Origin of the sequence: Arthrobacter sp. UNC362MFTsu5.1 (genome assembly GCF_000685965.1) — a bacterium.
Taxonomy (GTDB): Bacteria; Actinomycetota; Actinomycetes; order Actinomycetales; family Micrococcaceae; genus Arthrobacter.
The window spans coordinates 1-54,457 of the sequence record NZ_JMLE01000006.1 but is presented as its reverse complement, the minus strand read 5'-3'; the positions used below and the strand labels follow the sequence as shown (position 1 = coordinate 54,457).

60 protein-coding genes and 2 pseudogenes (1 of these 62 cut by a window edge) are annotated in these 54,457 nt (G+C 66.6%); 24 read left to right on the top strand and 38 right to left on the bottom strand.

The features are described 5' to 3' along the window. From BS38_RS0107740 to BS38_RS0107720, 5 genes are all read right to left on the bottom strand, one after another. Positions 1–360: the 5' portion of a YbhB/YbcL family Raf kinase inhibitor-like protein gene (locus BS38_RS0107740; RefSeq protein ID WP_156037085.1), read on the bottom strand. Its footprint begins 150 nt before the window's first position; the window shows 360 of its 510 coding nt (coding positions 1–360); its start codon is at positions 358–360; its stop codon lies beyond the left edge, outside the window. 10 nt (positions 361–370) lie between these two features. Then, positions 371–1,396 carry a carbohydrate kinase family protein gene (locus BS38_RS0107735; RefSeq protein ID WP_231511126.1) on the bottom strand — a complete coding sequence of 342 codons (1,026 nt, stop codon included), beginning with the start codon at positions 1,394–1,396 and terminating at the stop codon, positions 371–373. Positions 1,397–1,436: 40 nt separating this feature from the next. Continuing rightward, the gene (locus BS38_RS0107730; protein ID WP_028270272.1) at positions 1,437–2,801 is read right to left on the bottom strand and encodes an MBL fold metallo-hydrolase; all 1,365 of its coding nucleotides are present in this window, start codon (positions 2,799–2,801) and stop codon (positions 1,437–1,439) included. A gap of 104 nt (positions 2,802–2,905) precedes the next feature. Beyond that, positions 2,906–4,261: a Na+/H+ antiporter NhaA gene (nhaA, locus tag BS38_RS0107725; RefSeq protein ID WP_043438034.1), complete on the bottom strand. Its 1,356-nt coding sequence runs from the start codon at positions 4,259–4,261 to the stop codon at positions 2,906–2,908. Between the two features lie 114 nt (positions 4,262–4,375). Next, the gene (locus tag BS38_RS0107720; RefSeq protein ID WP_028270270.1) at positions 4,376–5,173 is read right to left on the bottom strand and encodes an alpha/beta hydrolase; all 798 of its coding nucleotides are present in this window, start codon (positions 5,171–5,173) and stop codon (positions 4,376–4,378) included. A gap of 267 nt (positions 5,174–5,440) precedes the next feature. On the opposite strand from BS38_RS0107720, the gene BS38_RS0107715 reads away from it, so the two are divergent. The 4 genes from BS38_RS0107715 to BS38_RS0107700 all read left to right on the top strand — a co-directional run bounded on the left by BS38_RS0107715 (position 5,441) and on the right by BS38_RS0107700 (position 9,512). After that, a complete protein-coding gene (locus BS38_RS0107715) occupies positions 5,441–6,547 on the top strand; it encodes a GTP pyrophosphokinase (RefSeq protein WP_028270269.1) in 1,107 nt (368 codons plus the stop codon). Positions 6,548–6,553: 6 nt separating this feature from the next. After that, positions 6,554–8,056, top strand: coding sequence for a SulP family inorganic anion transporter (locus BS38_RS0107710; RefSeq protein WP_028270268.1), 1,503 nt, complete (start codon positions 6,554–6,556; stop codon positions 8,054–8,056). A gap of 154 nt (positions 8,057–8,210) precedes the next feature. Continuing rightward, positions 8,211–8,414 carry a YegP family protein gene (locus BS38_RS24680; protein ID WP_043438031.1) on the top strand — a complete coding sequence of 68 codons (204 nt, stop codon included), beginning with the start codon at positions 8,211–8,213 and terminating at the stop codon, positions 8,412–8,414. A 51-nt stretch (positions 8,415–8,465) separates the two neighbouring features. Further along, entirely contained in the window at positions 8,466–9,512 is a 1,047-nt protein-coding gene (locus BS38_RS0107700) for a bile acid:sodium symporter family protein (protein WP_028270267.1), read from the top strand. A gap of 4 nt (positions 9,513–9,516) precedes the next feature. On the opposite strand, the gene BS38_RS0107695 is transcribed toward BS38_RS0107700, so the two are convergent. The 3 genes from BS38_RS0107695 to BS38_RS24675 are packed head-to-tail and all read right to left on the bottom strand — an operon-like array spanning position 9,517 to position 11,166. Continuing rightward, the gene (locus tag BS38_RS0107695; protein ID WP_028270266.1) at positions 9,517–10,131 is read right to left on the bottom strand and encodes a TetR/AcrR family transcriptional regulator; all 615 of its coding nucleotides are present in this window, start codon (positions 10,129–10,131) and stop codon (positions 9,517–9,519) included. 13 nt (positions 10,132–10,144) lie between these two features. Further along, positions 10,145–10,852 (bottom strand): PAS and ANTAR domain-containing protein, encoded by a 708-nt coding sequence (locus BS38_RS0107690; protein WP_028270265.1) that lies wholly within the window; start codon positions 10,850–10,852, stop codon positions 10,145–10,147. A 5-nt stretch (positions 10,853–10,857) separates the two neighbouring features. Beyond that, positions 10,858–11,166, bottom strand: a complete 309-nt coding sequence (locus BS38_RS24675; protein ID WP_331280045.1) for a YegP family protein — start codon at positions 11,164–11,166, stop codon at positions 10,858–10,860. 340 nt (positions 11,167–11,506) lie between these two features. Between BS38_RS24675 and BS38_RS0107680 the strand changes: the two genes are divergently transcribed. After that, positions 11,507–11,872, top strand: coding sequence for an ArsR/SmtB family transcription factor (locus BS38_RS0107680; protein WP_028270264.1), 366 nt, complete (start codon positions 11,507–11,509; stop codon positions 11,870–11,872). A 60-nt stretch (positions 11,873–11,932) separates the two neighbouring features. Then, entirely contained in the window at positions 11,933–12,424 is a 492-nt protein-coding gene (locus BS38_RS0107675) for a hypothetical protein (RefSeq protein ID WP_028270263.1), read from the top strand. A 26-nt stretch (positions 12,425–12,450) separates the two neighbouring features. Here BS38_RS0107675 and BS38_RS0107670 read toward each other — a convergent pair whose 3' ends face one another. The 5 genes from BS38_RS0107670 to BS38_RS0107650 form a co-directional block, all read right to left on the bottom strand. Further along, entirely contained in the window at positions 12,451–12,831 is a 381-nt protein-coding gene (locus tag BS38_RS0107670) for a nuclear transport factor 2 family protein (protein ID WP_028270262.1), read from the bottom strand. 102 nt (positions 12,832–12,933) lie between these two features. After that, positions 12,934–14,700: an acetyl/propionyl/methylcrotonyl-CoA carboxylase subunit alpha gene (locus BS38_RS0107665; RefSeq protein ID WP_028270261.1), complete on the bottom strand. Its 1,767-nt coding sequence runs from the start codon at positions 14,698–14,700 to the stop codon at positions 12,934–12,936. After that, entirely contained in the window at positions 14,700–16,454 is a 1,755-nt protein-coding gene (locus tag BS38_RS24670; protein ID WP_081818853.1) for a 5-oxoprolinase/urea amidolyase family protein, read from the bottom strand. The genes BS38_RS0107665 and BS38_RS24670 overlap by 1 nt, the downstream gene beginning before the upstream one ends. A 64-nt stretch (positions 16,455–16,518) precedes the next feature. Further along, entirely contained in the window at positions 16,519–17,856 is a 1,338-nt protein-coding gene (locus BS38_RS0107655; protein ID WP_028270260.1) for an MFS transporter, read from the bottom strand. 60 nt (positions 17,857–17,916) lie between these two features. Next, complete coding sequence (locus tag BS38_RS0107650; protein WP_028270259.1) at positions 17,917–18,675, bottom strand: LamB/YcsF family protein; 759 nt, start codon at positions 18,673–18,675, stop codon at positions 17,917–17,919. Between the two features lie 106 nt (positions 18,676–18,781). Here BS38_RS0107650 and BS38_RS0107645 point away from each other — a divergent pair, with 106 nt between their 5' ends. Together BS38_RS0107645 and BS38_RS24665 are read left to right on the top strand one after the other, a co-directional pair. Further along, positions 18,782–19,501 (top strand): GntR family transcriptional regulator, encoded by a 720-nt coding sequence (locus tag BS38_RS0107645; protein ID WP_028270258.1) that lies wholly within the window; start codon positions 18,782–18,784, stop codon positions 19,499–19,501. Between the two features lie 426 nt (positions 19,502–19,927). After that, positions 19,928–20,902 carry a hypothetical protein gene (locus tag BS38_RS24665; RefSeq protein ID WP_231511125.1) on the top strand — a complete coding sequence of 325 codons (975 nt, stop codon included), beginning with the start codon at positions 19,928–19,930 and terminating at the stop codon, positions 20,900–20,902. Between the two features lie 138 nt (positions 20,903–21,040). Here the strand turns inward: BS38_RS24665 and BS38_RS0107635 are convergent, their stop codons facing one another. Continuing rightward, positions 21,041–21,307 carry a hypothetical protein gene (locus BS38_RS0107635; RefSeq protein ID WP_028270257.1) on the bottom strand — a complete coding sequence of 89 codons (267 nt, stop codon included), beginning with the start codon at positions 21,305–21,307 and terminating at the stop codon, positions 21,041–21,043. A 143-nt stretch (positions 21,308–21,450) separates the two neighbouring features. Beyond that, positions 21,451–21,717 carry a hypothetical protein gene (locus BS38_RS24660; RefSeq protein WP_156037084.1) on the bottom strand — a complete coding sequence of 89 codons (267 nt, stop codon included), beginning with the start codon at positions 21,715–21,717 and terminating at the stop codon, positions 21,451–21,453. 92 nt (positions 21,718–21,809) lie between these two features. On the opposite strand from BS38_RS24660, the gene BS38_RS27055 reads away from it, so the two are divergent. Together BS38_RS27055 and BS38_RS0107620 are read left to right on the top strand one after the other, a co-directional pair. Further along, on the top strand, positions 21,810–22,049 hold the full coding sequence (locus BS38_RS27055) for a hypothetical protein (RefSeq protein WP_156037083.1): 240 nt from the start codon (positions 21,810–21,812) through the stop codon (positions 22,047–22,049). 2 nt (positions 22,050–22,051) lie between these two features. Next, on the top strand, positions 22,052–22,291 hold the full coding sequence (locus BS38_RS0107620) for a hypothetical protein (protein ID WP_043438027.1): 240 nt from the start codon (positions 22,052–22,054) through the stop codon (positions 22,289–22,291). Here the strand turns inward: BS38_RS0107620 and BS38_RS0107615 are convergent. The 4 genes from BS38_RS0107615 to BS38_RS0107600 all read right to left on the bottom strand — a co-directional run bounded on the left by BS38_RS0107615 (position 22,288) and on the right by BS38_RS0107600 (position 26,512). After that, positions 22,288–23,118: an IclR family transcriptional regulator gene (locus BS38_RS0107615; RefSeq protein ID WP_231511123.1), complete on the bottom strand. Its 831-nt coding sequence runs from the start codon at positions 23,116–23,118 to the stop codon at positions 22,288–22,290. The two genes, BS38_RS0107620 and BS38_RS0107615, sit on opposite strands and share 4 nt — an antisense overlap. Positions 23,119–23,251: 133 nt before the next feature. After that, on the bottom strand, positions 23,252–24,217 hold the full coding sequence (locus BS38_RS0107610) for a quinone oxidoreductase family protein (RefSeq protein WP_028270254.1): 966 nt from the start codon (positions 24,215–24,217) through the stop codon (positions 23,252–23,254). 25 nt (positions 24,218–24,242) lie between these two features. Continuing rightward, positions 24,243–25,049, bottom strand: coding sequence for an HpcH/HpaI aldolase family protein (locus tag BS38_RS26420; protein ID WP_051628786.1), 807 nt, complete (start codon positions 25,047–25,049; stop codon positions 24,243–24,245). 98 nt (positions 25,050–25,147) lie between these two features. After that, positions 25,148–26,512: an MFS transporter gene (locus BS38_RS0107600; protein WP_231511121.1), complete on the bottom strand. Its 1,365-nt coding sequence runs from the start codon at positions 26,510–26,512 to the stop codon at positions 25,148–25,150. Positions 26,513–26,812: 300 nt separating this feature from the next. Between BS38_RS0107600 and BS38_RS0107595 the strand changes: the two genes are divergently transcribed. The 8 genes from BS38_RS0107595 to BS38_RS0107560 all read left to right on the top strand — a co-directional run bounded on the left by BS38_RS0107595 (position 26,813) and on the right by BS38_RS0107560 (position 34,469). Continuing rightward, complete coding sequence (locus BS38_RS0107595; protein WP_028270252.1) at positions 26,813–28,210, top strand: LLM class flavin-dependent oxidoreductase; 1,398 nt, start codon at positions 26,813–26,815, stop codon at positions 28,208–28,210. Between the two features lie 42 nt (positions 28,211–28,252). After that, positions 28,253–29,569 (top strand): flavin monoamine oxidase family protein, encoded by a 1,317-nt coding sequence (locus BS38_RS0107590; RefSeq protein WP_028270251.1) that lies wholly within the window; start codon positions 28,253–28,255, stop codon positions 29,567–29,569. Further along, positions 29,566–30,081: a flavin reductase family protein gene (locus BS38_RS0107585; RefSeq protein WP_051628784.1), complete on the top strand. Its 516-nt coding sequence runs from the start codon at positions 29,566–29,568 to the stop codon at positions 30,079–30,081. Before BS38_RS0107590 ends, BS38_RS0107585 begins: the two co-directional genes overlap by 4 nt. Before the next feature lie 25 nt (positions 30,082–30,106). Beyond that, a complete protein-coding gene (locus BS38_RS24650; RefSeq protein WP_051628783.1) occupies positions 30,107–30,691 on the top strand; it encodes a flavin reductase family protein in 585 nt (194 codons plus the stop codon). Next, entirely contained in the window at positions 30,688–31,104 is a 417-nt protein-coding gene (locus tag BS38_RS0107575) for an ester cyclase (protein WP_028270249.1), read from the top strand. Before BS38_RS24650 ends, BS38_RS0107575 begins: the two co-directional genes overlap by 4 nt. Before the next feature lie 46 nt (positions 31,105–31,150). Next, positions 31,151–32,737, top strand: a complete 1,587-nt coding sequence (locus tag BS38_RS0107570) for an aldehyde dehydrogenase (NADP(+)) (RefSeq protein WP_028270248.1) — start codon at positions 31,151–31,153, stop codon at positions 32,735–32,737. A 98-nt stretch (positions 32,738–32,835) separates the two neighbouring features. Beyond that, the gene (locus BS38_RS0107565) at positions 32,836–33,621 is read left to right on the top strand and encodes a 2-keto-4-pentenoate hydratase (protein ID WP_028270247.1); all 786 of its coding nucleotides are present in this window, start codon (positions 32,836–32,838) and stop codon (positions 33,619–33,621) included. A gap of 2 nt (positions 33,622–33,623) precedes the next feature. After that, positions 33,624–34,469 (top strand): fumarylacetoacetate hydrolase family protein, encoded by an 846-nt coding sequence (locus BS38_RS0107560; protein WP_028270246.1) that lies wholly within the window; start codon positions 33,624–33,626, stop codon positions 34,467–34,469. Between the two features lie 56 nt (positions 34,470–34,525). Here the strand turns inward: BS38_RS0107560 and BS38_RS0107555 are convergent, their stop codons facing one another. From BS38_RS0107555 to BS38_RS0107535, 5 genes and pseudogenes are all read right to left on the bottom strand, one after another. Continuing rightward, a complete protein-coding gene (locus BS38_RS0107555) occupies positions 34,526–35,491 on the bottom strand; it encodes a ribokinase (protein WP_028270245.1) in 966 nt (321 codons plus the stop codon). 13 nt (positions 35,492–35,504) lie between these two features. Next, positions 35,505–36,168: pseudogene (locus tag BS38_RS24645) on the bottom strand (DedA family protein). Next, positions 36,165–36,722 (bottom strand): hypothetical protein, encoded by a 558-nt coding sequence (locus BS38_RS0107545; RefSeq protein ID WP_043438025.1) that lies wholly within the window; start codon positions 36,720–36,722, stop codon positions 36,165–36,167. Before BS38_RS0107545 ends, BS38_RS24645 begins: the two are co-directional and overlap by 4 nt. 62 nt (positions 36,723–36,784) lie before the next feature. Beyond that, positions 36,785–37,888 carry an FAD-dependent oxidoreductase gene (locus BS38_RS0107540; RefSeq protein ID WP_028270243.1) on the bottom strand — a complete coding sequence of 368 codons (1,104 nt, stop codon included), beginning with the start codon at positions 37,886–37,888 and terminating at the stop codon, positions 36,785–36,787. Positions 37,889–37,995: 107 nt separating this feature from the next. Beyond that, a complete protein-coding gene (locus BS38_RS0107535; RefSeq protein WP_028270242.1) occupies positions 37,996–38,550 on the bottom strand; it encodes a cysteine hydrolase family protein in 555 nt (184 codons plus the stop codon). Between the two features lie 252 nt (positions 38,551–38,802). Between BS38_RS0107535 and BS38_RS0107530 the strand changes: the two genes are divergently transcribed. After that, on the top strand, positions 38,803–39,141 hold the full coding sequence (locus BS38_RS0107530) for a YegP family protein (protein WP_028270241.1): 339 nt from the start codon (positions 38,803–38,805) through the stop codon (positions 39,139–39,141). On the opposite strand, the gene BS38_RS0107525 is transcribed toward BS38_RS0107530, so the two are convergent. After that, on the bottom strand, positions 39,138–39,743 hold the full coding sequence (locus tag BS38_RS0107525; protein WP_156037082.1) for a hypothetical protein: 606 nt from the start codon (positions 39,741–39,743) through the stop codon (positions 39,138–39,140). The genes BS38_RS0107530 and BS38_RS0107525 overlap by 4 nt on opposite strands. Positions 39,744–39,899: 156 nt before the next feature. On the opposite strand from BS38_RS0107525, the gene BS38_RS0107520 reads away from it, so the two are divergent. Both BS38_RS0107520 and BS38_RS24640 read left to right on the top strand, forming a co-directional pair. Then, positions 39,900–40,301 (top strand): YidH family protein, encoded by a 402-nt coding sequence (locus BS38_RS0107520; RefSeq protein ID WP_028270239.1) that lies wholly within the window; start codon positions 39,900–39,902, stop codon positions 40,299–40,301. Between the two features lie 2 nt (positions 40,302–40,303). Continuing rightward, positions 40,304–40,666 (top strand): DUF202 domain-containing protein, encoded by a 363-nt coding sequence (locus BS38_RS24640; protein WP_043438015.1) that lies wholly within the window; start codon positions 40,304–40,306, stop codon positions 40,664–40,666. Between the two features lie 106 nt (positions 40,667–40,772). Here BS38_RS24640 and BS38_RS27050 read toward each other — a convergent pair whose 3' ends face one another. Together BS38_RS27050 and BS38_RS0107505 are read right to left on the bottom strand one after the other, a co-directional pair. Beyond that, a complete protein-coding gene (locus BS38_RS27050) occupies positions 40,773–40,949 on the bottom strand; it encodes a hypothetical protein (protein WP_156037081.1) in 177 nt (58 codons plus the stop codon). 69 nt (positions 40,950–41,018) lie between these two features. Further along, positions 41,019–41,906 (bottom strand): SGNH/GDSL hydrolase family protein, encoded by an 888-nt coding sequence (locus BS38_RS0107505; protein WP_028270238.1) that lies wholly within the window; start codon positions 41,904–41,906, stop codon positions 41,019–41,021. Positions 41,907–42,080: 174 nt separating this feature from the next. On the opposite strand from BS38_RS0107505, the gene BS38_RS0107500 reads away from it, so the two are divergent. After that, positions 42,081–42,533, top strand: a complete 453-nt coding sequence (locus BS38_RS0107500) for a DapH/DapD/GlmU-related protein (protein ID WP_028270237.1) — start codon at positions 42,081–42,083, stop codon at positions 42,531–42,533. An 86-nt stretch (positions 42,534–42,619) separates the two neighbouring features. Then, entirely contained in the window at positions 42,620–43,306 is a 687-nt protein-coding gene (locus tag BS38_RS0107495) for a hypothetical protein (RefSeq protein ID WP_028270236.1), read from the top strand. A gap of 13 nt (positions 43,307–43,319) precedes the next feature. Here BS38_RS0107495 and BS38_RS0107490 read toward each other — a convergent pair whose 3' ends face one another. The 6 genes from BS38_RS0107490 to BS38_RS0107465 all read right to left on the bottom strand — a co-directional run bounded on the left by BS38_RS0107490 (position 43,320) and on the right by BS38_RS0107465 (position 49,299). After that, a complete protein-coding gene (locus BS38_RS0107490; RefSeq protein WP_028270235.1) occupies positions 43,320–43,907 on the bottom strand; it encodes a histidine phosphatase family protein in 588 nt (195 codons plus the stop codon). Between the two features lie 116 nt (positions 43,908–44,023). After that, positions 44,024–46,441, bottom strand: a complete 2,418-nt coding sequence (gene ppsA, locus BS38_RS0107485; protein WP_028270234.1) for a phosphoenolpyruvate synthase — start codon at positions 46,439–46,441, stop codon at positions 44,024–44,026. Positions 46,442–46,592: 151 nt separating this feature from the next. Further along, on the bottom strand, positions 46,593–47,411 hold the full coding sequence (locus BS38_RS0107480) for a pyruvate, water dikinase regulatory protein (RefSeq protein ID WP_028270233.1): 819 nt from the start codon (positions 47,409–47,411) through the stop codon (positions 46,593–46,595). A 64-nt stretch (positions 47,412–47,475) separates the two neighbouring features. Further along, entirely contained in the window at positions 47,476–48,003 is a 528-nt protein-coding gene (locus BS38_RS0107475) for a hypothetical protein (RefSeq protein WP_028270232.1), read from the bottom strand. A 191-nt stretch (positions 48,004–48,194) separates the two neighbouring features. Further along, positions 48,195–48,944, bottom strand: coding sequence for a lytic transglycosylase domain-containing protein (locus tag BS38_RS0107470; RefSeq protein WP_028270231.1), 750 nt, complete (start codon positions 48,942–48,944; stop codon positions 48,195–48,197). Between the two features lie 52 nt (positions 48,945–48,996). Further along, positions 48,997–49,299, bottom strand: coding sequence for a DUF4193 domain-containing protein (locus tag BS38_RS0107465; RefSeq protein ID WP_028270230.1), 303 nt, complete (start codon positions 49,297–49,299; stop codon positions 48,997–48,999). Between the two features lie 211 nt (positions 49,300–49,510). Here BS38_RS0107465 and BS38_RS26415 point away from each other — a divergent pair, with 211 nt between their 5' ends. Continuing rightward, on the top strand, positions 49,511–50,206 hold the full coding sequence (locus tag BS38_RS26415; RefSeq protein ID WP_051628782.1) for a GAF domain-containing protein: 696 nt from the start codon (positions 49,511–49,513) through the stop codon (positions 50,204–50,206). Positions 50,207–50,220: 14 nt separating this feature from the next. On the opposite strand, the gene BS38_RS0107455 is transcribed toward BS38_RS26415, so the two are convergent. From BS38_RS0107455 to BS38_RS0107435, 5 genes and pseudogenes are all read right to left on the bottom strand, one after another. Next, positions 50,221–50,496 (bottom strand): hypothetical protein, encoded by a 276-nt coding sequence (locus BS38_RS0107455; protein WP_028270229.1) that lies wholly within the window; start codon positions 50,494–50,496, stop codon positions 50,221–50,223. 397 nt (positions 50,497–50,893) lie between these two features. Then, positions 50,894–51,745 carry a formyltetrahydrofolate deformylase gene (gene purU / locus BS38_RS0107450; protein WP_028270228.1) on the bottom strand — a complete coding sequence of 284 codons (852 nt, stop codon included), beginning with the start codon at positions 51,743–51,745 and terminating at the stop codon, positions 50,894–50,896. Then, the gene (cycA, locus tag BS38_RS24630; RefSeq protein ID WP_043438010.1) at positions 51,742–53,214 is read right to left on the bottom strand and encodes a D-serine/D-alanine/glycine transporter; all 1,473 of its coding nucleotides are present in this window, start codon (positions 53,212–53,214) and stop codon (positions 51,742–51,744) included. Before cycA ends, purU begins: the two co-directional genes overlap by 4 nt. Continuing rightward, entirely contained in the window at positions 53,204–54,040 is an 837-nt protein-coding gene (locus tag BS38_RS24625) for a methylenetetrahydrofolate reductase (protein WP_081818841.1), read from the bottom strand. The genes cycA and BS38_RS24625 overlap by 11 nt, the downstream gene beginning before the upstream one ends. Positions 54,041–54,080: 40 nt before the next feature. Further along, positions 54,081–54,457, bottom strand: a pseudogene (locus tag BS38_RS0107435) (lipoyl synthase); the annotation flags it as partial.

The following is a 54,457-nucleotide window of genomic DNA, read 5'->3' as shown; positions in this document are numbered from 1 at the left end:
GCCGGGCGGCGGCGCGGCGCCCAGGTAGCCGTGGAAACCGCCGTCGTTCTTCAACTGCACTGAACCGGCCGGAAGGTGCCCGCCGCCCTCGGCACCGGCGCCGGCGGGAAGCGACGTGACGCCTGCCGGGAGGTCCAGCACCGCCCAGTGCCAGAAGCCGCCGCGGCCCGGGGCGTCCGGATCAAACATCGTGACCGCATAGCCCTTGGTCCCCGCCGGCGCACCGCTCCAGCTCAGTTGCGGCGATTCGTCCTTGCCCCCGGCGCGCATCTTGCCGCTGCGCTGGGCGGGCGGCAGGGTGTGGCCGTCCTGGAAGGACTCGCTGCTGACGTGCAGGGACGGGGACTGGTGGCTGGACATGTGCTGCCTTTCAGTTGCTGGCGGAGTCGGCATTCCTCAGGTCGTCGCCGGCGAGCGCGGCATCCCGTTCGGCGGCGGATTCCGCCTCGCGTTCCAGGCTTTCGAGCTCGAGGTGGTTGAGTTCGGCCCTCGTCGGCGGGTTGGCTCCCGGCCGGGACACGGTGACGGCGGCGGCCCACGCCGCATGGGCCAGCAGTTCGCGGAGCGACTCGGCCGGTAGTTCGCGCAGCTCCTTGCGGTTCTGGGCACCGTCCAGGCCGCGGTCCACCAGCCCGGAAATCAGCGCGGCCATGAAGGAATCGCCTGCGCCCACCGTGTCCGCCACCTCCACCCTGGGCGCGGGGAACTCCGCTTCCCCGGCGGCCGTGATGCCCCACGGTCCGGCCGCGCCGCGGGTCACCACCACCAGGGCAGGCCCCTCGGGACCGCCCAGGGACAGCCACCGCCGGGCCGACTCCAGGACGTCCACGCCGGGGTAGAGCCATTCGAGGTCCTCATCGGAGGCCTTCACCACGTCCGCGAGGGTGACGAACTTTTCCGCCTGCCGGCGGGCATAGTCCACGTCCGTGATGATGCTGGGGCGGCAGTTGGGGTCGAAGCTGATGGTGGCCGAGGGGTGCGCGTGCTCGACGGCGGCAAGCACCTCAGCGGCCCCCGGCGCCAGCATGGTGGCGATGGAGCCGGTGTGCACCAGGGTGGTGCCCTGCAGCATGAACGGCAGCCGGTCCGCGAGTCCGGGAAGCTCCCAGGCGAGGTCGAACGTGTAGGTGGCGGCGCCGTCGTCGTCGATTAATGCGGTGGCCACGCTGGTGGGCAGGGCATCCGGGCCCTGCGGGACCATCACCGAGCTGGATTTCAGGTGGGCCGCCACGGACTCGCCGTAGGCGTCGCGCCCGAACCTGCCGATGAACTGCACGGGGTGGTCCAGCCGCGCCAGCCCCACTGCCACGTTGAGCGGGCTGCCGCCCACGTGGGCCTCGATTCCCGAGGATCGTTGGACAACGTCGACCAGGCCTTCGCCAATAACTGTGAGCATGGTCATACTCTGCCAGAGAAGGGGGTGCGTGCGCTCCTGATTACGCTGGCGGGGCGTTGTCCAGGGGCACCCCGGCTGCCTCGGCGTCGCTGAACCTCGCATCCAGGTGGACCACGTCCCGGCCCGCGCGCTGCAGCAGGCTGGCAGCGACTCCGGCCCGGTAGCCGGTTCCGCAGTGGACCCACAGCCGTCCGGCCGGCACTTCGCCCAGGCGGGTCAGGAGCTGGTGGACGGGAACGTTGACGGCACCGGCCACATGGGACGCAGCGAACTCGTCCGTCCGACGCACGTCAAGGACCGTGTCACCGTCCGTGCGGCCTGCCAGCAGGCCGTCCCAGCCGACCCGCGGGTAGGAGGCGATGGCGGCATCCGGCGCCAGCGCCTGCGGCTCGGTTCCGACCGCGGCATCCGGCGAATCGATGCCGATGCGGGAAAGGTCCCGGATGGCCTTTTCAACGTCCTCGCGCGAGCCCACGAGGGTGAGCTTCTCATCCCAGGGCAGGACCCAGCCCAGGTAGGTGGTGAAGTTGGAGCCGCTGCCGTATTCGAAGCTGACGCTGCCCTTGAGGTGGTTGCTGGCGAACGCCACGCGGCGGCGAAGGTCAACCACCCACTCGCCGTCATCCAGGCGGCGGGTGAGCTCTGCGGGGTCCACGGACTCCGGGACGGCGAGGTCAGCGGGGCCGGGCCCCTTGGCGTTCAGGGCACCCATGTGCGCGTAGTACGAGGGGTACGCGGAGAGGTTGGCGATGAGTTCCTGGACGAAGTGGTCCTCGTCCGGATCGGTGAGGGCGTGGTTGGCAGTGAGCTGATCGCCAAGAGTGGAGGAACCCGCCCTGCTGGCCGGGCCGGAGGAACAGAACGATCCGAAGCCGTGCGTGGGAAACAGTGCTGCTTCGGGCCGCGCCTCGGCCACGAGCCGGCGAACGGAAGCGTACTGGTCGTGGGTCAGGCCCACGGTGTCGGACGCGGCGACCAGGTCGGTCCGGCCCACGGAGCCGTACAGCAGGCTGCCGCCGGAGAACACGGCCTGCCTGTCGCCGTCGTCCACGATGAAGGACAGGTGGGTGTGGGTGTGTCCCGGAGTGGCGACGGCCCTGACCGTCAGGGATCCCACGCGGAATGCCTGGCCGTCGGTGATGGCTTCGCGCTCGAACTGGACCGGGTCCGCGGCGTTGACCAGGTACTTGGCGCCGTGGGCTCTGGCGAGCTCCAGGCCGCCGGTGACGTAGTCGTTGTGGAGGTGCGTTTCAGCGACGTGGGTGATGGTTACGCCCGCTTGACGCGCGGCGGCCTCCACCCGGTCGGTGTCCCGCTGCGGGTCGATGACCAGGCCCACCGTGCCGTCGTGCACCAGGTAGCTCCGGTCTCCCAGCGGCGGCGTATCGATGACAATGACGTCCATGGCATCCTCCTCGGCGGCCTTACCTGCCCCTGGCGGCGGGGCTTCCGGCCGTATTCAAACCATACCCATAGGGGTATGGCGCAGCAAGAGGCCGGCGGAGCCCGTCAGGCCTGGTTTCCGTGTTCGTAGACGTCCGGGATGCCGTCCTGGTCCGAGTCCACCTTTTCGCGTTCCTCCGCTTCGCGGTACTGGCGGTTCCTGGTCCGCAGCACCACGGCTGCCAGCATTGCGGCGAGGACCGACGCCGCCAGGATGCCAACCTTCGCGTGGTCGTCGTGCAGGCTGCCGTGGCCGAAGCTGAGTTCCGCGACCAGCAGCGACACAGTGAAACCGATCCCGGCCAGCAGGGAAACTCCAAACACGTCGATCCACTTGAAGGACGCGTCCAGCCGCGCCCGGGTGGCCTTGGTGAGGATCCACGTGGTGCCCATGATTCCCACCGGCTTGCCCAGGACGAGGGCCATGATGATACCGATAGCCACGGGGTCGGCCAGCGCCGAACCCAGCCCTTCCCAGCCCCCGACGGCCACCCCGGCCGAGAAGAAGGCGAAGACGGGAACGGCCACTCCGGCGGAAATGGGACGGAAGCGGTGTTCAAAGATTTCCGCGAGGCCGGGTCCGGCGTCCGGACCTCCGCTGGCCTTGGACCGGAGCACCGGCACGGCGAACCCCAGCAGCACGCCCGCCACCGTGGCATGGATGCCGGAGGCGTGCACCAGGGCCCAGGTGGCGACGCCGAGCGGCAGGAGGATGGCCCAGGCCGCCAGGAAGTGGGTGCCGAAGAAGCGGCGGTACCTCTGGGCCAGGAAGGCGTAAAGGGCCAGCGGGATGAGGGCGGACAGCAGCGGGGCGGCCTGGATGTCGCTCGAATAGAAGAACGCGATGATGCTGATGGCAATGAGGTCGTCCACCACCGCCAGGGTGAGCAGGAAGATGCGCAGGGCACTGGGCAGGTGTGAGCCGATGATTGCCAGCACCGCCACGGCGAACGCGATGTCCGTTGCGGTGGGGATGGCCCACCCGCGCAGGGTTTCCGGGCTGGCGATGTTCACGGCGGTGTAGATCAGCGCCGGAACAATCACGCCGCCGGCCGCGGCGGCCACGGGCACGATCGACTTGCTGATCTGCCGCAGGTCCCCGGCCACGAACTCCCGTTTGAGTTCCAGGCCCACCAGGAAGAAGAAAATGGCCAGCAGTCCGTCGGCTGCCCAGGCGCCAAGGCTCAGCTCGAGGTGCCAGGGTTCGTACCCGATCCGGAAATCCCGCAAGGCGAAGTAGCTGTCGGAGACCGGTGAATTTGCCCAGATGAGGGCGATGACGGCCGCGGCCACGAGGAGGGCGCCGCCTACCGTTTCCTTGCGCAGGATCTCGCCGATGCGCAGCGATTCCGCGTAGCTGCCGTAGCCAAGGACGGTGAAGCGCGGTTTGGCGTCCGGGGCGGGCGGAGGTGTGTGGCTCATGAAGCGTCCTAAACGTTGAGTCGACAAAATCATGCCGACCAGACTTCCCGGCGCACCTTCGTCCAGTCTAGGGGACGGGCCCTGCCGCCGCGCGGGCCGAGGCGGCGCGGCGGTTCAGCCCAGGAGTTCCTGCACCAGGTCCCGGCATTTCCGGTAGGCCGGGGCTTTGGGGTCAATCAAGGCGAAGTGGTCGCCGGGTACGTGGAGCAGCTGGACGGGTCCGCCCGCAGCCTTGGCCGCGCCGGCGTAGGACACGGACTGGCTGGCGGGAACGTCGTCGTCGTCACTGCCGTGGACGGCGTACACGGGAACCCGCAGCGGGACTGCGCTCATGGGGTCCGCGTATTTGTGGCGTTTGGGGTATTTCGCCGACGAACCGCCCAGCAGGTTGCTGACGGCGCCGTTGCTGAGGTTCAGCTTTTCGGCATCGGCCAGGTTCAGGAGGCCGGCCTGGCTCACCACCCCGGTGAGCTGCACGGCGCCGTCGTCGTCGTTCCTGCGTTTCAGCTGCCGGTCAGCGTCCGGTGCGCCCAGCTGTCCGAGCCGGGTCCGGCCGGCGGCCCAGACTGCAAGGTGCCCGCCGGCGGAGTGGCCCAGGGCCACCACTTTTTCCAGCCCGAGCCCGTGGATCGCCGCTACGTCCCTGAGTTTGTCGATGCCCGCCAGCACGTCTTCGAAGGTGTGCGGCCAGCCGCCGCCGTTGCCGGCGCGCCGGTACTCCAGGTTCCAGGCGGGCATTCCGTGCATGGCAAGGTCCCGGGCCAGCGGTTCGCCCAGCTCGGCGCCGTACTGCGAGCGCCAGTACCCGCCGTGGATGACCACCACCACGCCGCGGGTTACCGCCGCGTCCGGCAGGAACAGCTCACCCCACTGGCTGGGGTCATCGCCGTACTGGTACTTGTGCCGCTTCACTGCGTCCTCCTTCGGGCCCGACGAACAGGAAGCGGACAGTGCCCCCAGTGTCACTGCTGCGGCGGCGCCAAGAAGCCCGCGGGAAAGCAGGGTCCGACGCCGCACATCAGCCATGTGCCGAGCCTACCTTGGGCGGCAGACAGCTTGCGCCAGCGCGTTCGACGGCGGTGCCGTACGCCGTTCGCCGCATGCACCGCGGCGCCACGGGCGGCGCTGCCCGGGGGTGTCACCCGCCTGGCTGTCGCAGGCCGCCCGTAAGCTGGAAACATGGCTACCAACTGGGACCGCCTGGACGCAGGCCTGCGCGAGTCCGTGCAGGAAAACGTGGAGCTCTATGCACGGGTGCGCCCTGCCCTGAAGCTGGTCACGCGGGAAGTCCTGCTGACGCTGCGGAGCATGCTCAAGGACACCGAGGTAACGCCGCTGTTCGTCACCGGCCGCACCAAGACAGTGGAGTCCTTCAAGGAGAAGATTTCCCGTGTGGAGGAACCGTTGGAACCGGGCGGGCCGCCGGTCCTGAAGTTCCCGGACCCGTTCCGCACGCTCAATGACATGGTGGGCGTCCGCGTCATCACCAAGCTGCCGGCAGAGAACGCGGTGGTGGCCAACCTGATCAAGCGCCAGCGGCAGCTCTTTGACTGCCGCGGCGACCGCGAAAAGGACATCGGCTCCATCGAATCCGGTACCTACGGCTACTCCAGCCGGCACCTGATCCTGCGGACAATCCAGAACGAGGCCGTGAAGGAGTACCAGCAGGCGTTCAACCCGGACATCCAGCCCAACGGCAGCTACTTCTTTGAATGCCAGATACGCACCGTTTTTGCGCATGCCTGGAGCGAGATCGAGCACGACATCCGCTTCAAGGCCGAGGACCCGCGGGCCTGGACTCCGCATTTCGACCGCCAGTTCACCGCCACGGCGGCCATGCTGGAAACAGTGGAAGGCGCCTTCGCGGACCTGCACGAACGGTACGAAGAAGTCCGAAGCTACTGGGACACGGACGGTGAAGGCGCAGCCCAGCTCACACCCAACCGGATCCGCGACGTCTGGCGGACGCTGCTTCCGCACGTTGACCGTAAAGTGGATGATGACTGGGGCTGGGCAGCCGAACTCATGGCGGCGCACGGCCTCAACCAGACCATGCAGCTGGCAGAGCTGCTCAGCGCGAACCGGATCACCGAGGTCCGCAAGGCCCTGGACCACAGGTACTCCCCCGGCCCGGACCGGCTGCTGGATGACCTGCTGCTGTGGCAGTACGGCACCAAACACATTGACCTCACCGCGGAGGCGCCCGACGTCGTTCCGCACCCCCGGCGCGACAGTCTCCTGCGGAGGCTGAAGCAGATCGAGCGCTATCGCCAGACCAAGCCCTAGGAACACATGAAGCCCGAACAACTCCAGTCCGTCCGGGCCACGCTCCGCTCCCCGCGCCGCCTCAAAACCGAAGCCCTAGCCGGACTGGTGGTGGCGCTGGCCCTCATCCCCGAGGCCATTGCCTTCTCCGTCATTGCCGGCGTGGATCCCCGGATCGGGCTGTTCGCGTCCTTCACCATGGCCGTCACCATTTCTTTCGTGGGCGGCAGGCCCGCCATGATCTCGGCAGCTACCGGCGCGGTTGCGCTGGTGATCGCCCCGCTGATGCGGAGCCACGGCCTGGACTACCTGATCGCCGGGGTGATCCTGGCAGGAGTCTTCCAGATTCTCCTGGCCCTCCTGGGCGTCACCAAGCTCATGCGCTTCATTCCGCGCTCCGTGATGGTGGGTTTCGTCAATGCCCTGGCCATCCTTGTGTTCATGGCGCAGCTGCCCGAGCTGATCAACGTTCCCTGGCTGGTCTATCCGCTCGTGGCAATCGGGCTGGTGATCGTTGTTGCGCTCCCGCGGCTGACCACGTCCGTGCCCTCCCCGCTGGTGGCCATCGTGGCGCTCACATTGTTTGCGGTGCTGGCCCACATCGACGTTCCAGCCGTCCGGGACAAGGGCCAGCTTCCCGAAAGCCTGCCGTCCCTCTTCATTCCCAATGTGCCGCTGACGCTGGAGACCTTTCAGATCCTCGCACCCTTCGCGCTGTCCATGGCGCTGGTGGGCCTGCTGGAATCGCTGATGACGGCCAAGCTCGTGGACGACATCACCGATACCCGCTCGAACAAGACCCGCGAGTCCTGGGGCCAGGGCGTCGCGAACATCGTCACCGGATTCCTCGGCGGCATGGGCGGCTGCGCCGTGATCGGCCAGACCATGATCAACGTCAAGGGCTCCGGCGCCCGGAGCAGGGTGTCCACGTTCCTGGCCGGCGTCTTCCTGCTGGTCCTGGTGGTGACGCTGGGTGGCATCGTGGGGCTGATCCCGATGGCCGCTCTGGTGGCCGTGATGATCTTCGTCTCCGCCATCACGTTCGACTGGCACTCCATCGCCCCGAAGACACTTAAGCGGATGCCCAAGTCCGAAACAGCGGTCATGCTCATCACCGTGGGCACCGTCGTGGCCACTCACAACCTGGCCATCGGCGTGGGAGTCGGCGTGCTGGCGGCCATGGCCATGTTTGCCCGGCGCGTAGCCCACTTCGCCACCGTGGAACGGACGGAGATCGAACTCAACGGAGACACCGTTGCCACGTACACAGTCGACGGGGAGCTCTTCTTCGCCTCCTCCAACGACCTCTACACGCAGTTCGAGTACGCCCGCGATGCCGCACCCACGGTGGACCGCGTCATCATCGATTTCCATGCCTCCCACCTGTGGGATGCGTCCACCATCGCGGTGCTGGACGCCGTCACCGAGAAGTACCGCAGGCACGGCAGGGAAGTGGAGCTGATCGGCCTCAACTCCGCCAGCAGCCAGATGCGTGAACGGCTCGCGGGGAAGCTGAACGCCGCGGACTAGCGCGGTTCCGCGCGCCTGCCACACAACGCTGCCGGCCTTCCGCCCTGCCGACACATATCGTTGTCTAATTCATATGACAAGAATTGTCATCTACAGTTGGAGGGGAGCAGCCTGCGGCTACCGTGCAGGCGCACCACCTTGGGGGAGGTCCAGCATGGCAGGTAAATTCGAACTCGTCGCCGCGGAACAGGGCGGCGTCCGCATCCGGCTCGTCAACGGCGCAGGCAACATCCTGGCAGTCTCGGGCATTTACCGGGACAGCGCAGCGGCAGCTTCCGGCGTCACGGAGATCCGCGAGCACGCAGCCACGGCGCACATCGCCGATTACAGCGGCCCGAAATCCGACACAAATGTCTGACGTCTGTTCATGAAGTGGCTGGAATAGGCGCCAGGATGTGAGCATTATTGGATGCTTGAGGCAACAAAAACCCACGATAACTCCGCAGCCGGCCCCGAAGCCGACGCCGCCCCGCTGAATCCGGCACTGGCCGCCGAGGCGAAAATTGCCCGGATCGCCGTCACGGTTTTCCCGCTGCTGGTAGTCGCCGCAGGCATTGCCGGCTTCCTGCTGCCCGGCGCCTTCAAGCCCATGGGCCCCAGCGTCCCCTACCTGCTGGGCATCATCATGTTCTGCATGGGCCTGACGCTGACCCCGCCGGACTTTGCCTCGGTGGTCAAGCGCCCCTGGGCCGTGGTGCTGGGCATCGTGGCCCACTACGTGATCATGCCGGGTGCCGGCTGGCTGATTGCCGTAGGACTCAACCTGCCACCCGAACTGGCCGTAGGCCTCATCCTGGTGGGCTGCGCACCGTCGGGAACGGCCTCGAACGTGATGGCTTTCCTGGCCAAGGGCGATGTGGCACTGTCGGTGGCCGTCGCGTCCGTCTCCACGCTGATCGCTCCGATCGTCACTCCCCTGCTGGTCCTGTTCCTGGCGGGGTCCTTCCTGCAGATCGATGCCGGTGCCATGGTCCTGGACATCGTCAAGACCGTCCTGCTGCCGGTGGTTGCGGGACTCCTGGCGCGCCTGTTCCTCAAGAAGCTCGTCGCGAAGGTGCTGCCGGCGCTTCCCTGGGCGTCCGCCGTCGTAATTTCACTGATTGTGGCGATTGTGGTGGCCGGCAGCGCCAGCAAGATTGTTGCTGCGGGCGGCATCGTGTTCCTTGCCGTTGTGCTGCACAACGGTTTCGGCCTGGGCCTCGGTTACCTGGCCGGGAAGCTCGGCCGCCTGGACGACAAGGCCCGCCGCGCACTGGCTTTTGAAGTGGGGATGCAGAATTCCGGCCTGGCCGCCACGCTGGCAACGGCCCACTTCAGCCCCCTGGCGGCGCTGCCGTCCGCGGTGTTTTCACTCTGGCACAACATCTCGGGGGCCATCGTGGCCGCCTGGCTGGCCCGCCGCCCGCTGCGCGATACCGCTGCTGACGCGGCAGTCCCAGCCGCCCAGGACGCCTAAGCGCTCAGTTGCGGTGGTGCTCGATCAGCCAGCCGGCCATCTGCTGGGCCCGTTTCGACGCCAGGAAGTCCCCCTCGGTGGCTGAAATGATTGAGCCCTTCATCAGGATGTGCCAGGACCGCGCGAATTCCTCGGTCCGGCTCAGCCCGGCCTCCTCGGCCAGGGCCTCGATATGGCCGCGGATCCGGCTGAGGTAGCCGATGCTCGCCTTCCCCAGCGGATGCTCGGGTCCCATTTCCAGCAGGACGTTGATGAACGTGCAAGCCTCGAAGTCATCGCGGTGGAACCAGTCGCCGAACACATCGAAAACAGCGAGCAGCCGCTCCTCGGGGGTGCTGCCGCGGCGGCGGGCTTCGGAGACGATGAGGTCAACGGTCCACACCTGGTCCCGGAGTGCCAGAAACGCCAGGACCAGGGCGTCTTTTGACGGGAAATGCCGGTAGAACGTTGCCTTGGCCACCCCGGAACGGCTGATGAGTTCGTTTGTCCCCACATCGCGGATCCCGCGGCGGGAGAAAAGCTCATAGGCGGTCGCAAGAATGCGGTCCACTGGGTCATCGCGGCCCGCCATTGCCCGGGCGGGCAGCAGCGAGGAACGGTTGGCGTCGTCGGCAGTCATCGTAGAAGGAATTTTACATGGAGCGCTGCTGCCGCCTCCCATGGTGCCCCCGGATGCCAAGCGTTTCCGGCCGGCGGCGGAAAGGGCCGCGGTGGAGGGCCTGGATGAAGCTGTCCAGAAGTGCGGGGTCCTTGGCGTTGTTGGCCAGGTCCACCAGGTCGGCTGCAGTCCGGGCCAGCTTGATGTTGCTGTGTTGGCTGTGGCTGACGAGCAGGTTGAAGGCATCCTCCGCACTGATGTGCAGGGCCCCCATCAGGATCCCCTTGGCCTGCTCGATGGTGCTCCGGCTCGCATTGGCCGCTGAGACGGCGGCCCGGGCGAACTGTTCGGTCTCACGCCGCAGCGTCATGGTGAGGTCGACGACGAAGCCGGCTATGTGGCTCAGCCTGGCGTCCCGGTCGAGGATACCCTCCCCTGTTGTCAGGATCCGGTGCTCCCGCAGGCGGGCGTCGATCAGCCGGTCGAAACTGAAAAATTTGCCGCCCTCGTTGTGGACCTGTGTGAAGATCTCCCTGCTGCGGTTCCGGTCGTCCGGGTGCTTGTGCGAGTGGAACAGTTCCAGGGTGGGCACAATCTCGCCGCGGCCGTAGCCGTGGATGAGGTATAGCTCCTCGGACCAGTCGAGCCTGCCGGTTGCCGCGTCAAACCGGAACGTCCCGGCGATGCAATCCCCCGCCGCCAAGGCGCCGGAGTGCGCCTGCGGGGTTTTCCGTGCGGCCATGGAACTTACCACGCAGGAAAATCTGCGACGGACCCCGGCTTGAGGGGTTGCTGCCACCGGGCCAGAATCTGCTGCCTGCGGCTGGCTGCCCGGCTCCTAAAGGCAAGAGCTACGGACGGTCCGCGGGAAGGTTGGGGCTTCGGGGCCGGGACTTCGGTGACGAAGCCCGTTCCTGCGTACTCGCGCACCGCTGCGATCCCGGCCACGGCGGCCCGTTTGTCCGGGAAGGGCTTCGAGAGCGCCATAACTGTTCCGTCAGGAGCTGTCAGCCGAAATCTAAAGGAAGCATCCGCATCGGAGAAAAGTTCAAACATGCCTGCCATTGAGCCCTCCAGGAAACTCGGGATCATGCCACTCCCGATGACGCCGTTGTCAGCGGAAGCAGCCTGAATCCATCCATGTGTAACCGGCCGATGTAGCGGTCGGGGGAATTGATGAATTCATGAAAGTCTGAACTACTCAAGCCGTCCGCGCAAGGGCTGTCCGCGGACTAAATCCAACGATCATCCCTTTGCGGCCGGGGCTACGATATAGCTGCGACGGGGGGCCGATTCGCACCGTCGGGAGACAGACCTTTCTGTCTGCCGTAGGCTGTATTCGTTGAACAGGCGTTATGGTTACCGCCGCAATGCAGACGTTAGGAAGGGAGGCCCGATGAAGGACGAATTGCCTGCAGGCGTGGTCCTGAGTGAGGTTAAGGCCGAACTCTTCAAATCTCTGGGCCACCCTTCGCGGATCCGGGTCCTGGAGTTGCTTGCCGACGGCCCCGCTGCCGTCAGCCGGCTGCGCGACGACACAGGCCTCGAACCCTCGAACCTCTCGCAGCACCTCGGCGTGCTGCGCCGCCAGCGCCTGATCGTCCCCTCGCGCCGGGAAGGCCGGCTGTTCTACGAACTCTCCTGCCCCGAGGTGAGCGGCCTCCTCCTCTCGGCACGGTCGCTGCTTGTCACGGCCCTGCAGTCACAACGCCTGACGCTGATGACGCTGGATGAGCCTGCAAAGGAATCCGCGGTCCGCTAGCGACTCTGTCGGCCCGTTCCCCCGACGGCACCTGGGCGCCTGCCCGGATAGGCTTATGTCATGTTTCAGGACACCGTCCACTTTGATTCCGGCCGGATGTTCTATGGGCGCCTGCCCCGGGCGATCATCGGCGGTGCCGTGGTGCTGCTGGGAGGAATCCTGGTGGCGGTCTCCAGCACCGGTGCGCTGGAGGCGGAGCCCTTGGGCGCGACCTCCATTGCAGTCGCACTGGTTTTCATCACCTCCCTGGCATTCGGGTTCTCCAGGATCCAAGTCCTCGAAAATGAAGTGCGACTGCAGTGGTTTCCGTTCTACCGCCGCAGGATTCCCGTGGCGGCGATCCAACGGGCAACTCCGGCAGTAATCCACGGCCTGCGCTACGGATTCGGGCTGCGCTTCGGAGCCTTCGGGCTGGGAATCATCCAGGACACAGGGCCGGCAGTACGGCTCGACGCCGGGCCGGGGTATCTGTTGAGCCTTGGGTCAGCAGACCGCCAGGAACGGTTCCTTGCAGCCCTGGCGGCGGCGGGCATCCGCGTCCAGCGCTACTAGCAGCAGGCGCCAAGACCGGCGTGGGGCTAGGCCTTCTCCACCCACCGGGCACGCCATTCCGGCGCTTCGAAGGCCTCGCTCCAGTAGGCGGTTTCCCTGGCAATGCGACCGTCACGGAATTCGAAGATGAACACTGTCTCGTACTGCGGTCCATCGTAATCCAGCAGCGCTTCGGCAGTAACGAGGTTCCCGCCGCTGAGCAGCCGGCGCAGCGTGATGGTGGGCAGCTGCGGGAAGGCGTTGTAGATTCCCCGGCGGTTCTCTGCGCCGCGCACAATCTCCCCGGATTGCGGCCAGTGCATCACCGCATCGTCGTGGAACAGCTCGTCCATGACCTCGATCCGGCGGTCGTTGATGCATTCGATCAGCCGGTTGACTACTTTCTCGTTGGTGCCGGTTTCATCCACAGCGTTGCTCCGATTCCTGGCGGGTCCTAAGGCTAGCTAATGCCTTGCATTGTCCTCCCGAAACCCCGGCTGCACCACCGTTTAGGGTCCGCCCCGACGGGCCTAGCCGATCAGTGCCAGCACAGCCCCGGCAGTCACCACACCGCCGGCTTCGGCGCGGATGCCCGTCACCGTTCCGTCGCGGTGCGCCGTCACCTGGGTTTCCATCTTCATCGCTTCAAGAACGACGACGGCGTCCCCCGCCGACACTTCGGCGCCCGGCTCCACGAGCCACTTGACTACGGTTCCGGCCATGTCTGCGCGCAGCTCACCGGGATCAGTGCCGGCGTCCGAACCGGAGTCGGCAGCACCGCCGTCGGAATCCAGGGAAACTCCGGCGGGGAGGGCGCTGCCTGAGCGTGCCCAGCCGTCCAGCAGGTCAGCCGGCAGTCCGACCGCCAGCCGGCGGCCGTCCACCTCGACGGTGACGGTGCGGCGGGCGCCATCGGGCGCGGTGGTGCTGTAGCCGGGATCCGCAGGGATCCGGTCCGCGAAGTCGGTTTCGATCCAGCGGGTGTGGATGCCCAGCCCGTCCTCGGAGGTGAAGTCCGGCGATTCCAGCACGGCGCGGTGGAACGGCAGCACGGTGGCCACGCCGGTGATTTCAATCTCGGCGAGTGCGCGGCGTGCACGCCGCAGCGCCTGCTGGCGGTCCGCGCCGGTGACGATCAGCTTGGCCAGGAGGGAGTCGAACTGCGGCGCCACGAAGGACCCGGAGCGGACGCCGGTGTCCAGCCGGATGCCGGGGCCGGTGGGGCCGTGGAATTCCGCGATGGTGCCGGGTGAGGGCAGGAAGCCCCGCCCCACGTCCTCGGCGTTGAGCCGGAACTCGAACGAGTGGCCGCGGGGCTCAGGGTCCGCAGTGATGCGCAGGGGTTCCCCGGCGGCAATCCGGAACTGTTCCTGGACGAGATCGATCCCGGTGGTTTCCTCGGTGATGGGGTGCTCCACCTGCAGCCGGGTGTTCACCTCGAGGAAAGCGACGGTGCCGTCCGCGGCTACGAGGAATTCCACGGTGCCGGCGCCGGAGTAGGCGGCTTCCCGGCAGACTGCCTTGGCGGCATCGTAAATCTGTTGGGTCTGCTCGTCGCTGAGGAACGGTGCGGGTGCTTCCTCCACCAGCTTCTGGTGACGGCGCTGGAGGGAGCAGTCGCGGGTTCCGACCACCACCACGTTGCCGTGCGCGTCAGCCAGGACCTGCGCTTCGACGTGGCGCGGGCGGTCCAGGTAGCGTTCCACGAAGCATTCGCCGCGGCCAAAGGCTGCCACGGCTTCGCGGACGGCGGAGTCGAAGGATTCTTCGATTTCGTCCATGTTCCGGACCACCTTCAGCCCGCGGCCCCCGCCGCCGAAGGCCGCCTTGATGGCGATGGGCAGGCCGTGCTCTTCGGCGAAGGCCCGGGCCTCCGCCGCGGAGTCCACGGGACCGTCGCTGCCCGCCACCAGCGGCGCCCCGGCGCGGACGGCGATCTCGCGGGCTGTGATCTTGTTGCCGAGCTGCCGGATGGCCTCGGGCGTGGGGCCGATCCATGCCAGTCCGGCATCCAGGACGGCCTGGGCGAATTCCGCGTTCTCGGACAGGAAGCCGTAGCCGGGGTGGACGGCGTCAGCACCCGACCGGGCAGCCACCTCGAGCAGCTTGGGGATGTTCAGGTACGTGTCCGCCGGGGAGTTGCCGTCCAGGCTGAACGCTTCGCTTGCGGCGCCGACGTGCATGGCATCGGCGTCGATGTCCGCGTAGACGGCGACGGATTCCAGCTGGGCGTCGTCGCAGGCACGGGCAATCCGGACGGCGATTTCACCACGGTTGGCGATCAGGACCTTGCGCATCAGTTACTCACTTTTTCTTGGGACGTCTGTTCGGGGGCAGTCTGTTCGGGAGATTTTTGTTCCGGCGATTTTTGTTCCGGCGATTCTTGTTCCGGCGATTCTTGTTCGGCCGAAGGTGTCCGTTCGGGAACACGGCGGAAGCGGATGCTGCCGCCGATCGGCACCTGGGCGGCCAGGTCCAGTTGGTGGTCAACCACCACGCCGATCACGGGGTAGCCGCCCGTGATGGGATGGTCGGCCAGGAACAGCACGGGGAGGCCTTCGGGCGGCACCTGGATGGCGCCCGCCACAGTGCCTTCGCTGGGCAGTTCACCCGGCCGGCTGCGTTCCAGCGGTGTTCCGTCCAGCCGCATGCCAACCCGGTTGGACTGCGGCTTCACCACCCAATCCTGCCCGCAGAGGGAGTCCAGGGCGGCCTCGTCGAACCAGTCGGCCCGCGGGCCCAGGACAATGTCCAGCACCGTGACGCCTTCGCCGGGGAAGTCCGGCTGGAGTTCGGGACTGCCCACGACGCCGGAGTCTGTGACGTCGCCGGATGCCAGCAGCTGGCCCGCGGCCAGCGGGGCCGGTCCGATGCCGGACATGGTGTCGGTGGAACGGCTGCCCAGCACCGGCGAGGCGGCCACTCCGCCGCGGACGGCCAGGTAGCTGCGGAAACCGGCCTCCGGCGCACCGAGGGTCAGGACTTCGCCGTCGAGCAGGGCAAAGGGTGTGGCCATGGGAACCGAACGCTGGCGCGCAGGCAGGTCAGGTTCGGAGTCGGACTCAGCGTCCGACGGCGACGTGATAGTCAGTGCCGACGGCGCCCCGGCGACGGCCAGGACCTGGTCGCCGACGGCCTGGACCTTGAGCCCGCCGGCTACGCTCTCGATGGCTGCGGCCGAGGGGCTGTTACCCACCAGCCGGTTGGCCCGGCGCAGCGAGGCCCGGTCCAGGGCTCCGGCGGCGGAGACTCCCAGCGCGGAGTGGCCGTGCCGGCCGAGGTCCTGGATGAGGCTTTGCAGCCCGGGCGACACGATCCGCAGCCCGGAAGCAGCCTCAGCAGCAGTTGCCGCCTCGGAGACTGTAGCGGAGGCGAGGGGCTCGGGTGCCATGGTCACCACCTCGCGGACGGCGCGGAACTGGACGCGGTGTCCCGGGCTGGCCAGTGCCGGCTCGGAGCGGCTGAGGTCCCACATGCGGGCCCCGGTGCGGCCGATCAGCTGCCAGCCGCCCGGGGACCTGCGTGGGTAGACGGCCGAATAGTTGCCCGCAAGCGCCACTGATCCGGCGGGCACGGCCGTGCGCGGTGAGCTCCGGCGGGGCACTTCCAGCACCTGGTTCTCCCCCACCATGTAGCCGAACCCCGGCGCGAAGCCGGCGAAAGCCACCGTCCACACCTGGCCGGAATGGGCTTCGATGACGCCGTCCGTTCCGAGGCCGGTGAGCCGCCCCACTTCGGCGAGATCCTCGCCGTCGTACACGGTATCGATGTACACCAGGCCGCCGGCCTGTGTGACCGGAGCCGTGAGGTCCAGTTCCAGCAGGAACGAACCCATGCGGCGGGCGGCCGCCGGCGAATCCGCCCGGACCATCACGGTCTGCGCGGCTGCCAGCACGTCCACCTGGCCCGGCAGCGGGGATTCCAGGAGCAGGGTCTGCAGGGCGACGACGTCCTGCGTTCCGGAGAGTTCCGCGAGCACCGCCCGCGTTCCCACCGGCCGCACCGAGAGGACCTTGTGCATGCTCAGGGTTTCCATTGCTACCGCTTCCATCATTGCCAATGCCTTAGAATTCCGTGCCGAACAGGTTGCCGTGCCGTACAGGTTGCCGTGCCGCCTAGGCGAGGGCAGCAGCGTCCGCCAGGAGGCGCTCTTCTTCGGCGGTCTGGGGGTTCCGGCCGAGGGCCAGGCCCACAACCGTGACTGCGGAGGCCACCAGCAGGTAGGCCGCGATCAGGTACCAGTCACCGGACGCCGCGTAGAGGGCGGTGAAGATCAGCGGTGCCACGGCGCCGCCGATGACGCCGGCCAGCGTGTAGGCGAGCGAGCTGCCGGCGTAGCGCAGGCGGGCCGGGAACTGCTCGGTGATGTACGCGGCCTGGGGGCCGTACATGAAGGCGTGGAACGCCAGTCCGATCACCACACCGACGGTCAGCAGCAGCACGGACCTGCCCTCGATCAGGAGGAAGAAGAGCGGAATGTACAGTGCCGTTCCCACGGCGGCGATACCGTAGACCATCCGGCGGTTGAACCGGTCCGTGAGGGCGCCGGCCAGCGGGATGAGGAACAGCTGGAAGGCCGAGCCGATCAGGATGGCCGTGAGGACATTGCCCGTGGTCATGCCCAGTTCCTTGGTGGCGTAGACGGCCACGAAAACCGTGAAGAGCGCGTAGAGGACGTCGGGGCAGACGCGCGAGAGGGCAGCGGCCACGAGGGCGCGGGGTTCCTTGCGGAACACCTCGGTGATGGGGGCCTTGGGCTGTTCACCGTGTGCTGCGATGGCCTTGAACACGGGGGTTTCTTCAAGCTTGAGGCGGATGAGCAGGCCGAAAACTACCAGCAGCGCGGAGGCGAGGAAGGCCACGCGCCAGCCCCAGGAGAGGAATGCTTCGGTGCTGAGCGTTGCGGCAAGGAGCGCCAGGACGCCGTTGGCCATCAGGTTGCCGGCGGGCGGGCCGATCTGGGCTGCGGAGGACCAGAAGCCGCGCTTGTTGGCGTCACCGAATTCGCTGGAGAGCAGGACGGCACCGCCCCATTCGCCACCGACGCCGATGCCCTGAGCCAGGCGCAGGAGCACCAGGATGGTGGGGGCTGCCACGCCGATCACGGAGTAATCGGGGAGCAGGCCGATAAGCACGGTGGCAACGCCGATGAGCATGAGCGTGACCACCAGGACGTGCTTGCGGCCGATCTTGTCGCCCAGGCGGCCGAAGATCACGCCGCCGATGGGCCGTGCCAGGTAGCCCACCGCGAAGGCGGAGAAGGAGAGCAGGAGGCCCACGAACTCGTCATTGCCCGGGAAGAAGATCTTGGGGAAGACCAGGGCGGAAGCCACAGAGTAGATGGCGAAGTCGTAGTACTCCAGCGAGGTGCCGGTGAGGCTGGCGACGTAGGCCTTCAGCGCGCCGGGCGGGATCTTTCGGCCGGTGCGGGCGGCCGTGTGGTGTGTGGTCATGATTTTTCCTTCAGGTGTGCGGCGGGTGCTGCCCGGAAGCGGTTCTAGGCGAAGGCGGTTCTAGGCGAAAGCTTTGATAGTGATGCCGGCGTCAGTAAGCGCAGCTTTCACGGCAATAGCCATGGCCACTGCCCCGGGGGAATCGCCATGGACGCAGATGCTGTCTGCATTGATTTTCAGGATGGAGCCGTCCACGGTGCGGATGGCGGAGTCGGCGGCCATGCGCAGGACGTGTTCGGCCACCTGGGCCGGGTCATGCAGGACGGCTCCGGGGAGCGAGCGGGAGACGAGCGTGCCGTCGGGATTGTAGGCACGGTCGGCAAAGGCTTCGGAAACAGCGCGGAGTCCGGCGGCCTCTGCAAGCCGCAGCACCTCCGAGCCGGGAAGGCCGAGGATGGGCAGTCCGGGATCGATGGATCGGACGGCGTCGACGACGGCGCGTGCCTGCGCTGTGTGGGAGACGATCGCGTTGTATAGGCCGCCGTGCGGCTTAACGTAGCGGACGCGTCCGCCTTCAGTGGCGGCCAGCGCCTGGAGTGCGCCGATCTGGTAGACGATGTCGTCAGCCAGTTCGTGGGGATCGATGTCCACGAAGCGGCGGCCGAAACCGGAGAGGTCACGGTAGCCCACATGGGCGCCGATCATGACGCCGGCCTGCACGGCCTCGCGGCAGGTGCGGCGGATGACCGTGGGATCGCCGGCGTGGAAACCGCAGGCCACGTTGGCGCTGGACACGGACTGGAACATCGCCGTGTCGTCGCCCAGCGTCCAGCGGCCGAAGGACTCGCCGACGTCGCTGTTTAGATCCATATACACCATTGTGATCCTCGTCTCATTGGTTTGCTCTTACTAGGATGCACCAAATTTAGCGATTGTTCAACAATCCTTCGATTCAACGATGTGACGATCGTGTAAATTCTGGAGTATGGCCACTTCAGCAGCAGCAACCCGGAGCGCATCCGGCACAGTCGCAACCTCTGCAGCAACGTCAACTGCCGCGGCCCGGCTGCGTGTCGCTGTGCCCTCGGTGGCCGACCGGGTGGCGGATGAACTGCGCCTGCAGTTGGCGGAAGGCGTCCTGCTGCCGGGGGCGCGGCTCACCGAGTCCACGATCGCCGAGGACCTTGGCGTCTCCCGCAACACCGTGCGCGAGGCCTTTGCCGAACTCGCAAGCGAACGGCTGGTGGTCCGGCACCCCAACCGGGGCGTTTTTGTGGCCAGCCTGGAGCCGGGCGATATCCACGACGTCTACACAGTCCGCCGGGTCATCGAAGTGAGCGCGATCCGCGGCGGAGGCAGCCCCGGCGCCGTTGCAGCGGTCCGGGCTGCGGTCGAGGAAGGCAAGGTCGCGGCAGCCGCGAACGACGACGAAGGGCTGGGGACCGCAAACCAGCACTTTCACGGAGCTATCGTCGCCCTGGCCGGAAGCCGCAGGCTGAACACGATCATGTCCCAGGTCCTGGCGGAAATGCGGCTGTTCTTCCACAAGGCCACCATGGACGCGAACTTCTACAGCGGCTACCTCAAGGACAACGAGGAAATCTGCGAGGCCTTGGAGGCCGGCGAGCTCGAGAAGGCAGCCGAACTGCTGCTGGCCTACCTGGACCGCTCCGAAGAGAAGCAGGCCGAAGTCCACGGGGAGTAGGACGGGGGCAGCCCAACCCGGGCGGGAGCAGCCCAACCAGGCTCAGGCGCGGTACCCTGAATCGCAGACTAGTTCAGGGGGATGAATGAAAGTCACAGGCCATCAAGGCACGCTCGAAGTTCGCGGCAGGATCATCTTCAGCCGAAACGGAGCGCCGGCCCGGCCAGGATTCGGCGCCTAGCATGCGATCTTTCCTCGTATGCGCCGCCTGCGGATCAGCCGTGGTGTTGGTCCGGCACCCTCAGCAGGGCCCACGGGCCTCACAGGACGAAACCCCTTCGCACTGCAGCAACCGGAATTGCCCCAACAGCAGCAAACACACGAAGCTGGCCAGCGACTGGTACCGCCGGACCACATTGGAGAGGCGCCAACCCGGCTGATGCCGGGCACTTTATGCCCCCCGACCGCTCAACGACAGGAGTCCTCGTGAGCCTTCCGGATCAGGCAACCTACCAGGTAGTCCCTGACCAGCCGAGCCCGAGCCCCGGAAGGGATGCGGCCCGGGGGTTGCTGATCGGAATCCTGGCAGGATTGCTCGGCCTTGGCCCGTGGCTCGTAAGCGGCGCGAGGCTGCCGTTGCAGAACCTCTGGGGCTCAGAGGTGCCCCCGGACCAGATGCCGGTCTCGTTGCTGCCGTTAAGTCAGTACGAACTCACCACCATCGTTTCCCTCCTCACCGTGGGCGGCGCCGCGGCAGGACTCGCGCTGCGCCTCTGGTCCCCCGCCCGACGGCGGCTGGCGGCGTGGTGCGCCGCGGCAGGACTGCTGGCAGTCCAGTTCACGGCGACCGTTCAGTCGTTCACGGTGCTCGACGGCGGCTTGGCGGGCGGGACCATGGCCGGCCTCTACTTCGCCGGGTTGCTGGCAGGTGCGATCGCCTCCCTCGCCGCGGCCGCCGTCGCGCTTTTCTTGTTATTCTCCAGGTCGCGGGCGCTGGCCGCGTTGGGGGTGGGGCTTGTGGCGGCGCCGTTCGCTTCGTGGGCGGTGGAGTGGATGGTCGGTTTCATGGGGCATACCGGCGTGCCGGTTGCGGTGCCGTCAGCGGCTCGCTGGATTCCCGCCATCGTGGTCGGCTGCGCCCTGGCGTGGTGCGGCCTCCGTTCCGCGGGCCGGGCGGCGGTGTGGCTCGTGAACCTTGCCCTGCTATGGCTGGTTCCCGCCGTGTTCATCTCGGTTAATTACGTGCTGGGGACTCGCGTGCTGGCCGGCGACCTGGCGGAGATGCTGTTGATGAGCCGGCAGATCCTGGCGGCGACCCTGGGACCGGACGGCGGAGCACTTCCAACGGTGCTGCTGGCTCTGGCCGTCGCCCTGGCGGGGCAGGGCGTCGGTGCCGTTGCTGCCCGCCGGCGCGACCGCCAGACCCTGCCTGACGCCGGCCGCTACGACGCCGGCCACTGACTAGTCGAATCAGTCCGTTTCCGGCCCGGTGCAGAAGAAACAGCTGTTCGTGTCGCATTCCTCGCCCGCCGCAGAAGCCACGGCCGATGCTGCAGGGGCGTCACCCGCCGCCTGCGCGTAAATCGTTCCGGACATGGCTTACTCGCCGTACATCAGGCTGGCGAGGAATGCGTCCAGCTGGCGGCCCATGGCTGATTCGTTCCCCGTCGCCGCCGGCGGCTGTGCCTGCTCAAGGTACAGGCCCTCCCACGGCGAGCACTTCAGCTCTCCGCCCTCAAAAGGGACAGGAGCTTCGGCGGTCGGGGCCGGCGACGGCGCCTGCTTGGACGGTGCATGGGCGCGCAGCGCGGAGCTGCTGTGGCCGAAAGCGGTGAAAATGGCGCGGTGGCCGATTGAGATGGACATGATCGCTTTCCTTCCTGCTGGGGGCCCGGAACCACGGTGTCCCGGAGCCAGATCATATTTGGTGGCTAAAATTGAACGCTACGTTCGATTAATGAACGTAAAAATAGTGTGGCACACCTCACCGGGGGGCGCAATGGGTTTCCCTAGCGGGACTTTTCGGCCGGCGTCACCACAACCACCCGGGGCCGGTCGGCCCTGCAGATCATGACCCGGCCCCGCCCTCCATCCTGGATGACCCACAGGACGGTGCGATCCAGCGCAAGCATGTCAATGAGGCCGGCCGCAGTGCTGCCGTCCCTGCGGAAGACCCGCACCGTGTCCCCGCGGGACAACTTTGACCAGTCCGGGGCGGCGGCCGCAGGCTGCGGGGAGCGCGTGCGGCGCGTGGAAATTCTGGGGTTGGCGTACATCTTCGTAGTCCGTTCGGCTCGGGTGGCAAATGAATTGCGGCACCTCCTTGCCAAAGAACGTGAGGAGGGCCACAATTGAAAGTGTTCACCCAGTGAACGCCGCGTTCAAAATGTGTCGTAAAAATATGACGTTCAAACTATTAGCCGGTGAGTCCGTACTCGGACCTCCATCAATGGAGATGATGGCCATGAAAAGACGTGAGAAGCCCGCCAACACACGCCTCCGACACCTGCCGCCCCTGCCGGGCGTGCCAGCGACCGCCCGGCCGCTTGCACTTTACGTCCTGCCGCCGCACTACGAGCAGGCGCTCTTCCCGGATTTTGCAGGATGACCATGCCTCACTGGAACCACAAGCAGAAGCAGAAGCGCCGCAGGGAACCCGCCGAGCTGCTCAAGGCCCGCGATGCGCGCAGGACCGCTGCACTCACGCAGTGCGTCAGGGAGTTGAGCAGCAGCGGGGTGCCGCAGGAATTAACACACACCCTGGTGGCCGAACGCGTGGGAGTGCCCGTTCAGTACGTGCGCTGGAAATATCCCTCCGTGGAGCATCTCCTCGCGATGGCTGAAGCCTAAACGGGTTCAATCCCGAGGAGCGCCTTCGCGATGTCCCTGCTGGCCGCGCGCAGCTGGTCGATGGTGTCCGGCAGGCCTTCCGATTTCAGCCGCTGCTCGGGCCCGTTGACGGAGACGATGCCTACCAGCGCACCTGCCACATCCCGGACCGGAAGTGCCACTACAAAGAGGCCTTCTTCGAGTTCGTTGTCCATCACCGAATAGCCCTGGTCCCGGATCTTGTGCAGTTCCTGGATGAGCGCCTCGCGCTTGGTGATGGTGGCCGGCGTGAACCTTTCCAGCTTTTTCGGCAAGGCCTGAGCCACATCGTCGTCGCTCATTTCCGCGAGCATGAGCTTTCCGGTGGCGCTGGCGTGCACGGGATAGGTTTCGCCAACGTACATCGTGACATTCAGGTACCTGGAACCCGAAGCTTCCGCGATCACGTCGTAGTTCACGGCGTCCCGCACCATGGCCAGGCTCACGGTCTCGTTGAGCCTGGCAGCGTATTCCTCCAGGATGGGCTGGACCCTGGCCACCGCACCGGTGTACGGGTCAGCAAGCCGGCCCAGCCGGGCCATTTCCCAGCCCAGTGTGTACCGGTTGTCCACCCGGTCCACGAATCCCGTTTGTTCCAGGCTCAGCAGCAGGCGGAAGGCCGTCGGACGCGTCATGCCGACGGCCTGGGCAAGCTCGGTGACAGTGATGCCGCCCCTGTGCCGGCCCAGCTCACTGAGCAGGACCGTGGCCTTGATGACGGATTTGTTGGTGAGGTCTACAGCCTCGGCCGGCGCCGTGTCCTCGCCGTCTGTTGCCGCCTCTACGTCCACGCCTGTTTCCGCTGCCACATCAAACCCCGGTTCCATTCACGTCTGCCCGGGGCACGGTGCCCCGATTGGATGTCTTCCCATCCTATGCCTCGCCAAGGAGCGAACGGGGCGTTCAAGAGTGGTTCAACGCCGCAGCGCTCCCTCCCGCCTGCTACGGCACCAGGATGACTTTGCCCGTCGTTGCCCGCGACTCCAGGGCAGCGTGGGCCTCTCCTGCCTGCCCCAGCTGGAAACGCGCACCAATGTCGACCTTGACGCTGCCCCGGACCACCAGGTCAAACAACTCCCGGGCGCGCCAGCGGCGTTCCTCGGCATCGAGCAGGAAGTCGTCGATCTTGGGCCGGGTGACCGTCAGGGATCCGTGGGTATTGAGCCGCTGCAGGTCGAGCGGCGGCACCTGGCCGGACGCCCCGCCGAAGAGCACCAGCGTGCCGCGGATGCGCAGGGAGGCCAGGGATCCGTCAAAGGTGTCCTTGCCTACGCCGTCATAGACGACGTCGACGCCCCTTCCGCCAGTCAGTTCGCGCACCCGCTCGGGAACCTCCGGGTACGTGAGGACGTGGTCGGCTCCGGCTTTCCGTGCCAGTTCCGCTTTTTCGGACGTTGAGGTGGTGGTAATGACGGTGGCGCCGCGGTGCTTGAGCATTTGGGTCAGCAGCAGCCCGACTCCCCCGGCTCCGGCGTAGGTCAGGACGGTGTCGCCGGGCTGGACGTTGTAGCTGGAATTGACCAGGTAATGTGCAGTGATTCCCTGGGCGGGCAGCGCCGCGGCGACTTCATCCGAAATCCCGTCCGGCACCGGCAGCGCCTTGTCGGCGTCAACCAGCATGTACTCGGCGTAGCTGCCGGTGCCCTCCGTGGTGGTGATACGACCGCCCGCCACAAAGTCCGTGACGCCGTCGCCGATTTCCTCGATGATTCCGGCGGCCTCGACGCCGGGAACAAAGGGATAGTCGACGGCGTAGATGCCCGCGCGCTGGTAGGTCTCGATGAAGTTCACCCCGACGGCGGCGACGCGCATGAGCAGCTGGCCCGGCCCGGGCTCGGGCCTGGTGACGGTGACCCGCTCGAAGACGTCCGGGCCGCCCGCCCTCGGAATGTGCATGGCATAGGGCATTGAATTGGCTCCTTGAAGCGCGGGGTTAGTTCATGGCCGCGTAAGCGGCCAGGCGCGCGGATGCCTCCACTGCGTCCCGTGCCGCGACGGCCAACAGGCCGGTGTCCGAAGCCACGGGCATAAAGCGGAAGCCCAGCGCGACCATCTTTTCGGACAAGCCAGGTTCTCCGGTGTAGATGCCGGGCACCACACCGGCAACGGTGCAGCGGCGCGCGATGTCCGCGAGGATCCCGTCCGGGCCTTCGCCGGTGAGTTCCTCCAGCGTCACCCCCAGGCTGAGGGAGAGGTCGTAGGGGCCCACGAAAATGGCGTCCGGACCGGTGGCCAGGATGGCGTCAAGGCTGGCCAGGCCTGCGGCCGTTTCGATCATAAGGATGCACAGGGCGTCGTCCTGCAGGCTCCCGGGGACCGGCTTGGGGTACCGGGGGCTGCGGCGGGTTGGCCCGTAGCTGCGCCTGCCGCGGGGAGCAAAGCGGGTGGCCGCAACCAGGGTGGCTGCAGTCGCAGCATCCTCCACGGTGGGAAAGATGATCCCGCCCGCCCCCGCGTCCAGCACCCTGCCGAGGGTGCCCGCGTCGTGTCCGGGAACGCGGACGATCGACGGGACACCGAACAGGTGGGCGGCTTCGATCAGGGGCTGCACCTCGGACACTTCGGGTGCGCCGTGCTGGCCGTCGATGCAGATCCAGTCGAATCCTTCGGCCGCCAGGGTGTCCACCACTGCCGGATCCCGGAAGCTCACCCACGCACCCGGGTGGATGCCGCCGTCGTCAATGACCAGGCGGGGCGTGGGGAGCCCGGTGGAGTGGGCGCTTTCACCGTGGATCTTCATGATGTTCTTTCCGGAGGCGTGTTGATGATTCTTGGCGTTACAAAGGGACGCCTGGCCGGAGTCAGCCCGGCCAGGCGTCCCGCCGTATGAAAGTGGAATTATCGCTGGAGCACTGCTTTGCCCAGCGGCGCGGACGTGTCGCTCAGGCTCAGGCCCTTGGTCTCAGGTGCCAGGTACTGGGAGATCACGGCACCGAGCACACAGATGCCGGCGGCGATCAGCATGGTGGCCCCGACTCCGAGGCCGTTCACAGACATGGGCAGGATGAAGGTTCCCGCAGCCGCACCAATCCGCGAGAACGCGGTGGCGAAGCCGACTCCGGCGCCGCGGATTTCGGTGGGGAACACCTCGCCGGGATAGACGCCGGTCAGGGCGGTGGAGACGGCATTGAAGAAGGAGAACACCATGAAGCTGATCAGGATGACCATCGGAGACAGGTGCGAGAACAGACCGATGACCACAAGCGCGACGGCGGCGATCCACATGGGCGGGATGGACAGCTTGCGTCGGCCCACACGTTCGATCAGGTACATGGACGCCAGTGAGCCTGCGACCACCACGCCGTTGAGCAACAGTGCTCCGGCCAGGCCGTCCTCGACGCCAAGGCTTTCCAGGACGATGGGCGCGAAGGTGGCGATGGCGAAGTACGGGGTGACGTTGCAGACCCAGTACATGCAGACAAAGATCGTGGAATTGCGGTACTGCGGGGAGAACAGCTTGGCGAAGTTGGGCTTCTCAGACTTCTCGTGCTCCAGGTCCTTGATGTCGGCGTCCTCCATGCACTGGTGGGCGATGGCGAATGCCTCCTCACGCCGTCCCTTACTGATGAGCCAGCGCGGCGATTCGGGCGACCCCAGCCGGAGCAGGAACACGATCAGCGACGGAACGGTGCTCATGCCCAGGATGATCCGCCAGTCCGCGTCGATCGAGGTGGACATGTAGTAACCGACGGCGTAGGACAGCAGGTAGCCGACGTACCAGGCGACCTCCTGGAAGGCCATCAGCTTGCCCCGCAGCCTGGCGGGTGAGAACTCCACCAGCAACGGCCAGCCGATGGCGTAGTCGGCACCAATCGCCATGCCCATGACCAAACGGATGATGAACAGCTGCCACGCGTCCGCCACGAAGAACTGTGCGGCCGAGCCAAGAAGGAAGATGGCGAGGTCCACGATGAACATCGGCTTGCGGCCGATCTTGTCCGCCAGGTAGCCGCCGATCGGGCCGCCGAAGAAGATGCCGATGAGTGCCGAGGCGCCAATCAGGCCCTGCCAGGTGGCGGAGAGGCCCAGGTCTGCCGTGAGCGCCGGCATGACCAGTCCGATGCCGCCCAGGATGAAGCCGTCGATGAACATGCCGCCGGCGATCACGCCGCTGAGCTTCATGAGGAACTTCTTCTTTTGCGGATCCTGGGGAGCCGATGACTGCACGAGCGGCCTCGCGGCAGGTGTAACAGGTGTATTCACGATGGACTTCCTTGTAGATCGTGCCAATTCGAACGGATAAGAGCGCCGGCGATATCAGCACGGCGGTGTGGAGGGCGTTGGGAGCCAAGTCCTGGTTCGTTCACTTTTCGAACGCCATGGTCAAAAATATGGCATGCGCCACATTCCATGTCAATAGGCGATCCGCAACGTGAAGAACGAAAAACGAACCCTTGACAGTGAGCTGGCTTACATTCTAAATTGAACGCAGTGTTCATCTAATGAACGTCAAACTGAAATTTGTCGCCGTGTTCGGCACGAGTCCAAGGAAGTACCGCTGCCATGAAAAACGAACCTCTCAGCCTTTTCGCCTTTGACGTCTTCGCCCCCTCACACCTGACCTCCGGGTCCTGGCGGAACGACGGGGACCAGGGCTACCGCTACACCGACCTGCAGTACTGGACCGGCATCGCACAGATGCTGGAAAAGGCCGGGTTCGACGGGATCTTCTTCGCCGACAACGTGGGCTACCACGACGTCTACCGCGGAAACGGCGATGCCGCCCTTCGCGATGCCGCGCAGTTCCCGATCAACGACCCGACCGTACTGATCAGCGGCATGGCCGCCGTCACCAGGCACCTGACCTTCGGGGTGACGGTGTCGGCAACGTATGAGCCGCCCTACCTGCTGGCCCGTAAGTTCAGCTCACTGGACCACCTCACAGCAGGCCGCGTGGGCTGGAACATCGTGACGTCCTACTCGGAGGCCGCTGCCCGCAACCTCGGCAAGCAGCAACAGCTCACCCCGGCCGAACGTTACGACCTGGCCGACGAGTACATGGACGTCGTCTACAAGCTCTGGGAGGGCTCCTTCGAGGAGGACGCCGTGGTCCGCGACGCCGAATCCGCCACCTATGTCGACCCCGCGAAGGTGCACCCGATCAACCACTCCGGCCAGCACTTCACGGTGCCCGGTTTCCACCTCTGCGAGCCTTCCCCGCAGCGCACCCCGGTCCTGTTCCAGGCCGGCGCTTCCTCAAGGGGCATGGAGTTCGGCGGCAAGCACGCCGAAGTGGTCTTCCTCCAGGGCACGTCGGTGGAAGGCACCAGGCGGTCAGTCGACAAGCTCCGCCAGGCCGTGGCGGACGCCGGCCGTGATCCCCGGGACGTCAAGATCGTCGTCCTGCTCACCGTCGTCGTCGCGCCCACCGACGAGGAAGCCCAGGCCAAGTACCGCAGCGCCGTTGAAACCGCCCCGGTCGAAGGCATCCTGGCCCGCTTCAGCGGCTGGACCGGCATCGACATGTCCGAATACGAACTGGACACTCCCCTGCGGTCCGTAGGCACCAAGGCAGGGCAGTCCATGGTGGACATGTTCTCCAAAGCTGACCCGGACCGGGACTGGACGCCGCGCCAGATCGCGGAGTTCCTCGCCGTCGGCGGCACCGGATCCACCATTATCGGTTCCCCGGAAACCGTGTCCGCCGAACTGCGCCGCTGGCGCGACGAGGCAGACATCGACGGCATCAACCTCAGCTACACCACCAAGCCGGGCAGCTGGGAAGACTTCATCGAGCTGGCACTCCCGGAACTCCGTGCCCAGGGGATCATCGCCCCGGAACGCAGCGGAGACCAGGAACCCGTCACCCTGCGCGAAAAGCTCTTCGGCCAGAAATACACCCTGGCGGGCCACCCGGCCACGGCGCAGCGCGCCGCTCACCTCAGCGACGCTGCCCGCTAAACGCGGCCGCCATCAACGGAATTATCACCAAAGGATCCTTCAATGACTGAACAAACTGACGTCGTCGTCATCGGTGCCGGGCTGGCCGGCCTCATCACGGCCCGCGAACTCGGGAACCGCGGCCACAAGGTGGTCGTCCTGGAAGCCCGCGAGCGGCTGGGCGGCCGGTTGTGGACAGAGAACCGCCTGGGCCGGAAGCTGGAACTCGGCGGAAACTGGCTGCACTGGACCCAGCCGCACGTCTGGGCCGAGGTCACCCGCTACGGGCTGGAAGTCTCACGCGGTCCGCGCTCGGAAGAAACCTACTGGCTGGCCGGCAATGAAGTGCGCCGCGGCAACCTGGACGACTTCATGAAGCTGATCGATCCGGGCATGACACGGCTGCTGGAAGACACCATGAAGTGGCTGCCGCGCCCTGACGCACCGCTGACGGTCGAGAACCTGGCCGAGGCCGACCAGTACAACCTGCAGGAAATGCTGGACAAGCTGGACCTCTCCGAGGACGAACGGAATGCGAACGAGGCCGCCTGGGTGGGCCACTTCAACGCACCCCTGGACCAGTGCGCCTACGTGAACGCCCTGCGTTGGACCGCCGGGTCCTCCGGGCACTGGCACCTGATGCACGAAGCCTCCGCGATCTACCGCCTGACGAACGGGAACGACACCCTGGTCACCGCCATCGCCGAGGACACCAACGCGGACATCCGCCTCAACACCCCGGTCACCGCGGTCCGCCACCACGCCGACGGCGCCACCGTCAGCTACGGCGACGGCCAGGAAATCCGGGCCAGGAAGGTGGTCATCACCCTTCCGCAGAACATCCTGCACAAGCTCGACGTCCAGCCTGCGCTCTCGGACGGCAAGCTCGCTGCCAGCCGGGAAAAGACCGCGTCACAGGGCGTCAAGGCCTGGATCCGGGTCAAGGGCCCCATCAAGCCGTTCTTCGCCTACTCCGCCCAGGACAAGCCCCTCTCGGTGATCCGCACCGAGTTCGTCGGCGAGGACGACGCCGTACTGGTGGGCTTCGGCGCCGACGCAAACCGCATCGACGTCACCGATCCCCGGCAGATCCAGGACGCCATCAGGGTCTGGCGCGATGACCTGGAAGTCCTCGAGGTCACCGGTCACAAATGGGGTGAAGACCCCTACGCGGAGGAAACCTGGCAGATCCAGCGCCCCGGCCAGCTCACCAAGTACCACCAGGCGCAGCAGGCCAGTGAAGGAGCCCTCCACTTCGCCAGCAGCGACACCGCGAACCTCTGGGCGGGCTTCTTCGACGGCGCCATTGAAAGCGGCCTCCGGGCAGGCCGCACCATCCACGCAGAACTGAAGGCCGCCGCACCGGAAGGACAGTCATGACCGCCACCGCCATGGCCCCCAGGACCATCGACTCCGACCGCTACCGCGCCGTCATGCGGCACCTGCCAACAGGCGTGGCGGCCGTCTGCTCCACCGATCCGGTGACCGGCATCCAGAACGGCATGATCGTGGGCACGTTCGCCTCCCTGTCCATGGAGCCGGCGCTGGTGACGTTCAGCGTCATGCACACCTCCACCAGCTGGCCGAAGATCTCCGAAGCCGCAACCTTCAGCATCAGCCTGCTCGCCGAGGACCAGCAGCAGGTGTGCCGCGCACTGTCCGCCAAAGGCGAGGACAAACTCAGCTCCGTTGGCTGGTCCGAGTCCGGCTGGGGCACCCCGCACCTGCACGGCTCCCTGGCCTGGTTCGACTGCCGGGTTGAACAGCAGTTCACGGCCGGAGACCACGTCGTCGTCATTGCCAGCGTGCTGGACATGACTCCCGCTGAGCGGGCTTCCACCCCGCTCATCTTCCACGGCGGCCGCTTCGGCAGCTTCCGCGAAGCCGCCTGATACGCCTTGATGTAAGGAACCTGAGATGGATATCACCCCAGCCAGCACTGCAACCCTGGCAGACATCACACCCGCCTACTACCGCCAGGTCCTGGGCAAACTCCCCACGGGAGTCACTGCCATCACCGGCATCAATGACGACGACGAGAAGCTCGGCCTGGTGGTCGGCACCTTCCAGTCACTCTCGCTGGATCCGCCGCTGGTCATGTTCTGCGTGGACAAGTCCTCCTCCAGCTGGCCCAAGCTGCGCAAACTGCAGAAGTTCACCGCCAACATCCTGTCCGATGACCAGATCAACATCTGCCGGTCGCTGTCCCGCAAGGGACCGCAAAAGTTCGAGGGCCTGCCCTGCACCGCGGGCCCCCTCGGCACCCCGCACCTGGACGGCGCCACCGCCTACATCGACTGCCTGGTGACGGCCGAGGTTGTGGTGGGAGACCACTACATGGTGGTGGGCGCCGTGACTGGCATGGAGGAAGGGAACGGCGATGCGCTGCTCTTCCGGGCCGGCAAGTTCGGCCAGTACCTGCCCATCGAGATTCCCGCACCCGCCGAACAGGCAGCACCGGCATCCGTACCCGCATCAGTACCGGCAAGGAGCGCATCATGAGCCGCCAGCAGACCATCCTCAAGGCTTGGAACAGCGCATGGGGCGACGGCGACCTGACCGCCTTCGAGCAGATGCTCGCACCGGATTATGTCCGCAGGTCCAAGTCCGGCAGTGAAGACTACGCCACCCTGCGGAAGACCATTGAGGCCACCCACGCAGCCTTCCCCGACACCACCACGGAGATCCTGCACATCCTCGAGGACGGTGCCACCGCTGCAATTCACTGGCAGACCAAGGGAACGCATCAAGGCGAGTTCATGGACGTACCCGCCACCGGACGCACCATCACCGTCTCCGGCGCGTCCTTCCTCCGTTTCGACGGCGACAAGCTGGCCGAGGAATGGGTGGTCTGGGACCCCCGCGAACTCCTCTCCGCACTCGGGATCTGGCACCTGGGCCCCGGCAACGCCTGACCAGGACCTCTCCCACCAACTTCTTACCGCCCAGGAGGGCGCCATCATGACACTTAACGGACATTCCCTCATCGCAGGGCACCCCACCGCGGGAACCAGCGGAACCGCCCATGGAATCAACCCGGCAACCAGCGAGCAGCTGGAACCGGCGTACACCCTGATCAGCGACGACCAGCTGCGGACGGCCACCGAAGCCGCCGCGGACGCCTTTGACTCGTTCAGCACCCTCGAACCCGGACAGCACGCCCGGTTCCTGGACGCCATTGCCGAAAACATCGAAGCGATCGGCGAGGAGCTCATCGAGCGGGCATCCGCCGAAACCGGCCTCGGCGTGGACCGCCTCCGCGGCGAACGCGCCCGCACTGCCGGCCAGCTGCGGCTGTTCGCAGAGGTGGTGCGCGGGGGCGATTTCCGCGGCGTCCGCATCGATCCCGCCTTGCCTGACCGGGCACCGCTCCCCCGGGCCGATATCCGGCAGCGCCAGATTCCCCTGGGTCCGGTGGCTGTTTTCGGCGCCAGCAATTTCCCGCTGGCCTTCTCCGTGGCCGGGGGCGACACCGCGTCCGCGTTTGCGGCAGGCTGCCCCGTGGTGGTCAAGGCCCACAACGCCCACCCCGGCACTGCCGAACTCGTGGGCCAGGCCATCGTCAACGCCGTCCGCGATTTGGGCCTGCATCCGGGCGTGTTTTCCCTGGTCTACGGTTCCGGTGCCAGCATCGGCCAGGCATTGGTGGCAGACCCGAACATCAAAGCCGTGGGGTTCACCGGATCCCGCGCCGGCGGCACCGCACTGATGCGCACCGCCGCGGCCCGGCCCGAGCCCATCCCGGTCTACGCCGAAATGTCCTCGATCAACCCGGTCTACGTCTTTCCCGGAGCCCTGTCCGGCACCAAGGACGTCGAGGCGCTGGCCAGGCAGTATGTCGCCTCGGTGACGGGCAGTTCCGGGCAGCTCTGCACCTCCCCGGGACTGGTCTTCGTCCCCGCGGGTGAGGCAGGCGACCGGTTCGCTGCGGCCGTCGCCGGCGAAATCACCCCGTTGTCCGGGCAGACCATGCTCAGCGGCGGGATCGCCTCGGCCTGGCACCACGGCCACGATGCACTCGAGGCCGCTGCCGACGTCGAACTCCTCGGCCGGGGTCATCAGGGCCCCGGCGAGAACGCACCCGCACCGGCGGTCTTCAGTTCCGAACTGGACGTCTTCACCGGCAACCCGGTGCTCCACGAGGAAATCTTCGGCGCGGCCAGCCTGGTGGTCCGCTACAAGGGCGTCGATGACCTGGTTGAAGCAACCGGCAAGCTCGACGGCCAACTGACAGCCTCGCTGCACGTCACCGAGGAAGACTACGCCGCGGCCGCACCGCTCATCCCGGCACTGGAACGCAAGGTGGGCCGCATCATCATCAACGGCTGGCCCACCGGCGTCGAAGTGGGCCACGCCATGGTCCACGGCGGCCCGTACCCCGCCACCTCCGATTCAAAAACGACGTCGGTGGGAACCCTGGCCATTGAACGGTTCCTCCGCCCCGTGGCCTATCAGGGGTTCCCTGAGCAGCTGCGGCCCGCGCCGCTGCAGGACGCCAACCCGTGGAACGTCAACCGCCTCATCGACGGCAAGCCGGAACAGCACTAGGCCCGGCGCCAAAACCCCGCAACTTCCGGCCCCGGGCATGCCTCTCTCGCACGAGTCGCCCGGGGCCGGATCCCCAACCATCGAAATTTGAGGAAACCATGTCCACCATCACGCTTGAAGACGTCGCCGGCACGCTCCGCACCGCCCGGCTGCAGGGACAGCCCGTCGCTGCGCCCACGGAAACCTGGCCTGCGCTGGACGCCGACGGCGCATTCCAGGTCCAGAAAATCAACGTTGACCACGCCGTCGCCGGAGGGGACCGGCTCGTCGGCTACAAGCTCGGCAACATCGCCAAGGTCATGCAGGACGCCTTCGGCCTGGACCAGCCGGACTACGGCCACCTGCTGGCAGGCATCTTCGAATTCGAGGGCGCCACCCTCCAGCGGGACAACTTCATCGCACCCTACGTGGAACTCGAACCCGCCTTCGTGCTCCGCTCACGCCTGGGCGGCCGGAACACCACAATCGCGGACGTCATCAACGCCATCGACTACGCGCTGCCCGCCATCGAGATCATCGACTCGCGCGTGAAGGACTGGGCCATCGGGCTGCCGGACACCCTGGCGGACAACGGCTCCACCGGCGCCGTCATCCTGGGCGGCACACCCCGCAAGGTCACCGACCTGAACCTGCGGGACACCCGCGGAGTCCTGACCTTCAACCACCGCGAAGTCATCGCAGGGACCACCGGCAACATCCTGGGAAACCCCCTCGCCGCGGTCGCCTGGCTGGTCAACCGCCTTGCCGACTACGACGTCGAGTTTGAAGCGGGCCAGGTCATCCTTCCCGGCAGCTGCCTCCAGGCCGTACCGATGAACGAGGCCGGCCGCTGGTCCGGAACGTTCGAGGGCTGGGGCACGGTCGAGTTCGACGTTTCGGCCTGATCATGCGCCTGGCCAACATTTCCGGACGCCTCCACCTCGTCACCCCCGATGACCACGTCATCGATGTTTCGATGGAAACCGGCGGACATTTCAGCCCGCGGATCCAGGACTGCTACGAGCGCTGGCCAGAGCTTCGCAGCGTTGCCTTCACGTTGGAGCAATGGAGCGGAACCCCGCTGGCCGACGTGCCGCCGTCGTCCTTTGGAAATCCCGCGCCGCAGCCCCGGCAGGTGTTTGCCATCGGGCTGAACTACGCGGCGCACGCCGCCGAGGCCGCGCTGGAGGTCCCCGATGACCTCACGGTGTTCACGAAGTTCGTGACGTCCCTGACTGGTCCGCACGGGACTATCGTCCTCCCGCAGGGCACGGTGGACTGGGAGGTCGAACTCGTCGTCGTCATCGGCCGCGGCGGGACCCGCATCCCCGTTGAGGAGGCGTGGAAGCATGTGGCGGGCCTGTCCGTGGGACAGGACCTCTCGGAGCGCACGCTGCAGCAGTCAGGGCCGGCGCCGCAGTACAGCCTGGCCAAGTCGTTTCCCGGGTTTGGACCCATCGGGCCGCTGCTGGTGACTCCTGATGAGTTTGATGACCCGGACCGCATCGAACTGGGCTGCTCGATCAACGGCGAAGAAGTCCAGAAGGGGAACACCGCTGACATGGTGTTCCCGGTGCCGGAGATCATCGCCCGGCTTTCCCAGGTGACTCCGCTGCTGCCCGGTGACGTGATCTTTACCGGCACGCCTCCCGGGGTGGGCGTTGGCCGGGTGCCGCAGCGCTTCCTCAAACCGGGGGACGAACTGGTCACCTATGTGCGCGGCGTCGGCGAGATGCGGCACACCATGCAGTAGCGGGCAATAGGAGTCAGCGGGCCGCCGGACCTAATCGGACCGGCGGCCCGCTTCCGTCAGCCTCGTGCAGACCGCCGCAGCCGCTCCACGTCGGCAACGTCGGCGTATGCAGCCTGCGTGCCCTTGCGTGTGGCGGCAAGCGCCGCCGCCGCTGAGGCGAAGGCCGCGGCGTCGGCCAGCGGCTCGCCGGCGGCGAGCCGCGCAGCAACGGCGCCCGTAAACGCGTCGCCGGCTCCCGTCGTGTCCACGGCGTGGACCGCAACCGGCGCGATCCTCGTAACGCGGTCCCTTCCTGCGGCCAGCGAATCAAGAACTACCGAGCCCCTGGAGCCAAGGGTGACCACCACCCGGTGCAGCCCGCGCCCGGCGAACCTTTCCCGGACCTGGTCCCAGCCGGCGTCGTCCGCGTCCGCCCCGGGAACATCCGGCCCCAAAAACAGTGACGCTTCGTGCGCATTGACCAACAGCACATCGCACAAATCCGCCAACCCCTGCGGGATCTCGCCGTAGGGCGACAGGTTTAACAGAACTGTTGCGCCGGCGTCGCGCCCTGCCCGGGCCGCGGCTTCCACCGTATCCATGCCGATCTCAAGGCAGAGGCAGATCACGGAGGCGCCGTCGAACGCCTCCGCGGCCGCTGCGACGTCGGCGGGCGCAAGGGTCCCGTTGGCCCCGGCGGAGATGATGATGTTGTTCTCACCGTGCGCGTCCACTGCGATGACCGCGACTCCCGTGGCGGCGGACGGTGAAATGCGCACGTGCGAGATGTCCACACCGGCGCCGGCGGTGGAGGCCAGGAGCATTTCGCCGTTGGAGTCGTCCCCCACGGCCCCGATGAGGCTGACCGCCCCGCCAAGGAGGCTGGCAGCCACGGCCTGGTTGGCGCTCTTGCCCCCGGGATTGACGGCGAACCCGGTACCGTGGACCGTCTCGCCCGGCCGCGGGAGCCGTTCGCAGTAAATGGTCAGGTCGGCGTTGAGGGAGCCGACGACGACGATCCGGCCGTGCGCTTCCGTGCCCATTCCAGCCACTCCCCTAACGTTCGTTCTGATCCAAGCGTTCGCGTTGCCGCCGGTAAGCCCGGACGGACAGCCATGCAATGGTGGCAGCCAGCACGGCGTACACGGCGTAATTGAGGTATTTGGAGTAGTCCTCAATAAGCCGGTACTGGGCTCCGAGCAGCACGCCCAGGCCGATCAGCAGCGCGTTCCAGAGCCCGCTCCCGGCAATGGTGAAGATGCTGAAAGTGGCCAGGTTCATTTTCTTGGCGCCGGCCGGCAACGAAATCAGGCTGCGCACCCCCGGCAGGAACCGGCCGAAGAACACCGCCGACTTGCCGTGGCGCTGGAACCAGTCCGCGGCCTTTTCGAAGTCTTCGCGGTCCATCAGCGGAAGCCGGGACAGGCCCGTGATGGCCCGTGATGGCCCGTTCCAAGCCCAGTTTGGCGCCCAGCCAGTACAGCAGTAAGGCACCGGCGTACGCGCCGAGCGTGCTGGTGATGAAGACGAGCGCCAGGACCATGCTCCCCTGCTTGGTGAGGAAGCCAGCCAGCGGCAGGATGACCTCGCTGGGAATGGGCGGGATGACCGTTTCGGCAAAGGTGAAGAGCCCGACGCCCCATTCCCCCAACGAGTCGATGCTGCGCGCGGCGAAGCCGGCTATCCCGGTGAGCTCATCCACAGCGTTTGCCGACATCATGGCTGGACCCTGGCGCCGGGACGGAACCTGAGAAAACCGAAGGCTGAAGAAAGCAGGAGCAGCCCGCCGCCGATGGCAATCAGGTATCCCGCGACAGGAACGGTCCCCGCCTCAACCCCGCCGGAATCGGACGGTGCCGCCGTCAACGTCCGGGCCGAGCGGGACGGCAACGGTGGCTCAGATCCTGCCGGCGTGGCCGTGCCCGCGCGGGACGGCGATCCCGCGGACGCTGCGCTGGCCGCCTCCGGTCCCTGGCCGGCGATAGTTTCCTGTAACGGCATATCTTTCTCACCGGAACCTGTGACGACGGGCTGCACTTCACCGGGGCCGGTGCCGTCCTGAATGGTTCCGGGGGCGGCTGGCTCCGGGGAAGTTGCCGGGGATGCGGGCGCCCGCGACGGCGGCCCGCCGGAAACGCAGGAGCCGGCGTCGGCAGCAGGACCCTTCTTGTCCGAGCAGGGCGCAGCACTTGCGGACACAGCGAAAGCCAGGAGGCAGGCAGCCACGACGGACAGCACCGCGAGGATGCATGGAACCAGTCGACCGTTGCGCATGTCAGCCAACGCTACCCGCTCCGGCGGAATCCGGCCTGCCAACCGTTCCCTAGCGCCGTTCCCTAGCGCCGGGCGGAGAACCTCGCCGGGGCGCTGCCGCCGTCGGCAAGGTCTGCAAGTACCCGGCCGATGGCCGGTGTGAACTTGAAACCGTGACCGGAGAACCCGGCCCCCACCACCACCGGCCCGAAGCGGTCCAGCACAAAGTCCTCGTTCGCGGTGGTGGTGTACGTGCAGCTGATCGGAACCGCCGACTCCGGATCCACGCCCGGCAGCCAGTCCCGGACGTACCTGACCAGCGCCTCCAGCTGTACCGGCTCGGGGGTGAAGCTCCGCGCGTCCGGATCCGTCACCGGCCCCACCCCGTGCCAGCCTGCCTTGATGCCTTCACCCGGCGTCAGCATTCCGTAGACCGGGCTGTACCAGTACCCGTCGCGGGGGTCGTCCGGGTCGGGGTTGTGGTTGAAACTGGGCCAGGCCAGCGAGTCATCCAGCGGCGTGAAGTGGGCCGGCTGCTCCTGCGTGACCACGAGCCTCGGGAGCCGGACCAGGTTCCCCGCAAGCTTGGTGGTCCACGCACCGGCCGTGACCACAACGCGCCGCGCGGTGATCTCGCCGGAGTCAGTAACGACGACGGCGCGGTCGTCACCGGCGACGCGGATGTCGCGGACCGGCGTCGAGTACTCAAAGCGGGCGCCGTGCGCCTCCGCGGCCTGGCGCAGCGCCTGCAGCGCCGCCTCGGCGCGGATACGGCCGGAGCCGGGAACCACCAGCACCTCGCTCCGGAAGTTCATGCCCCGCCAGCGGTCCGCCGCTTCCGACGCCGGGATGAAGTGGCTTTCTATGCCCCGCCGGGCATGCGAGGACCGGACCTCCTGCAGCCGGCGGACGTTGCCGTGGTTCACCAGTCCCACGAGGTCCAGGAGTTGCCTGCCCGTTTCGGCGGCCAGCCCGTCCCACAGATCCTTGGCCTCGGTGACCAGGTCCAGGTAGTCAGCCTCCGCGTAGGCCGTGTTGAAATTCCGGGTCGCGCCGTGGGAGGCGCCGATGTGGTGCCCCTGCTCGAACTGTTCCAGGAGCCTGACCGAGTGCCCGCGGCGGGCCAGCTGCCACGCGGCAGCGGATCCCATCGCCCCTCCGCCAACTACAACGACGTCAACTTCCACCACAGCTCCACCCAACTCAATCCCGCAGCCTCTTCGTGAGGCCTGTTACCGGTTCCTATTCTGCCAATTGGACGGGTGGCCCGCATGCGGGGTCGAGAGGGACCGGCTCAGTCCTTGAAGGTCACATCCTTCGTGTCCTCCACGGCAGCTGTCCGGCCGGGCGCCGTGTGGTACTTCCAGTACAGGTTGGTGTGCGCGATGACCTTGTCCGGCGGCGGCGCGCCCCATTCGCTCTGGTCTTCCGTAGTGTGTGCATCGCCGACGAGCGTCACGTCGTAGCCGCGGACAAAGGCGCCGTGGATGGTGGACCGGATGCATTCGTCCGTCTGCGCGCCGGTCACCACGAGTCGGCCCACTCCGGCGTCGGCCAGCACCTCTTCCAGGTTGGTGTCCTCGAACGAGTCCGCAAACGACTTGTGCACCAGCGCCTCAGGGTCCTGGCGCTTCAGTTCCGGGACATACTCCCAGGCTTCGCTGCCCTTTTCCAGCTGCTCGTCCGAGTGCTGGACCCAGACGATCGGCACTCCTTCACTGCGCGCCTTGTCCACGAGCGTGCCGATGTTGGCCACCACCTCGTCGCGCTGGTGCACATCCGACACCACGCTGTTCTGGACGTCGATCACCATCAAGGCGGTGTTGGGTCGATCTGACAATGTGGTCATAACGAGCTCCTTGGTGTGCGCTGAGGCAGTGGAAGGACCCTGGGAGGGCAATCCGTTGCATGCATTTTACGTGGGCTTAACTTGATCGGTCTTGTGAGCCTACAAGGAGCCGCGACAGACTTGAAGCACTTGATGAACCGATCAATTCTGATCGTTCGACCAGACCAGCGGAACATGTTCGCAGAGATGCGTTCGGCCCGTTTCACGGCGAAGCCGCCAGCGGACGGGCTCCGCAGACCGGAAGGATTAGTTATGGCCGGCAAGTTCGAAGTTTTCCTTGATGCACAGGCGCAGTACCGGTTCCGGCTGACAACGCCGGACGGAACCGAACTGGCGGTTTCCGGTGTTTACCCCGACAAAGCCTCGGCTGTCGCGGCCATCGAGACGGTCCGCGAGTGCGCGGGAATGGGACTGATCACCGACCTCTGTCCGTCCGCCAGCTCGGTTCCGGCACCGGCTGCCGTGGTGCAGGGTGCCGCACTGCCGGTCCCGGCAGCTTCGGCCTGCGACACCCGGCGGGTGCCGGTTGACGGCTTCCGCAAGCACGCCGCGGTTCGCCGTGCCACGCCGCAGCTGACCGGGGCGGCCTAAGCCCGGCGCGCCCGTGGCGCGGGGCGGTGCAGCGCGAATCCTGCTGCAGCCCAGGCCAGCAGCAGGATTCCGCCGATCGTCAGCAGGTAACCGGCCGTTGCCAGGGTTGACCGGGACGGCGTCTGCGGACGTGCAGGTGCACCCGCCGGAACGGCGGACGTTGCCTGAGCCGATGGTGCGGGACCCGCAGTGGCCGGCGCACCGGACGATTCCGACGACGGCGTGACGGTCGCATCGACCGCCGCTTCCGCGTCGTCGGTGGTGGTTCCGGGCGCCAGGTTTCCGGGCGCTTCGGTTCCCGGTGCAGGAAGCTGGGCTGCCGACGCCTGGGTGCTAGGGCCGGGCTGCCCTGGAAGGGCGCCGCCCGGCGGAGGGTCCGACGTTACCGTGGGCGAGGGGGCAGGCGCCGTTGGAGCCGCCGTCGTCGGCGTTGCCGGTCCGGGAAGCAACGGGCTCAACGGGACGCAGACGCCGCCGCGGGTCACCGGAACCTGGCCTGCCGGGCACGGCTCCGCTGCCACCGGTGCAGCCAACGCCACCATGCTGAGGACGACGGCGGACCACAGCGACGCAATGCCCACAACCCTCTGTTCGGTGCTCACGGCGTACAACGCTACCCAACTGTCCGCCAAAACGGGTGCACCCCCGCCCGGCACGTGTCCGGCACCGCCCGGGCGTCGTCGGGACACCGCCGCCGGAAACATGGTAGGCAAGAGAAGGGAGCATCTGCGACCTGCCATGCGCGGAGGGATGAGACGGTGCCAGACGATTCGAATACCGGAGCGAAGGATGCGAGGGGCCGGCTCGCATCGCGGCTCCTCGGTGGCGGCACCGAACCCGATCCCCGGTTTACCCTGGCGAACGAGCGCACCTTCCTGGCGTGGATCAGGACGTCCCTGGCGCTGCTCGCCGGCGGCGTGGCCGTCGAGGCCTTTATGGCCAGCCTCCTGGGTCCCGAGTTGCGCAAGACCATCGCGGTCCTGCTGCTGGTGCTGGCATTGGTCATCGGCGGCGGCTCGTTCTTCCGCTGGCTGAACGTGGAACGCGCCATGCGGTCCAATTCGCCGTTGCCGCTTCCCCTGATCGCTCCCGTGCTGGCCATCGGCGGAGCCTTGGTGGCTGCCATCATGGTGGTGTTCGTGATCGCCCGGCCGGCCTGAGCGTGGCTGCCCCGAATGATCCCGACCCGGGAGATCCGGCCCGGCACGGCGATTCCGGCCTCCAGCCCGAACGCACGGATCTGGCGTGGGGCCGAACCACCATGGCAATGGTGGTGGCCGCAGCGCTCTTCCTGCGCTGGCTGCCCCACCACGGCTGGTTCGTCGGAACGCTCGTCTGCGGCGCCATCGCCGCGGCGCTGGCCATCAACCTCACCCAAAAACGCCGGTTCCACCGTGCCGTCCGGGGCATCAACCGGGAAACCATGCCACCCGATTTAGGTTCGACGGCGGCGGTTGCCGCGAGCGTCGTCGTCCTCGCCCTGCTGGGAATCTACACCGTCCTGTTCCTGCCGCTGCAGCCATGACCCGCTGCAGCCACGGCGGAAGGCATTGCGGGACGGAAGGCAGCCACGACGGAAGTCATTGGGGCACGGTTCGGCGACGAGGGCCTGGCGATGAGAGCGCCAGCGATCAGAAGAGCGTCTGCTGGCCGTCTGCTGATGCGTCGGCGTCCTGCGGCCCCCACTCCGACAGGGCAAGACGGGCAAGGTCCTTGAACTCCGGGAGCAGCTCGGCAATGCAGGTCTGTCCCTCCAGCACTGGGATCACCACCGGGTTTGCACTGCTATCGGTGCTCGAATCTGCCACTGGCTGAGTTTATGGCAGGCCACCGACAGTGTGCGGCAGACACTCCATGGCGCCCCGGGGCTGCGCCTCTCAGGCGTTGCTCCTGACGGCAACCGCGGGCCGGCCCGGAGTGGTTACCGGGGCGGCAACAGGCTGCTTTGCGATGGGCTCAGTGACCTTGGCCGGCCGGCGGACCTGGTGCCACGCCCAGGGCAGCAGATAGCTGCGGGCCCATTGGAGGTCTTCGACGCGGGCCTGCCGCCAGTTGCCGCGCGGCAGTTCGCGGGATTCCAGCGGCTGCAGGAGGTGCTGCACACCGAGCGCATCCAGCACCCTCATCGCAACGGCATGGTGGCCCAGCGGTGACAGGTGCAGCCTGTCCCGGTCCCACATCAACGGGTTCCTGAGCTCGCGCAAGCCCCACAGATCAGCGACCACGGCATCATGCTTTGCGGCGATCGCGCGGATGTTTTCGTTGAAGACGGCAACCTTTGTCCGGTTGCGGCCCAGCACAGGGGTGGACCCCCAGTCGGGGCCGGTGAACACCACCAGTGTGGCACCGGAAGTGCTGAGCAGCTCCACGCCGGAGTCGAGCCGTTCCGCCAACTTGTCCGGATCGCTGCCGTGGAAGACCATGTCGTTGCCGCCGGCGGAAAGCGTGATCAGGTCCGGTTGCAGCGCCAGCGCGGGCCCGGCCTGCCGTGCCAGGATCTGGTCCAAGAGCTGGCCCCGCACGGCTAGGTTCGCGTAGGCAAAGTCCGGGTGGCCGTTACTCAGTTCCTCGGCCACACGGTCGGCCCAGCCCCGCACTCCGCCGGGGCGCCGCGGGTCCGGGTCCCCCGCGCCTTCGGTAAATGAATCCCCCAACGCCACGTATCGGCGCCACGGGTGCTCGCTGACGCCGGCAGCCTTATCCCCCCTGCCGATGACAACGCCGTGAGGCCGGCGTCCTGACAGATCCTTGTCATTCGTGGTCACCACGCACCTCCTTGTGGGAAGCCCTGCGCCCTTTCTGTGATTAACCATGGAAGCGCCCCACATGTTCCAGAAACTGCCCGGAATGCCACATTTGTGAATGGAATGCACACCGGGTTGCCGGCGTTAATAACGAGTGTCCGGCACCATTGGTTGCGCCGGACTGACAGGAAGGTCATGAGCAGGAAAATCGAAACAGTCGAAGACGACGCCGGCAAGGTCATCAGCTATCACCGGCACCCGAACGGCGGCGGCCTGATCGGGCGCGGCGCCGAGGTGGACGAGTCGTCCTTCATCAGTTCCACGGCCTACGTGGAGGCCGGCGCCGAGGTGGGACAGGGCTGCCGGATTGGCGGCGGCAGCTGGATTGACCGGCGGGCCCGGATCGGCCAGCGGGTGGTGATCGGTGACGCCGTGTACGTGGGGCCGGGCGCCGTGATCGGCAACCGGGTCCGTGTTGGCAGCCACTCCCGGATTGGAGCGGGCGCCGTCATTGGCCACGGAGTGCGCCTGCATGGCGACAGCACGGTCGCGCAGGGCAGCCGCGTAGGGACCCGGACCAGGGCGTCCGTGAGTGCTTCACGGCGGTCCGCGCCGAGCGACGGGCGGAAGGCCCGCAAGGCCGCCTGAGGTCCTAAGCCTCTCGTGGACTGCGCCGGGGTGCGTTTAACTTAGGGCATACCCACCGTTTTGAGCAGTGAAAGCGGGGACGCGTGATGGGCAGCCCATGGAACGCCGATGGCGGCTCCTACGAAGAGCCCGACGTCGTGGTCCCGGCCGAGAGCGCGGTCCCGGCCGACCGTGTGGTTCCGGCCGACCCGGTTGCCCGGATCAGGGAAACGGTGGTTGCCCGGCAGGAGGAGCGCTTCGGCGGCATCAAAATCGGTTCGGCCTTCTTCGGCTGCCTGACTGCGGCCGCAATGATTATCCTGCTGGGCGCTTTGGCCTTGGCGGCGGGTAGGGCGGGGCTTCTGCCCGGCACGGACCCGGTCTCGGATTCAACAAAGGCGTCCTCTCCGTTCAGCGGGATGGCCGGCCTGATCCTGCTCTTCCTCGTCCCGTTCCTCGCTTTTGTTTCAGGCGGCTACGTCGCAGGACGGATGGCCCGCTTCAACGGCGTCGGCCAGGGCCTCATGGTGTGGCTGTGGGCCGTCATTGCCGCCGCGGGACTTGCCTTGGTTGCCGTCGGCGGCGGCCAATCTGATCCCCTGACCGTGGTCAGGGATCTCCTGGGCGTACCCGTCCATGAGGGCCTGCTCAGTACGAGCAGCGTTGTTGCAGCTATCGCAGTCGCCGCGCTAGCGCTCCTGGGCGCCGTCCTGGGCGGCCTGGCCGGAGTCCACTACCACCGGAAGGTGGACCGGGCCGGATTCGCACCGGCGGAGGAGCACTACCAGCCGTAGGGACGGCTCCGCGCTAAACGGAAGCCGCCACGCGTTCGCCGTTGAAGTATTCGAGCTGCCAGCCGTCAACGGCATGGTGGTGGGCGAGGTTGAGCACAGCGTTCTCGACGCTGTCCAGGGTGCGGCCGATGGCGCGGCTGAGGCTTACGCGGATGAGGGTGCCGTGGGCGACCACCAGGACGCGGCGGCCGCGGAACTCCTCAGCCAGGGTCTCCAGCGCGGCCAACCCGCGGGAGGCTGCCTCGTCCTCGCTTTCCGCGCCGCGGAAACCACCGGGAATGCGCAGGGCGTCAAGCTCGGGACCGGCCTGCAGGCCCTCCGCGGGCCCGAAGCTACGCTCGGTGAGCTCCGGAATGTGCCGCGCCACGCTGAGGCCCAGACCGTCGGCAATGAGGTTCGCTGTTTCCGCGGCACGGCCGAGCGGCGAGGACACAATTGCGTCCCATTCCTGGCCGGACAGGACGGCGACGGCGTCGCGTGCCTGGCCGCGGCCGACGTCGTTCAGCGGAATGTCGGTGGATCCCTGCAGCCGGCGCTGCGCATTCCAGTCGGTCTGGCCATGGCGGACAAGGGCGAACGTCGTAAGGGTCATGCCTTCCATTCTGCCTTGGTGCCGGGTGCGGACCGGAAATTGTGGCTACAGAAGCCGGCGTCTGCCGCGTTAACGAGAGTGCCCGCCCGGGGTTTCCCGGGCGGGCACTCGTTTCACACGGAGAGTCAGTTCGCGTCAGCGCCGACTGCCGCGACGGCTTCTTCGCCGCGTGCCTCACCGGCGAGCCGGAGCCAGGTGTCCACCACGGTGTCGGGGTTCAGGGAGACGGAATCGATGCCTTCCCCGACCAGCCATTCGGCGAAGTCCGCGTGGTCGCTGGGCCCCTGGCCGCAGATGCCGACGTACTTGCCGCGCGCCTTGCACGCCTTGATGGCCATGCTGAGGAGCTTCTTGACGGCAGGATCGCGTTCATCGAAGCCGCCCGAGACGATCGCGGAATCCCGGTCCAGGCCGAGGGACAGCTGGGTCATGTCGTTGGAGCCGATGGAGAACCCGTCGAAGTGGTCCAGGAATTCGTCAGCCAGCAGCGCGTTGGACGGAATTTCGCACATCATGATGACTTCGAGGCCGTTCTCGCCGCGCACCAGGCCGTTCTCGCCAAGCAGCTCGATGACGCCGCGGGCCTCGTCCAGGGTCCGCACGAACGGGATCATGAGCTTGACGTTGGTCAGGCCCATTTCGTTGCGGACGAAGGACAGGGCCTCGCACTCGAGGTCGAAGCAGTCCCGGAAGGACGGCTCCAGGTACCGCGAGGCGCCGCGGAAGCCGAGCATCGGGTTTTCTTCGTGCGGCTCGTAGGCCGGTCCGCCGATGAGGTTGGCGTACTCGTTGGACTTGAAGTCGGACATGCGCACAATCACCGGTTCCGGCGCGAAGGCCGCCGCGATGGTTGCCACGCCCTCGGCCAGCCGCTTGATGTAGTACTCGCGCGGGCTGTCGTACGCGGCGATCCGCTCCCGGATGACCGCGGCCACATCCGCCGGTTGCTTGTCCAGGTTCAGCAGTGCCTTGGGGTGGATGCCGATCTGGCGGTTGATGATGAATTCGAGCCGGGCCAGACCCACGCCGTGGTTGGGGAGCTGCGCGAAGGTGAACGCCTGCTCCGGGGTGCCGACATTCATCATGACCTTGACCGGGGCCTCGGGCAGCTGGGTGATCTCGGTTTCCTCGACGCTGAAGTCCAGGAGCCCTTCGTAGATCACGCCGGTCTCGCCGTCGGCGCAGGAAACGGTCACCTCGAGGCCGTCGGAGAGGACGTCCGTGGCGCCGCCGGTACCGACGACGGCGGGAATCCCCAGTTCCCGGGCAATGATGGCCGCGTGGCAGGTGCGTCCGCCGCGGTTGGTCACGATGGCGGAGGCACGCTTCATGATCGGTTCCCAGTCGGGGTCGGTCATGTCGGCGACGAGGACATCGCCGGTCTTGAAGGCGGCCATCTGGTCGATTGAGCTGAGAATGCGGACGGTGCCGGCGCCGATGCGCTGGCCGATGGCGCGGCCTTCGACCAGCACCCGGCCGGTCCCGTTGAGGCGGAAGCGGCTCAGGCTGCCGGAGGCGCGGCGGGACTGCACGGTCTCCGGGCGGGCCTGCAGGATGTACAGGCCGCCGTCGATCCCGTCCTTGCCCCATTCGATGTCCATGGGGCGGCCGTAGTGGTTCTCGATGGCGACGGCGTGCCGGGCGAGCTGCTCGACGTCGTCGTCCGTGATGCTGAAGCGGTTCCGCAGCGAAGCCTCAACCGGAACGAAATCGATGGTGTGGCCCACTTCGCGGTTGCTCGTGTAGGTCATCTGGAGTGCCTTCTCGCCCAGCCCGCGCTTGAGGATCGCCGGGCGGCCGGCCTGCAGGGCGGGCTTGTAGACGTAGAACTCGTCCGGGTTGACGGCGCCCTGGACCACGGCCTCGCCGAGGCCGTAGGAGGACGTGACGAACACGGCGTCGTTGAATCCTGATTCGGTGTCCATGGTGAACATGACGCCGGAGGCCCCGACGTCGGAGCGGACCATGCGCTGGATACCGGCCGAAAGCGCCACCTCGGCGTGTTCGAACTTGTGGTGCACGCGGTAGGCGATGGCGCGGTCGTTGTAGAGGGAGGCGAACACGTCCTTGATGGCGAGCAGGATGTTCTCGATGCCGCGGACGTTCAGGAAGGTTTCCTGCTGCCCGGCGAAGGAGGCGTCCGGGAGGTCTTCGGCCGTTGCGCTGGAACGGACAGCCCAGGAGAGATCCTCGGAGCCGCCGTGCTTTTCCACCAACTGCTGGTAGGAGTCCCGGATCTGGGCTTCGAAGTCCGGCAGGAACGGCGTCTCACGAATGAGGGTGCGGATCTCCTGGCCGGCAGCGGCGAGGGCCGTCACATCGTCGGTGTCCAGGCCGATGAGCCGGTCGGCGATCTTCTGGTCCAGGCCGGAATCTGCGAGGAAGGTCCGGTACGCGTCCGCTGTCGTGGCGAAACCGTCGGGGACCTTGACACCGGCCGAGGTCAGGTTCTGCACCATCTCACCGAGGGACGCGTTCTTTCCGCCCACCCGGTCCAGGTCCTTGAGTCCGAGTTCTGAGAACCACAGGATGTCTGTCGTCATAGTTGCTGCTCCTTTGCAGATGATGGCATGCAGATGTGCCGCCCCGCTCGCGGCGATAGCCGTTTGGTGGGCGCGAATCTTGTCCACAGTGACAGGTCTCGGGCGCTCTTTCCACATGATGTGCGCCACACTTTGATTGTGAAATTTTTCCCTAATGCTTGAGGTTCATGCGCTGCAGTATGGTCGCAGCCATTTCCTCCACGGACACCGTTGCTGAATTGAGGTACGGAATCCGGTGGGAGACGTACAGCTGCTCCGCGCTGCGCAGCTCGAAGCCGCACTGGCGGAGCGAGGCGTAGGGCGAACCGCGGCGCCGTTCGGTGCGGATCTGGCTCAGTCGCAGGGGGTTGGAGGAGAGGCCGAAACATTTCTCAACGAAAGGCCGCAGCGGCTTGGGCAGCCCTTCGCGTTCGAAATCCTCGTCCACCAGCGGGAAGTTCGCGGCGAAGATTCCGTGCTGCAGCGCCAGGTACATGGTGGTGGGAGTTTTTCCGCAGCGGGACGGCGCCACCAGGATGACCTGTGCCTTTTCCAGCGCACGCAGGCTTTGGCCGTCGTCGTGTTCCATGGCGTACTCAACGGCGGCCATCCTGGATTGGTACCGCTCCGCATTGCCCAGGCCGTGGGCCCTGCCGGGCTCGCCGCTGGCCGGCGAGCCGAGGGCCTGCTCCAGCTGACCGACATGCGTCCCGATCAGGTCCACGATGATCCCCTTGCACGTGGCAAGGGTCTGGCGGATGTCGCTGCTGACCGCCGTGGAAAAGACGATCGGCCGCAAACCGCTGGCGGCCAGTTTGTCGATGGTGCCGACGACGGTCCTGGCCTGTTCGACGGTGGTGATGAAGGGGACCGTGATGCGGTCGAAATGATTCGCGGGAAACTGCGTCAACAAGGTGTTGCCGAGCGTTTCCGCGGTGATGCCGGTGCTGTCCGAAAGAAAGTAGACAGGCCGCAGATCGTCATTGGTCATGAACGTATTGTGCCCCAGGGCCGGTCCCCGTCCGGAATCGGAGGGGCGGCGCGGTCCAACGGACCTAGCCGTCGAAGGGTTCGGCCGATCCCATGAAGCCGTCCCTTCCGGGGGAACGCATGAGCAGGTCGCGCCCGCGGGCGCTGGCCCAGGCAAGGGGGACGGAGGAAAAAGCCCCGACAATCAGCACGGCAACGAGCGCAAGGCTGTCGACCCGCCAGACCAGATAAAGCAGGGCGGTCCCGGGAACCAGGGCCAGGAAGAACGCTGTGAGGACCACAAGCGGCCATGGCCAGAGTGCAGCGAGGGCGGCCATCATGCGGTTTGGCCTCCTTCGGGTCCGGGAACCGATGCGGGTTGCCAGCAGGGCTGCCAGGATTGCCAGTACGGGAGGTCCGAAACCTCCGCCGACGAGCAGCAACACCACCGCCAGGACGGCCAGTCCGCTGGCTCGATGTGGTCTGTGGACATAGAGCACCGACCAAAGTGCCAGGCAGAGGGAAACGGTGACGGCGAGGATCCCTGAGACCAGCAAGTTGGGTATCAGGGTCAGTGCAGGCTCGCCGTTGAGGGGGCTGAACGCGGGAGTCACCCCAGGACCTGAAGACCGGGGCGGGAGGAGCGATGGGCCCCTGCAGAACCTCACCGATGCCATGCTCCATCCCGGCAAAAGCGGCCAGGAGCGACATTGTGGTCACCGTGAGGGCCGTCGCCTCGGAGCCGGCCTTGCGACGTGCCTGATCCCCATCGGCAGCTCGCGTGACGTGCATGGTCCCTCCCGTCCTACCCGGCAGCCCTGGCCTCAACTGCGTAGGCCTTTGCCTGCTCGCGCACCTGGAGCACGTAGGAATCGGACTGGTTGTAGGAGAGCACGGCGTCGGTCCATCCCCGCGCCGTGGTGAGGTCGCGGCCGCCTCCGCACAGGTACGAGGCGGCGCTGAGGGCGGCGTCGTCGATGTTTAGCGGGTCGGCGTATCCGTCGCCGTTCCCGTCCCGCCCCGCCAGCTCCCACGTGGAGGGGATGAACTGCATGGGCCCGACGGCGCGGTCCCAAAGAGCGTCGCCGTCGAGGACGCCGTCGTCCGTGTCCGGGATGGCGGCGAAGCTGCCGCCGTCGAGGCTGGGCCCGATGATTGGTCCGCTCACCTGGCCGGTGCTCGATAAAGTTCCGCCGCCGTGGCTGCCGTGCGCCGACTCAACAAAGCCCACGGCCGCTACGGTATTCCACCCGATCCGGCACGCCGGTGCGGCGGCATTGGCCAGCTCGGCTGCCACTGCGTAGGCCTGGAGCGCCCGGGCAGGTATGCCGGTCTGCGCCGCTGTCCGGTCAAGCCACTTTGCATCCATCGTGCTGTCGGTGATGTCCACCGCACGGGCGCCGGAGAGGGTCGCGAGCTTCGCGCCCGATTGAGGCGGAGCCGCCAGGTCCCCGAACCCTGCCGCGCCGGGTGCGCGGAGGACCCAGAAAAGGAGTCCGGTGATGACGCAGATCGCGAAAAGGCAGAAGACCGCAAGGCGTTTCAGGCGAAGCATGGACTAGCCGGGCAGGCCAATGCCTCGACAAGCACCGTACGCCCGCATCGAGTCAGCCTTCACACTCAATACAGTACGCGTGGCCGTCCTTTTCGCGGGCGATCTGTGAACGGTGCCGCACCAGGAAGCAGGAATAGCAGGTGAACTCGTCCCGCGCCTGCGGCACCACCTGAACCACCAGCTCCTCGGCCACAAATTCGCCACCGGGAACAATGGAATCGTCCAGTGCATCTGCTTCGTCCAGGTCGCGGACAACGCTGCGGGCATCGGGTGCGTTCGCCGACTGCAGGGCCTCGAGGGAGCTGTCCTGCGATTCCTTGACGTCGGAACGTACTTCGTCGTAATCAGTTGCCACTTGGGGGTTCTCATTTCAGGTGTATTTGCTGGCCGGAAGAAACTTACACCATCTCCCCGTTAAGTCACCCGGTCTCCGTCAGTCCACCCGGCTACAGGCACTTCCGGTGAACCGGATTGTCACCAAAGCGGGGCGGATTTCGCGGTACGGTCCTATGCTTTTCCTACAGGGTTTTGCAGGAAGCCGCAACGTCTTAATTTGAGCGTGCACCATGGCCGAAGCTACGAACAGCGGACCGGAACCACCGGCTGCCTTCCCGTCCGCAGTTCTGGACACTCCCGACGCACAAGCGTTCCTCAGCGATGCGGCCGAAGACCTCATCGAGGAGGTCGGTGGCCCAGCCCGGGGTTTCCTTTGGGCCATCACCCGAGTCGGCCCGGGCGGAGTCCGGAATTGGACGGCCGCCTCACTCAAGGGGCGGCAGGTCGACGGACTTCAAGGCTCGTTCGCAGACGGTCCTGCCCGGGCCGCGGTGGTGAGCCGCGAATTCATCCACATACCCGACGCCGCGGCAGACCGCCGCTGGCCCGGATACTGCGCAGCAATTGCCGGTGAGGGCCTCGGATCCGTGCTATCCGTGCCGATGATCGATGAGTGGGAGACCAGTGCCGCCCTGACGCTATACGCACCCGCGCCGCACGCCTTCACCAGCGACGACGTCATCCGGGCGGTCGCATGCGCACGGCGCATGTCCAAGGTGTGCCATTTGCTGTTGGAGCTGGCGCGGAAGGCACGGACCGCCGTCTCGCCGCCGCCTTCACCCCTGACCGAACTGGCTGTGGAGTCCTTGATCCGCGAGTACGGCCTCACCGAGGAGTCGGCCCTGCAGTACCTGCGGGCGGTGGCACGTGACCTGGCGTTCATGTCGCCGACGGCTCCCGACGCCGGCACCACCAGCGCCGCCTGACAGGCCGGTGTCTCTTACCGCTCGATGCAGACGGTGAGATCCAGGTGAATGTCGCTGGCCGCCACGAGGCGGTCCTGGAGGTAGAGGGCCAGGCTCGCATCGGTGGCGGTGTGGACGCTGTTGGGAACTGCACCGCGCAAAAGCGCCTGCGTGTTGGTGGACTTGACCATGTCCAGCGGCGCCCAGCCGCGGTGGCTGGACGTGAGGCGCTCGATGTCCGTGCGGAAGGAACGCTGGTGGTCCTCGCGGACAGTGGCGCGAACAGTAAACGGGATGAAAGTAGTAGGCAAGGAGGTCCTCTCAAGAGGCAACCGGTGGTCGGCGCCCGGTTATTACAAGCCTCCCCGGGCCCCTGCTATTCCCCTGCCGCCGCCAAGGAGTCCGATGTCACGGCCCGAAGTTCCGCCCGGAATAGGCCTAAAGCCCCTCGTGGGCCCTCCTGCCCTGCGGGTAGGTTGATTGCAGCCACAGGCCGGTCGGGCACAGCGGAGTGACTGCGGCCGTGGCAGGCGGTCCTGCCGATGTTCATGGGTGCCATCGGCGGACGTCGCCTTCCGGATGATGGGTTGCCCCGTCACAGGGGCGGGGTAACTCGTCCGGAGGTTGTTAGGCCACCATCTGTAGAGTTCGACGCCGGTGGTCACCTTGTCAGGTGACCACCGGCGTCGTGCTTCCCAGGAAACGGCGCTACCGCAGAATCACGGTGCGGTTGCCCAGCAGCATTATCCTGCCCTCGCAGTGCCAGCGCACCGCGTTGCGGAGCGCGGCGCATTCGGCGTCCCGGCCAACGGCCACCAGGTCGTCGGCGGTGTAGGTGTGGTCCACGTCGATGACCTGCTGCGAAATGATCGGTCCCTCGTCGAGTTCCGCGTTGACGTAGTGGGCTGTGGCGCCCACGGTCTTGACCCCGCGGTCGTAGGCCTGGTGGTACGGCTTCGCACCCTTGAAGCTGGGCAGGAACGAGTGGTGGATATTGATGGTCCGGCCGGCCAGCTTGGCCGAGAGTTCGTCGCTCAGGACCTGCATGTAGCGGGCCAGGACCACGAGTTCCACATCGAACTCGTCGACCAGTTCCAGAAGCCGGGCTTCTGCTTCCGGTTTGGTGTCCTTCGTGACCGGCAGGTGGAAGAAGGGGATGCCGTGCCACCGGACCAGGTCCTCCTGCTCGCGGTGGTTGGAGACCACGGCGACGATCTCCACGGGAAGGTCGCCGGTGCGGGCACGGAACAGCAGGTCATTGAGGCAGTGGCCCATTTTGGACACCATCACCAGGACGCGGCGTTTGCGGCCGTGCGGCTCCAGTTGCCAGTTCATCTGCCACTTCTCCGCCAGGGATGCGAAGTCCTCGCGGAGATCCTCGGTGCTGGTGGAATCCTGGCCCGAGTCAAAGTGCACCCGCATGAAGAAGTGCCCCTGGACGCGGTCCCCGTACTGCTTGTTGTCGATGATGTCGCAGCCGTGGTCCAGCAGGAATCCCGAAATCGCATGGACAATGCCCGGAGACTCGGCACAGTCCAAAGTCAGTACATGCTCGCTCATTTCCTGACGTCCCCGAGTTCCCGCTCACCAGCCGCGTCGGGCTCCATGTCCTGGCTGAGTTCAGCCTGGAACGTCGCATAGCGGGCCAGGTGCGCGGGCCGGCGGCGCAGCACGAACCAGGCGGCACCGAGCAGGATGAACCACACCGGCGTTACCAGGAGCGCCAGCAGCGTGTCCGGCTGGGTGGTCAGTGCCCACAGCACGAACGCGAAGAAAGCGAAGACCACCCAGACCATGGGAATGCCGCCGGGCATCCGGTACTTGGACGCCTCATGCAGCTGCGGGCGGCGCCGCCGGAAGGCCAGGTAGCTGGCCAGGATGATGGACCAGACAAAAACGAAGCAGACGGCGGACACGGTGGTCACCATGTCGAACGCCTTGCCGATGTCCGAGCCGGCATACATCAGGATGACGCCGGAGAGCAGCAGGACGCAGGAGAGGAACAGCGCATTCTGCGGGACCTTGCGGCGGGACAGGCGGCCGAACACGGACGGCGCGTCACCTTCCTGGGCCAGGCCGTAAACCATGCGTGAGGTGGAATATATGCCGGAGTTGGCCGAGGACATCGCCGAGCTGAGCACCACCAGGTTCACCACGGTGGCCGCGGCACCCAGACCGGCCAGGGAGAACATGGCGATGAACGGGCTGTGGCCGGCCTGGAACTGGGTCCACGGGGTGACGGACATCAGGATGATGAGTGCGCCAACGTAGAAGAGCAGCACGCGGATGGGAATGGAGTTGATGGCCTTGGGCAGGTTCTTCTCCGGGTCCTTGGCCTCCGCGGCCGTGGTGCCCACCAGTTCAATGCCCACAAAGGCGAAGACGGCGATCTGGAAGCCGGCCACAAAACCCATGAACTCGTTCGGGAAGAAACCACCGTGGCTCCACAGGTTCGTGAAGGTGGCAGGGCCGGCGTCGGACTGGAATCCGCTGAAGATCATGAACAGGCCCACGATGATTAGTGCCGCGATGGCGATGATCTTGATCAGCGCGAACCAGAACTCGGTCTCGCCGAAGGCCTTCACTGTGGTGAGGTTCAGGAGCAGCAGGATGGCCACGGTGGCCAGGCCCGGGATCCACAGCGGGAGCCCCGGCCAGAGTTCCTTCGAGTAGCCGGCAATGGCGATCACGTCCGCGATTCCGGTGATCACCCAGCAGAACCAGTAGGTCCAGCCGGTGAAGAACCCGGCCCAGGGGCCCAGCAGGTCAGCGGCGAAGTCGCTGAAGGATTTGTAGTTCAGGTTGGACAGCAGCAGTTCGCCCATGGCCCGCATGACGAAGAACAGCATGAAGCCGATGATCATGTAGACGAAGATGACGGACGGGCCGGCCGCCGAGATGGTTTTGCCGGACCCCATGAAAAGGCCGGTGCCAATGGCTCCGCCAATGGCGATCAGCTGGATGTGCCGGTTGCTGAGCTGCCTTTCAAGATGCGGTTCCTGGTGGGACGTCAGGGTCTTAGTTGTCACGTGCTGCTCCTCGAATCAATGCTGGCTGGAGTGCCGTTGGGGAAGACGCGGGGCCCACTTCGTTGGGGACCGCATCAAGGTTGTTGAAGCTGTAGAGGTGGATGCCGGCGATCTTCCCGGGCTGGCTTCCCAGCCCGTCCACGAGATTCTGCGGCGAGTAGCGGTCACCGCTGAGGAGCTTGCGCGCCAGCGGACCTTTTCGGCTCAGGAACTTCAGGGAACTTCCCACGCCGATCTGCGTCGCCAGGGAGACCAGCTTGGTCCGCGGAACGTTCCCGGCCACGCCGGCCCAGACGGGCAGCTGCACTCCTTCGCGGCGCAGGAGCGCCACGTAGTCAAGGACTTTCGGTGCGGAGAAGCACATCTGCGTCACCACGTGCGAGGCCACGTGCTGCTTGGCCAGCAGGGCGTCCAGCAGGTCCACCGGGCCAACCGAGGGATGACCCTCCGGGTAGCCGGCGATTCCTGCCCGCATCATGCCGCCCGTGTACTGCGCGATGTCTTCGAGCAGCGGGAGCGCGGAGCCGTACGGGCCGGCCGGCTGCTTCCGGTCGCCGCCGATCACGAACACTTCGCCGATGCCGGCAACGTTGCAGTCGCGGAGGATTCCGGTGAGCTGGGACCGGTCATGCAGGCTCCGCGCCGCAAGATGCGGGACCACGGAGTAGCCGAGCAGGCTCAGCTGCACAGCGGTGCGCATGGTCCGTTCGATCCCGTGGTGGGGCAGGCACGTCACGGTGAGCGTTGTGGTCAACGGCACGTGCGCGCTGACCCGATCAGCGATTCCCTCTGACGGGATGATCTCGATCCGGGTGGGGAACATCATCGGTCCTCTCTCAATGTCACGTCTGAATTTCACGGTGGTCCTAGTGGTGTGCCGCGATGAGGGAGCTGGCTTCCTGGCGGGTGCTTCCGGAGCTTTCGATGTGCGCGAGTTCGGCCGGGATCTCCCAGCCCTTCTTGCGCATCGCGGTGGCCCAGAGCCGGCCGGCACGGTAGGAGGAGCGGACCAGCGGGCCGGACATGACGCCGAGGAAGCCGATTTCCTCGGCCTCGGTGGCGAGGTCCACGAATTCCTGCGGCTTGACCCAGCGGTCCACCGGCAGGTGGCGTTCGGACGGGCGCAGGTACTGGGTGATGGTGATCAGGTCGCAGCCGGCCTCGTGCAGGTCCCGCAGGGCCTCGGAGATTTCCTCGCGGGTCTCGCCCATGCCCAGGATCAGGTTGGACTTGGTGACCATGC

What these genes read in the sequence shown, in the direction of transcription:
- BS38_RS0107735 (WP_231511126.1), bottom strand. Translation starts at nt 1,396, where the DNA reads ATGCTCACAGTTATTGGCGAAGGCCTGGTCGACGTTGTCCAACGATCC.
- BS38_RS0107730 (WP_028270272.1), bottom strand. Translation starts at nt 2,801, where the DNA reads ATGGACGTCATTGTCATCGATACGCCGCCGCTGGGAGACCGGAGCTAC.
- nhaA (WP_043438034.1), bottom strand. Translation starts at nt 4,261, where the DNA reads ATGAGCCACACACCTCCGCCCGCCCCGGACGCCAAACCGCGCTTCACC.
- BS38_RS0107715 (WP_028270269.1), top strand. Translation starts at nt 5,441, where the DNA reads ATGGCTACCAACTGGGACCGCCTGGACGCAGGCCTGCGCGAGTCCGTG.
- BS38_RS0107710 (WP_028270268.1), top strand. Translation starts at nt 6,554, where the DNA reads ATGAAGCCCGAACAACTCCAGTCCGTCCGGGCCACGCTCCGCTCCCCG.
- BS38_RS24680 (WP_043438031.1), top strand. Translation starts at nt 8,211, where the DNA reads ATGGCAGGTAAATTCGAACTCGTCGCCGCGGAACAGGGCGGCGTCCGC.
- BS38_RS0107700 (WP_028270267.1), top strand. Translation starts at nt 8,466, where the DNA reads ATGCTTGAGGCAACAAAAACCCACGATAACTCCGCAGCCGGCCCCGAA.
- BS38_RS0107695 (WP_028270266.1), bottom strand. Translation starts at nt 10,131, where the DNA reads ATGACTGCCGACGACGCCAACCGTTCCTCGCTGCTGCCCGCCCGGGCA.
- BS38_RS0107690 (WP_028270265.1), bottom strand. Translation starts at nt 10,852, where the DNA reads ATGGCCGCACGGAAAACCCCGCAGGCGCACTCCGGCGCCTTGGCGGCG.
- BS38_RS24675 (WP_331280045.1), bottom strand. Translation starts at nt 11,166, where the DNA reads ATGTTTGAACTTTTCTCCGATGCGGATGCTTCCTTTAGATTTCGGCTG.
- BS38_RS0107680 (WP_028270264.1), top strand. Translation starts at nt 11,507, where the DNA reads ATGAAGGACGAATTGCCTGCAGGCGTGGTCCTGAGTGAGGTTAAGGCC.
- BS38_RS0107675 (WP_028270263.1), top strand. Translation starts at nt 11,933, where the DNA reads ATGTTTCAGGACACCGTCCACTTTGATTCCGGCCGGATGTTCTATGGG.
- BS38_RS0107665 (WP_028270261.1), bottom strand. Translation starts at nt 14,700, where the DNA reads ATGCGCAAGGTCCTGATCGCCAACCGTGGTGAAATCGCCGTCCGGATT.
- BS38_RS24670 (WP_081818853.1), bottom strand. Translation starts at nt 16,454, where the DNA reads ATGGAAGCGGTAGCAATGGAAACCCTGAGCATGCACAAGGTCCTCTCG.
- BS38_RS0107655 (WP_028270260.1), bottom strand. Translation starts at nt 17,856, where the DNA reads ATGACCACACACCACACGGCCGCCCGCACCGGCCGAAAGATCCCGCCC.
- BS38_RS0107650 (WP_028270259.1), bottom strand. Translation starts at nt 18,675, where the DNA reads ATGGTGTATATGGATCTAAACAGCGACGTCGGCGAGTCCTTCGGCCGC.
- BS38_RS0107645 (WP_028270258.1), top strand. Translation starts at nt 18,782, where the DNA reads ATGGCCACTTCAGCAGCAGCAACCCGGAGCGCATCCGGCACAGTCGCA.
- BS38_RS0107635 (WP_028270257.1), bottom strand. Translation starts at nt 21,307, where the DNA reads ATGTCCATCTCAATCGGCCACCGCGCCATTTTCACCGCTTTCGGCCAC.
- BS38_RS24660 (WP_156037084.1), bottom strand. Translation starts at nt 21,717, where the DNA reads ATGTACGCCAACCCCAGAATTTCCACGCGCCGCACGCGCTCCCCGCAG.
- BS38_RS0107620 (WP_043438027.1), top strand. Translation starts at nt 22,052, where the DNA reads ATGCCTCACTGGAACCACAAGCAGAAGCAGAAGCGCCGCAGGGAACCC.
- BS38_RS0107610 (WP_028270254.1), bottom strand. Translation starts at nt 24,217, where the DNA reads ATGCCCTATGCCATGCACATTCCGAGGGCGGGCGGCCCGGACGTCTTC.
- BS38_RS26420 (WP_051628786.1), bottom strand. Translation starts at nt 25,049, where the DNA reads ATGAAGATCCACGGTGAAAGCGCCCACTCCACCGGGCTCCCCACGCCC.
- BS38_RS0107595 (WP_028270252.1), top strand. Translation starts at nt 26,813, where the DNA reads ATGAAAAACGAACCTCTCAGCCTTTTCGCCTTTGACGTCTTCGCCCCC.
- BS38_RS0107590 (WP_028270251.1), top strand. Translation starts at nt 28,253, where the DNA reads ATGACTGAACAAACTGACGTCGTCGTCATCGGTGCCGGGCTGGCCGGC.
- BS38_RS0107585 (WP_051628784.1), top strand. Translation starts at nt 29,566, where the DNA reads ATGACCGCCACCGCCATGGCCCCCAGGACCATCGACTCCGACCGCTAC.
- BS38_RS24650 (WP_051628783.1), top strand. Translation starts at nt 30,107, where the DNA reads ATGGATATCACCCCAGCCAGCACTGCAACCCTGGCAGACATCACACCC.
- BS38_RS0107575 (WP_028270249.1), top strand. Translation starts at nt 30,688, where the DNA reads ATGAGCCGCCAGCAGACCATCCTCAAGGCTTGGAACAGCGCATGGGGC.
- BS38_RS0107570 (WP_028270248.1), top strand. Translation starts at nt 31,151, where the DNA reads ATGACACTTAACGGACATTCCCTCATCGCAGGGCACCCCACCGCGGGA.
- BS38_RS0107565 (WP_028270247.1), top strand. Translation starts at nt 32,836, where the DNA reads ATGTCCACCATCACGCTTGAAGACGTCGCCGGCACGCTCCGCACCGCC.
- BS38_RS0107560 (WP_028270246.1), top strand. Translation starts at nt 33,624, where the DNA reads ATGCGCCTGGCCAACATTTCCGGACGCCTCCACCTCGTCACCCCCGAT.
- BS38_RS0107555 (WP_028270245.1), bottom strand. Translation starts at nt 35,491, where the DNA reads ATGGGCACGGAAGCGCACGGCCGGATCGTCGTCGTCGGCTCCCTCAAC.
- BS38_RS0107545 (WP_043438025.1), bottom strand. Translation starts at nt 36,722, where the DNA reads ATGCGCAACGGTCGACTGGTTCCATGCATCCTCGCGGTGCTGTCCGTC.
- BS38_RS0107535 (WP_028270242.1), bottom strand. Translation starts at nt 38,550, where the DNA reads ATGACCACATTGTCAGATCGACCCAACACCGCCTTGATGGTGATCGAC.
- BS38_RS0107530 (WP_028270241.1), top strand. Translation starts at nt 38,803, where the DNA reads ATGGCCGGCAAGTTCGAAGTTTTCCTTGATGCACAGGCGCAGTACCGG.
- BS38_RS0107500 (WP_028270237.1), top strand. Translation starts at nt 42,081, where the DNA reads ATGAGCAGGAAAATCGAAACAGTCGAAGACGACGCCGGCAAGGTCATC.
- BS38_RS0107495 (WP_028270236.1), top strand. Translation starts at nt 42,620, where the DNA reads ATGGGCAGCCCATGGAACGCCGATGGCGGCTCCTACGAAGAGCCCGAC.
- BS38_RS0107490 (WP_028270235.1), bottom strand. Translation starts at nt 43,907, where the DNA reads ATGGAAGGCATGACCCTTACGACGTTCGCCCTTGTCCGCCATGGCCAG.
- ppsA (WP_028270234.1), bottom strand. Translation starts at nt 46,441, where the DNA reads ATGACGACAGACATCCTGTGGTTCTCAGAACTCGGACTCAAGGACCTG.
- BS38_RS0107480 (WP_028270233.1), bottom strand. Translation starts at nt 47,411, where the DNA reads ATGACCAATGACGATCTGCGGCCTGTCTACTTTCTTTCGGACAGCACC.
- BS38_RS0107470 (WP_028270231.1), bottom strand. Translation starts at nt 48,944, where the DNA reads ATGCTTCGCCTGAAACGCCTTGCGGTCTTCTGCCTTTTCGCGATCTGC.
- BS38_RS26415 (WP_051628782.1), top strand. Translation starts at nt 49,511, where the DNA reads ATGGCCGAAGCTACGAACAGCGGACCGGAACCACCGGCTGCCTTCCCG.
- purU (WP_028270228.1), bottom strand. Translation starts at nt 51,745, where the DNA reads ATGAGCGAGCATGTACTGACTTTGGACTGTGCCGAGTCTCCGGGCATT.
- BS38_RS24625 (WP_081818841.1), bottom strand. Translation starts at nt 54,040, where the DNA reads ATGATGTTCCCCACCCGGATCGAGATCATCCCGTCAGAGGGAATCGCT.